General features: G+C 60.2%; 56 protein-coding genes (2 of these 56 running past the window's edge). 19 read left to right on the top strand and 37 right to left on the bottom strand.

Annotated features, from left to right (window positions below):
- On the bottom strand, window positions 1-98 hold the 5' end (the start) of the coding sequence (locus tag BOP96_RS07530) for an Orn/Lys/Arg decarboxylase N-terminal domain-containing protein (RefSeq protein ID WP_073452301.1). The gene continues 2,158 nt to the left of window position 1, outside the view; 98 of the gene's 2,256 nt are visible here — the first part of the coding sequence; the start codon lies at window positions 96-98; its stop codon lies beyond the left edge, outside the window.
- 588 nt (window positions 99-686) lie between these two features.
- The gene (dnaQ, locus tag BOP96_RS07520) at window positions 687-1,427 is read right to left on the bottom strand and encodes a DNA polymerase III subunit epsilon (RefSeq protein WP_164692278.1); all 741 of its coding nucleotides are present in this window, start codon (window positions 1,425-1,427) and stop codon (window positions 687-689) included.
- Between the two features lie 202 nt (window positions 1,428-1,629).
- On the opposite strand from dnaQ, the gene BOP96_RS07515 reads away from it, so the two are divergent.
- Window positions 1,630-1,935, top strand: coding sequence for a DUF2388 domain-containing protein (locus BOP96_RS07515; protein WP_014718258.1), 306 nt, complete (start codon window positions 1,630-1,632; stop codon window positions 1,933-1,935).
- 135 nt (window positions 1,936-2,070) lie between these two features.
- Here the strand turns inward: BOP96_RS07515 and rnhA are convergent, their stop codons facing one another.
- Entirely contained in the window at window positions 2,071-2,523 is a 453-nt protein-coding gene (rnhA, locus tag BOP96_RS07510) for a ribonuclease HI (protein ID WP_003173571.1), read from the bottom strand.
- Window positions 2,524-2,554: 31 nt separating this feature from the next.
- Window positions 2,555-3,313: a class I SAM-dependent methyltransferase gene (locus BOP96_RS07505; RefSeq protein WP_003190694.1), complete on the bottom strand. Its 759-nt coding sequence runs from the start codon at window positions 3,311-3,313 to the stop codon at window positions 2,555-2,557.
- 65 nt (window positions 3,314-3,378) lie between these two features.
- Between BOP96_RS07505 and gloB the strand changes: the two genes are divergently transcribed.
- The 8 genes from gloB to BOP96_RS07465 all read left to right on the top strand — a co-directional run bounded on the left by gloB (window position 3,379) and on the right by BOP96_RS07465 (window position 14,173).
- Window positions 3,379-4,146, top strand: coding sequence for a hydroxyacylglutathione hydrolase (gene gloB, locus BOP96_RS07500; protein WP_073452299.1), 768 nt, complete (start codon window positions 3,379-3,381; stop codon window positions 4,144-4,146).
- A 98-nt stretch (window positions 4,147-4,244) separates the two neighbouring features.
- The gene (locus BOP96_RS07495; RefSeq protein ID WP_073452296.1) at window positions 4,245-5,645 is read left to right on the top strand and encodes a transglycosylase SLT domain-containing protein; all 1,401 of its coding nucleotides are present in this window, start codon (window positions 4,245-4,247) and stop codon (window positions 5,643-5,645) included.
- Window positions 5,646-5,881: 236 nt separating this feature from the next.
- Window positions 5,882-7,711 carry an extracellular solute-binding protein gene (locus BOP96_RS07490; protein ID WP_014718255.1) on the top strand — a complete coding sequence of 610 codons (1,830 nt, stop codon included), beginning with the start codon at window positions 5,882-5,884 and terminating at the stop codon, window positions 7,709-7,711.
- The gene (locus BOP96_RS07485) at window positions 7,708-9,546 is read left to right on the top strand and encodes an extracellular solute-binding protein (RefSeq protein ID WP_014718254.1); all 1,839 of its coding nucleotides are present in this window, start codon (window positions 7,708-7,710) and stop codon (window positions 9,544-9,546) included. Before BOP96_RS07490 ends, BOP96_RS07485 begins: the two co-directional genes overlap by 4 nt.
- Window positions 9,547-10,620, top strand: coding sequence for a microcin C ABC transporter permease YejB (locus BOP96_RS07480; protein WP_014718253.1), 1,074 nt, complete (start codon window positions 9,547-9,549; stop codon window positions 10,618-10,620).
- Window position 10,621: 1 nt separating this feature from the next.
- A complete protein-coding gene (locus tag BOP96_RS07475; protein WP_003190688.1) occupies window positions 10,622-11,641 on the top strand; it encodes an ABC transporter permease in 1,020 nt (339 codons plus the stop codon).
- A gap of 1 nt (window position 11,642) precedes the next feature.
- Window positions 11,643-13,244: an ABC transporter ATP-binding protein gene (locus BOP96_RS07470; RefSeq protein ID WP_020301569.1), complete on the top strand. Its 1,602-nt coding sequence runs from the start codon at window positions 11,643-11,645 to the stop codon at window positions 13,242-13,244.
- Between the two features lie 35 nt (window positions 13,245-13,279).
- Window positions 13,280-14,173 (top strand): AraC family transcriptional regulator, encoded by an 894-nt coding sequence (locus tag BOP96_RS07465; RefSeq protein ID WP_073452294.1) that lies wholly within the window; start codon window positions 13,280-13,282, stop codon window positions 14,171-14,173.
- Here BOP96_RS07465 and BOP96_RS07460 read toward each other — a convergent pair.
- A complete protein-coding gene (locus BOP96_RS07460) occupies window positions 14,115-14,702 on the bottom strand; it encodes a LysE family translocator (RefSeq protein WP_019820289.1) in 588 nt (195 codons plus the stop codon). The two genes, BOP96_RS07465 and BOP96_RS07460, sit on opposite strands and share 59 nt — an antisense overlap.
- 409 nt (window positions 14,703-15,111) lie before the next feature.
- Between BOP96_RS07460 and BOP96_RS07455 the strand changes: the two genes are divergently transcribed.
- Complete coding sequence (locus BOP96_RS07455; RefSeq protein ID WP_058410579.1) at window positions 15,112-15,600, top strand: hypothetical protein; 489 nt, start codon at window positions 15,112-15,114, stop codon at window positions 15,598-15,600.
- Here the strand turns inward: BOP96_RS07455 and BOP96_RS07450 are convergent.
- Window positions 15,584-16,066 (bottom strand): GNAT family N-acetyltransferase, encoded by a 483-nt coding sequence (locus BOP96_RS07450; RefSeq protein ID WP_014718249.1) that lies wholly within the window; start codon window positions 16,064-16,066, stop codon window positions 15,584-15,586. The two genes, BOP96_RS07455 and BOP96_RS07450, sit on opposite strands and share 17 nt — an antisense overlap.
- Window positions 16,067-16,242: 176 nt before the next feature.
- Between BOP96_RS07450 and BOP96_RS07445 the strand changes: the two genes are divergently transcribed.
- Complete coding sequence (locus BOP96_RS07445; RefSeq protein ID WP_014718248.1) at window positions 16,243-16,578, top strand: hypothetical protein; 336 nt, start codon at window positions 16,243-16,245, stop codon at window positions 16,576-16,578.
- Here BOP96_RS07445 and BOP96_RS07440 read toward each other — a convergent pair.
- The gene (locus BOP96_RS07440; protein WP_032903839.1) at window positions 16,568-18,181 is read right to left on the bottom strand and encodes an ATP-binding response regulator; all 1,614 of its coding nucleotides are present in this window, start codon (window positions 18,179-18,181) and stop codon (window positions 16,568-16,570) included. The two genes, BOP96_RS07445 and BOP96_RS07440, sit on opposite strands and share 11 nt — an antisense overlap.
- A gap of 181 nt (window positions 18,182-18,362) precedes the next feature.
- Here BOP96_RS07440 and BOP96_RS07435 point away from each other — a divergent pair, with 181 nt between their 5' ends.
- Window positions 18,363-18,965: a LuxR C-terminal-related transcriptional regulator gene (locus BOP96_RS07435; RefSeq protein ID WP_073452292.1), complete on the top strand. Its 603-nt coding sequence runs from the start codon at window positions 18,363-18,365 to the stop codon at window positions 18,963-18,965.
- 13 nt (window positions 18,966-18,978) lie between these two features.
- On the opposite strand, the gene BOP96_RS07430 is transcribed toward BOP96_RS07435, so the two are convergent.
- Both BOP96_RS07430 and BOP96_RS07425 read right to left on the bottom strand, forming a co-directional pair.
- Complete coding sequence (locus BOP96_RS07430) at window positions 18,979-19,608, bottom strand: ribonuclease T2 family protein (protein ID WP_019820296.1); 630 nt, start codon at window positions 19,606-19,608, stop codon at window positions 18,979-18,981.
- A 45-nt stretch (window positions 19,609-19,653) separates the two neighbouring features.
- Entirely contained in the window at window positions 19,654-20,631 is a 978-nt protein-coding gene (locus BOP96_RS07425; RefSeq protein WP_014718244.1) for a Gfo/Idh/MocA family protein, read from the bottom strand.
- Between the two features lie 126 nt (window positions 20,632-20,757).
- On the opposite strand from BOP96_RS07425, the gene BOP96_RS07420 reads away from it, so the two are divergent.
- Complete coding sequence (locus tag BOP96_RS07420; RefSeq protein ID WP_014718243.1) at window positions 20,758-21,120, top strand: NUDIX hydrolase; 363 nt, start codon at window positions 20,758-20,760, stop codon at window positions 21,118-21,120.
- A 15-nt stretch (window positions 21,121-21,135) separates the two neighbouring features.
- Here BOP96_RS07420 and BOP96_RS07415 read toward each other — a convergent pair whose 3' ends face one another.
- From BOP96_RS07415 to BOP96_RS07405, 3 genes are all read right to left on the bottom strand, one after another.
- Window positions 21,136-21,384 (bottom strand): DUF1652 domain-containing protein, encoded by a 249-nt coding sequence (locus BOP96_RS07415; protein ID WP_014718242.1) that lies wholly within the window; start codon window positions 21,382-21,384, stop codon window positions 21,136-21,138.
- A 400-nt stretch (window positions 21,385-21,784) separates the two neighbouring features.
- A complete protein-coding gene (locus BOP96_RS07410) occupies window positions 21,785-22,045 on the bottom strand; it encodes a hypothetical protein (protein ID WP_019820299.1) in 261 nt (86 codons plus the stop codon).
- 4 nt (window positions 22,046-22,049) lie between these two features.
- Complete coding sequence (locus tag BOP96_RS07405; protein WP_014718240.1) at window positions 22,050-22,496, bottom strand: GNAT family N-acetyltransferase; 447 nt, start codon at window positions 22,494-22,496, stop codon at window positions 22,050-22,052.
- Window positions 22,497-22,785: 289 nt separating this feature from the next.
- Between BOP96_RS07405 and BOP96_RS07400 the strand changes: the two genes are divergently transcribed.
- Complete coding sequence (locus tag BOP96_RS07400; protein WP_073452290.1) at window positions 22,786-26,529, top strand: hypothetical protein; 3,744 nt, start codon at window positions 22,786-22,788, stop codon at window positions 26,527-26,529.
- Between the two features lie 126 nt (window positions 26,530-26,655).
- Here BOP96_RS07400 and BOP96_RS07395 read toward each other — a convergent pair whose 3' ends face one another.
- Both BOP96_RS07395 and BOP96_RS07390 read right to left on the bottom strand, forming a co-directional pair.
- On the bottom strand, window positions 26,656-27,717 hold the full coding sequence (locus tag BOP96_RS07395; RefSeq protein ID WP_038450532.1) for an FUSC family protein: 1,062 nt from the start codon (window positions 27,715-27,717) through the stop codon (window positions 26,656-26,658).
- Window positions 27,718-27,880: 163 nt separating this feature from the next.
- Window positions 27,881-29,497 carry an NADP-dependent glyceraldehyde-3-phosphate dehydrogenase gene (locus tag BOP96_RS07390; protein ID WP_032902833.1) on the bottom strand — a complete coding sequence of 539 codons (1,617 nt, stop codon included), beginning with the start codon at window positions 29,495-29,497 and terminating at the stop codon, window positions 27,881-27,883.
- A 138-nt stretch (window positions 29,498-29,635) separates the two neighbouring features.
- On the opposite strand from BOP96_RS07390, the gene BOP96_RS07385 reads away from it, so the two are divergent.
- A complete protein-coding gene (locus tag BOP96_RS07385; RefSeq protein WP_073452288.1) occupies window positions 29,636-30,496 on the top strand; it encodes a Dyp-type peroxidase in 861 nt (286 codons plus the stop codon).
- A gap of 30 nt (window positions 30,497-30,526) precedes the next feature.
- Here the strand turns inward: BOP96_RS07385 and BOP96_RS07380 are convergent, their stop codons facing one another.
- A complete protein-coding gene (locus tag BOP96_RS07380; RefSeq protein ID WP_073452286.1) occupies window positions 30,527-31,048 on the bottom strand; it encodes a DUF3087 family protein in 522 nt (173 codons plus the stop codon).
- A gap of 114 nt (window positions 31,049-31,162) precedes the next feature.
- Here BOP96_RS07380 and BOP96_RS07375 point away from each other — a divergent pair, with 114 nt between their 5' ends.
- Together BOP96_RS07375 and BOP96_RS07370 are read left to right on the top strand one after the other, a co-directional pair.
- Window positions 31,163-31,342, top strand: coding sequence for a hypothetical protein (locus BOP96_RS07375; protein ID WP_032902836.1), 180 nt, complete (start codon window positions 31,163-31,165; stop codon window positions 31,340-31,342).
- Between the two features lie 12 nt (window positions 31,343-31,354).
- Window positions 31,355-31,555 (top strand): DUF6021 family protein, encoded by a 201-nt coding sequence (locus tag BOP96_RS07370; RefSeq protein ID WP_032902837.1) that lies wholly within the window; start codon window positions 31,355-31,357, stop codon window positions 31,553-31,555.
- Between the two features lie 30 nt (window positions 31,556-31,585).
- On the opposite strand, the gene BOP96_RS07365 is transcribed toward BOP96_RS07370, so the two are convergent.
- Entirely contained in the window at window positions 31,586-31,822 is a 237-nt protein-coding gene (locus BOP96_RS07365; protein WP_003192128.1) for a DUF6555 family protein, read from the bottom strand.
- A 120-nt stretch (window positions 31,823-31,942) separates the two neighbouring features.
- Here BOP96_RS07365 and BOP96_RS07360 point away from each other — a divergent pair, with 120 nt between their 5' ends.
- Together BOP96_RS07360 and BOP96_RS07355 are read left to right on the top strand one after the other, a co-directional pair.
- Window positions 31,943-32,776, top strand: coding sequence for an arylamine N-acetyltransferase family protein (locus BOP96_RS07360; protein ID WP_072446046.1), 834 nt, complete (start codon window positions 31,943-31,945; stop codon window positions 32,774-32,776).
- A 125-nt stretch (window positions 32,777-32,901) separates the two neighbouring features.
- Complete coding sequence (locus BOP96_RS07355) at window positions 32,902-33,654, top strand: outer membrane beta-barrel protein (RefSeq protein ID WP_073452284.1); 753 nt, start codon at window positions 32,902-32,904, stop codon at window positions 33,652-33,654.
- A gap of 58 nt (window positions 33,655-33,712) precedes the next feature.
- On the opposite strand, the gene BOP96_RS07350 is transcribed toward BOP96_RS07355, so the two are convergent.
- The 21 genes from BOP96_RS07350 to hflD form a co-directional block, all read right to left on the bottom strand.
- Window positions 33,713-34,027 carry a helix-turn-helix domain-containing protein gene (locus BOP96_RS07350; RefSeq protein ID WP_014718915.1) on the bottom strand — a complete coding sequence of 105 codons (315 nt, stop codon included), beginning with the start codon at window positions 34,025-34,027 and terminating at the stop codon, window positions 33,713-33,715.
- Window positions 34,017-34,367: a toxin gene (locus BOP96_RS07345; protein WP_073452282.1), complete on the bottom strand. Its 351-nt coding sequence runs from the start codon at window positions 34,365-34,367 to the stop codon at window positions 34,017-34,019. The genes BOP96_RS07350 and BOP96_RS07345 overlap by 11 nt, the downstream gene beginning before the upstream one ends.
- Before the next feature lie 238 nt (window positions 34,368-34,605).
- Window positions 34,606-36,069 carry an NADH-quinone oxidoreductase subunit NuoN gene (gene nuoN / locus BOP96_RS07340; protein WP_003174731.1) on the bottom strand — a complete coding sequence of 488 codons (1,464 nt, stop codon included), beginning with the start codon at window positions 36,067-36,069 and terminating at the stop codon, window positions 34,606-34,608.
- Between the two features lie 7 nt (window positions 36,070-36,076).
- On the bottom strand, window positions 36,077-37,609 hold the full coding sequence (gene nuoM, locus BOP96_RS07335) for an NADH-quinone oxidoreductase subunit M (protein WP_014718913.1): 1,533 nt from the start codon (window positions 37,607-37,609) through the stop codon (window positions 36,077-36,079).
- Window positions 37,610-37,664: 55 nt separating this feature from the next.
- Window positions 37,665-39,518, bottom strand: coding sequence for an NADH-quinone oxidoreductase subunit L (gene nuoL / locus BOP96_RS07330; RefSeq protein WP_014718912.1), 1,854 nt, complete (start codon window positions 39,516-39,518; stop codon window positions 37,665-37,667).
- Window positions 39,515-39,823: an NADH-quinone oxidoreductase subunit NuoK gene (gene nuoK / locus BOP96_RS07325; RefSeq protein WP_003174727.1), complete on the bottom strand. Its 309-nt coding sequence runs from the start codon at window positions 39,821-39,823 to the stop codon at window positions 39,515-39,517. The genes nuoL and nuoK overlap by 4 nt, the downstream gene beginning before the upstream one ends.
- A gap of 2 nt (window positions 39,824-39,825) precedes the next feature.
- Window positions 39,826-40,329, bottom strand: a complete 504-nt coding sequence (gene nuoJ, locus BOP96_RS07320) for an NADH-quinone oxidoreductase subunit J (RefSeq protein ID WP_003174726.1) — start codon at window positions 40,327-40,329, stop codon at window positions 39,826-39,828.
- Between the two features lie 9 nt (window positions 40,330-40,338).
- Window positions 40,339-40,887, bottom strand: a complete 549-nt coding sequence (gene nuoI, locus BOP96_RS07315) for an NADH-quinone oxidoreductase subunit NuoI (protein ID WP_014718911.1) — start codon at window positions 40,885-40,887, stop codon at window positions 40,339-40,341.
- 11 nt (window positions 40,888-40,898) lie between these two features.
- Entirely contained in the window at window positions 40,899-41,906 is a 1,008-nt protein-coding gene (nuoH, locus tag BOP96_RS07310; protein ID WP_003174724.1) for an NADH-quinone oxidoreductase subunit NuoH, read from the bottom strand.
- Complete coding sequence (gene nuoG, locus BOP96_RS07305; protein ID WP_073452280.1) at window positions 41,903-44,617, bottom strand: NADH-quinone oxidoreductase subunit NuoG; 2,715 nt, start codon at window positions 44,615-44,617, stop codon at window positions 41,903-41,905. The genes nuoH and nuoG overlap by 4 nt, the downstream gene beginning before the upstream one ends.
- Window positions 44,618-44,752: 135 nt before the next feature.
- On the bottom strand, window positions 44,753-46,108 hold the full coding sequence (gene nuoF / locus BOP96_RS07300; protein ID WP_005789119.1) for an NADH-quinone oxidoreductase subunit NuoF: 1,356 nt from the start codon (window positions 46,106-46,108) through the stop codon (window positions 44,753-44,755).
- Window positions 46,105-46,602, bottom strand: a complete 498-nt coding sequence (gene nuoE / locus BOP96_RS07295) for an NADH-quinone oxidoreductase subunit NuoE (RefSeq protein ID WP_003232080.1) — start codon at window positions 46,600-46,602, stop codon at window positions 46,105-46,107. Before nuoE ends, nuoF begins: the two co-directional genes overlap by 4 nt.
- Before the next feature lie 2 nt (window positions 46,603-46,604).
- Window positions 46,605-48,389, bottom strand: coding sequence for an NADH-quinone oxidoreductase subunit C/D (nuoC, locus tag BOP96_RS07290; protein WP_005789116.1), 1,785 nt, complete (start codon window positions 48,387-48,389; stop codon window positions 46,605-46,607).
- Between the two features lie 71 nt (window positions 48,390-48,460).
- Window positions 48,461-49,135, bottom strand: a complete 675-nt coding sequence (locus BOP96_RS07285) for a NuoB/complex I 20 kDa subunit family protein (protein WP_003174719.1) — start codon at window positions 49,133-49,135, stop codon at window positions 48,461-48,463.
- A 10-nt stretch (window positions 49,136-49,145) separates the two neighbouring features.
- A complete protein-coding gene (locus BOP96_RS07280; RefSeq protein ID WP_003192109.1) occupies window positions 49,146-49,559 on the bottom strand; it encodes an NADH-quinone oxidoreductase subunit A in 414 nt (137 codons plus the stop codon).
- A gap of 643 nt (window positions 49,560-50,202) precedes the next feature.
- The gene (aceA, locus tag BOP96_RS07275) at window positions 50,203-51,528 is read right to left on the bottom strand and encodes an isocitrate lyase (protein ID WP_003174717.1); all 1,326 of its coding nucleotides are present in this window, start codon (window positions 51,526-51,528) and stop codon (window positions 50,203-50,205) included.
- A gap of 493 nt (window positions 51,529-52,021) precedes the next feature.
- On the bottom strand, window positions 52,022-52,759 hold the full coding sequence (locus BOP96_RS07270; RefSeq protein WP_014718909.1) for a secretin N-terminal domain-containing protein: 738 nt from the start codon (window positions 52,757-52,759) through the stop codon (window positions 52,022-52,024).
- A 226-nt stretch (window positions 52,760-52,985) separates the two neighbouring features.
- Window positions 52,986-53,408 carry a GNAT family N-acetyltransferase gene (locus BOP96_RS07265; protein ID WP_014718908.1) on the bottom strand — a complete coding sequence of 141 codons (423 nt, stop codon included), beginning with the start codon at window positions 53,406-53,408 and terminating at the stop codon, window positions 52,986-52,988.
- On the bottom strand, window positions 53,401-54,567 hold the full coding sequence (locus BOP96_RS07260; RefSeq protein WP_014718907.1) for a ribosomal protein uL16 3-hydroxylase: 1,167 nt from the start codon (window positions 54,565-54,567) through the stop codon (window positions 53,401-53,403). The genes BOP96_RS07265 and BOP96_RS07260 overlap by 8 nt, the downstream gene beginning before the upstream one ends.
- Window positions 54,568-54,651: 84 nt before the next feature.
- Window positions 54,652-56,022, bottom strand: coding sequence for an adenylosuccinate lyase (gene purB, locus BOP96_RS07255; protein ID WP_073452277.1), 1,371 nt, complete (start codon window positions 56,020-56,022; stop codon window positions 54,652-54,654).
- Between the two features lie 125 nt (window positions 56,023-56,147).
- On the bottom strand, window positions 56,148-56,400 hold the final stretch of the coding sequence (hflD, locus tag BOP96_RS07250; RefSeq protein WP_003192101.1) for a high frequency lysogenization protein HflD. The gene runs 371 nt beyond the window's last position; 253 of the gene's 624 nt are visible here — the last part of the coding sequence; its start codon lies off the right edge, out of view — the gene reads right to left on this strand; it ends in the stop codon at window positions 56,148-56,150.

The raw sequence follows: 56,400 nt of genomic DNA, 5'->3' as shown, positions 1-56,400 counted from the left end.
AACTCCCTGGCGATGCCTCGAACCCGGTCACCGGCAACGGTGTCGGCCTTGATGTCACGGTGCACGATCAGAACGGGGAACTTCAGGTCTTTGTACATGAGCACTCTTACTCCGGAGGCTTTGCACAAAGGGTAGAAGCTGGAAGCAGATGTGGCGAATGAAGATTTCACAGGTGGTCGAGAGGTATCTACATAAGTCGCGAGGGAGCTTGCTCCCGTGACGGCCCGCCTGCCGGGCCATACCTGCCTCACACCCCGCGATCAAACTGTGGGAGCTGGCTTGCCTGCGAATGCGGCCTGCCAGCCGACACTTATCTACCTGAGGCTCCGCAATCCAAATGTGGGTGGGCTGGGCCGGCATTCCGGCTTTTCCAAAGTGACCCGCTGTCAGAGCGCAACGCTAAGTGGCCGTTACCGCAGGAATGGAGATGTACCCAATCCAACCGTGTTGACTGTCAGGCCGCATTCGCGAGCAAGCCCGCTCCCACAATTTGATCGCGGGGCGTCAGGTCGATAGGCGTTGGCTGGCAGGCCGCTATCGCAGGCAAGCCAGCTCCCACAGTTTGATCGCGCAGCGTCAGGTAGATAGGTATTGGCTGGCAGGCCGCCACGGGAGCAAGCTCCCTCGCCACAGATGCAACTGTGTAAGTACCCATGACTGCAAGCCTGCTCCTCCTACATGAGCGGTTATTGCTGAGTGAGTTGAGTCCACAACGCCGGCGCACCGGCTGCCTTGGCGATCGCCTCCAAGCGTGCCGCATGCTCGGCCAGGTCCTGCTCGCTGGCACGGATGATCGGCGTCGGTTTGCGATCAGCTGGCAAGCGGCGGATTTCCGAAGGGCGGTTGCCCGAGCCTTCCGCCGAACCGCTGCCATCGGACGCATTACCGGCCAGGGACAGGCTGGTCTGCCCGCCGGTCATGGTCAGGTAAACGTCGGCCAGGATCTCGGAGTCGAGCAAGGCGCCGTGGAGTTCACGGCCGGAGTTGTCGACGCCATAGCGCTTGCACAAGGCATCGAGGCTGTTGCGTTGGCCCGGGTGGCGCTCGCGGGCCATCATCAAGGTATCGAGGATCGTGCAGTGTTGGGAGATGTCCGCACGGTCGGTCTGCCCCATCAGGGCAAATTCGTTATTGATGAAGCCGATGTCGAACGCCGCGTTATGGATGATCAACTGGGCGCCATTGATGAATTCGAAGAACTCATCGGCCACTTCGGCGAAGCGCGGCTTGCCCTTGAGGAATTCGTCGGTGATGCCGTGGACGCCAATCGCGCCCTCATCACTGTCGCGGTCCGGTTGCAGGTAGACGTGGAAGTGGCGGCCGGTCAGGCGGCGCCCCATCAGTTCGACACAGCCGATTTCGATGATCCGGTGACCATCGGTCACCGGCATGCCGGTGGTTTCGGTATCGAGTACAACAGATCGGATGGCCATCAGGGTTCAGCTCTCAACGGTTCGGTACAGTTCAAGGGGCGGGATATTAGCACGCTCTGTAAACGAAGCGCCCATGGCACCCAACCACCGGTGGACACCCAACAGTTATTTACAAGATTTCGCAAACTTGCTGCGGATTGCTACGCCCCTCATCGCTAACCTGCGCGCCTCCTCCAGATACTGAATTCCCTGACTCATGTTCAACCTGAAATGGCTGTTCATCCCCTGCCTGTTCAGCGCTGCCGGTGCGCAAGCCACCAGTTTCGTGATGACCACTGACGCCTTGGTGAGCCTGTCGATGAGTGCCACGGGCGGCACCAGCAGCAGCTTCAAGGACGACAAGATTGTGCTGGCAGCCAAGGCCGATGCCGCCTCGTTTGTCGCAAGCGAAGGTGCAATACGCGGTGCTCAACTAGAGTCAGCCTTGCGGCATATTCGCCAGACGAGAGTGGATCTGCGATACACGGACGAACAACTCGCCCGTGCGATCCTGGCTCTGTAAGCGACAACAATCACGGGATGTTTGTGATCAGGCCAACGTCTGCCTGCCTGAAGCTCAATGCCGTGCTGGTAGATTCGCCACACGCGATGGCGGCGGTGAAGCAGCGGCTCGAGCGGCCGCTGCGGTGTCGCTGACTCAGCTCTGCTTGTAGCCGCGCACTTCATCCACGCCACGGTTGGCCAACTGGTCGGCGCGCTCGTTGCCAGGGTGCCCAATGTGCCCGCGTACCCATTTCCAGGTGATGTCGTGACGGTTGCACTGTTCATCGAGCAATTGCCACAGGTCGGCGTTCTTGACCGGCTCCTTGGCCGCTGTCTTCCAGCCACGTTTTTTCCAGTTGACCATCCACTCGTTGATGCCCTTCATCACGTACTGCGAGTCGGTCACCAGGAGTACGTTGCAGCGCCGCTTGAGTTCTTCGAGGCCGCGAATCGCGCCCATCAGTTCCATGCGGTTATTGGTGGTATTGGCTTCGCCGCCCCACAATTCCTTCTCCACGCCCTTGCACACCAGCAAGGCGCCCCAGCCGCCCGGGCCGGGGTTGCCCTTGCAGGCGCCATCGGTGAAGAGTTCTACGCTATCGGTCATCGGTTATTCGGCCTGAAATCAAAAAGAGGTTTTACGGTTCGCGTTGTTCGCGGTTGACCTTGGCCAACGGCATTGGCACGAGCTTGCCGATCGGCTCGCGGCGCACTTGTTGCACCGGTCGCAGCCCGACCACGATCTTGCGTGCAACCAGCAAATAAAAGCCGCCACCCGACAGCTGCCAGGCCCCTGCGCGGCGTTCCCAACCGGCCAGGCGGCCCTGCCACTTGGCCGTCGCAAGCGGCGGACGATAGCACCCGAAGCGGCGTTTCTCCAGCGCGAAGCCCAGCAGGTTGAGCCAGTCGCCCACCCGTGATGGCGCGATGCAACGCGCCTGACGCAGTCCGTCATGGGCGAACACACGGCGCAGGCCCCAACTGCTCCAGGGGTTGATGCCGACAATCAGTAAATGGCCACCAGGGCGCACGCTGCTCGCCGCTTCGCGCAACAAACCGTGGGGCGACAGGCAGAAATCCAGGCCATGCTGCAACACCACCACATCGGCGGCGTGTTCGCTCAACGGCCAGGCCTGTTCCTCGCAGACGATTTCCACACCTGGCAATGGCGCGCCCAGGCGTACATTGCGTTGCACCTGCGGTGCCGAGGGCGGCGTGTCGGCCGACGGCCCGTAATGCACCAGGTAGCCACCAAAGAACCGGCCCAGCTCGTCTTCGAGCATGCGCCGCTCTTCTTCCAGCAAAAACTGCCCAATCGGCCCGGACAACCATTCGCGGGCGGCGCTGATCAGGGCCAGCCACTCAGGATCGGCCTGGGCGAACGCTTTATCAGTCATTGCATTCTCCAACTCGCCTAGACGTTCTAAGATGCACCAATGTGTTCAGCTTGGCGAATCGAAGAATGATACAGATCAGTGCCCTACCCGCCTTCACCGACAACTACATCTGGTTGTTACAAGACCCCACGACCCGGCGCTGCGCCGTGGTCGACCCCGGCGATGCCGCGCCAGTACTGGCCTGGCTCAAGCAGAATGCCGAGTGGCGCCTCAGCGACATTCTGGTCACCCATCATCACCATGATCATGTGGGCGGTGTGGAGCAACTGAAAACTGTCACCGGCGCCACGGTCTACGGCCCGGCCAACGAAAAGATCCCGGCGCGGGATGTCGCCTTGCAGGATAACGACCGTATCAGCGTGCTGGGCTGGGACTTCGACGTGTACGCCGTGCCTGGCCACACCCTCGGCCACATCGCCTTTTACCACCAGGGCGTATTGCTGTGTGGCGATACCTTGTTCGCCGCGGGTTGCGGTCGCCTCTTCGAAGGCACGCCGGAACAGATGTACAGTTCCCTGGAACGCCTGGCCGCCCTGCCCGCCGATACGCAGGTGTACTGCACTCACGAATACACGCAAAGTAACTTGAAATTTGCCCAAGCCGTGGAACCGCACAACGCCGACATCGCCGAACGGGTGGAAAATGTCGCCCAACTTCGCGCCCGTGGCCAGATGACGCTGCCCTCCAACCTGGCCCTGGAAAAACGTACTAACCCTTTTCTGCGCACCGCTGAAACATCCGTTAAACAAAAAGCGGACGAACGGAACGGCCGCGACAACCGCTCTGGGGCCGAGGTGTTTGCTAGCTTGAGGGCTTGGAAAGATAAGTTCTAACCAGATGCAATCTGATACGTAATTTCTGAATGGTTGACCGGAACCAAAGCGCTTTCTAGAATCGCCCGACATTTTTGCCCGGAACTTACTTCCAGCCAATGTCGTCATCTATTCGTAAATCCATTTCTTCAGACGCATTGACCCGCCTGGCTCAAGCCGTGGCGGTGGCCGTTTCCGCGACTCTGGCGGGCTGCCAATCGACCAATTACGCTGCACAATCCACCGTGCAACCCAAACCGAATCTTGCTGCCAAGATCAAGCAAAAACCTATTTGGCTATCAGAGAAGCCCAGCCCCGAAGTACCCCAGGACGTCTGGGAACGCATGCGTCGGGGCTTTCAATTGCAGGACGGTGTCGGCGTCAACCCGCGCATCGAGCAACAGCGCCTGTGGTTCGCCAGTAACCCCTCCTTTCTGGAGAATGCCGGCGAACGCGGCAGCCTCTACATTCATTACATCGTCGAACGCCTTGAAGAACGCAACATGCCCCTGGAACTGGCGCTGCTGCCAGTGATTGAAAGTGCCTACAACCCAATGGCCTATTCGCGCAGCGATGCGGTGGGCTTGTGGCAATTCATTCCCTCCACCGGGCGCTACTTCAACCTGCGCCAGACCCGCGCCTACGATGGCCGCCGCGACATCACGGCCTCCACCACCGCCGCCCTGGACTATCTGACGCGTCTGCATGACATGTTCAACGGCGACTGGCTGCTGGCCCTGGCGGCCTATAACGCCGGCGAAGGCACGGTCAGCCGGGCAATCGAGCGCAACGAAAAGCTCGGCCTGCCCACTGACTACTGGAACCTGCCCCTGCCTCAGGAAACCAAGGACTATGTGCCCAAATTCCTGGCCTTGTCCCAGGTGGTACTGGCGCCCGAGGCCTATGGCGTCAACCTGAACCCGATTGCCAACACACCGTACTTCGAAGTAGTTGAAGTCAAGCAAAGCATGGACCTGTCACGGGTTGCCGCGCTGGCCGAGATCGACGAAGACGAACTGTTCCAGCTCAACCCGGCCTTGAAACAACGCACCACTCTGGATGGCCCCCAGCATCTGCTGGTACCAACCTCCAAGGCCCAACTGCTGACCAGCACCCTTTCGACGATGAAGCCGGAAGAATTGCTGAGCATGCGCCCCAAGAAGCCGGTGTTCGACGAAGTCGAGACCAAGGCGGTTGCCGGGCGTACCCGCAGCTACAAGGTACGCAGTGGCGATAACCTCACGCTGATCGCCAAGGCCAACAAGGTTGACGTGCATGACCTGCAGCGCTGGAACAAGCTCAACGGCCAGGCGCTCAAGGTCGGCCAGACCCTGGTGATGCAGGACACGCGTAAAGTCGCGGAGAAAAAACCGGTGCAGTACAAGGTCAAGAAAGGTGACTCGCTGTACATGGTGGCCAAGCGCTTCAACGTTGAGATGCAACACCTCAAGCGTTGGAACCCGCGCACCGGCCAGGCATTGAAGCCAGGGCAGATGCTGGTGGTTTCCGGGCCGCGCTAATACCTCGGGGAGAGCTGGCTTGTGTGGGAGCTGGCTTGCCTGCGATGCAGGCACCTCGGTCTATCAGTCAGACCGCAGTGATGCTATCGCAGGCAAGCCAGCTCCCACATTTGACCTTCACACCGTCCAATAGCTCGCAGTGCGCAACATGGCCTTCCCGACAGCCTTTTTCCAACCGGAACAAGCTGTTACTGTACCGATCATAAAGCCCAAGCCGCCTGGATCGGATCTCTGACTTGAAGCGTCCCCTCCTTCTACTAATAAGCCTGGCCTTGAGCTTTGCGGCGAACGCGACGATCACCGAGAGCCACGGTTATGCGCAGTTCGGCACACTCAAGTACCCGGCCAAATTCACCCATTACGATTGGGTAAACCCTGCAGCGCCCAAAGGCGGGACGCTGCGGGTGATGGCATTTGGCACCTTCGATACGCTCAACCCCTACACCTTCAAGGGTTCAAGCCCGGTTTCCACCGCCAACTTCCTGCAGTACGGCGTCAACGAGCTCAATGAACCCTTGATGGTGGGCACCGGGCAATACGCGCCGTCGGGCGATGAACCCACCTCCAGTTATGGCCTGATTGCCCAGTCGGTGGAATACAGCGAGGACCGCAGTTGGGTGGTGTTCAACCTGCGCCCCGAAGCACGCTTTCACGACGGCAAGCCGATCACAGCCGATGACGTGGCGTTCTCCTATCGCACCCTACTGACCGAAGGCCACCCGCAGTACCGCACCAATCTGCAAGAAGTGGCACGGGTCGATATCCTCAACCCTCACCGTATCCGCTTTGTGTTCAAGCGCGCCGGCAACCCCTTGCTGATCCTGCGCCTGGGCGAGTTGCCGGTGCTGCCCCAGCACTATTGGAAAAACCGTGATTTCAAGGCCACCACCTTCGAGCCGCCCCTGGGCAGTGGGCCTTATCGCATCACCAAGGTTGCGCCTGGGCGGCAACTGGTGTTTGAACGGGTCAAGGATTACTGGGGCAAAGACCTGCCGGTCAACCAGGGTTTCTATAACTACGACAAGGTTGAAGTGGAATTCTATCGCGACAGCGACGTGGCCTTTGAAGCCTTCAAGGCCGGTGAATTCGATATTTATATCGAGCATCAGGCCAAGAACTGGGCCACCGGTTACAACTTCCCGGCGGTCAACCGCGGCGATGTGATCAAGGCGCAGATCGCCCATCAGATCCCCACCCAGAGCCAGGGCCTGTTCATGAATACCCGGCGACCGGCGTTCAGCCAGGCCAAGGTGCGTGAAGCCCTGGGGTTGATGTTCGATTTTGAATGGACCAACCGCACGCTGTTCAGCAGCGCCTACAAGCGTTCGGTGAGCTATTACCCCAACAGTGAATTCTCGGCCACCGGTCTGCCCGTGGGCCATGAGTGGTTGATGCTCTCGCCCTACCGCGACCAACTGCCGGCCGCGCTGTTTACCCAACCGTTCAGCCTGCCGCACACCGATGGCCGTGGCATTCCCCGCGAAACCCTGCGCCAGGCCCTGGCCCTGCTCAGCGAGGCCGGCTGGAAACTGTCGGGGCAGCGCCTGCTGGACAAGGGCGGGCAACCGCTGCGCCTGGAAATCCTGTTGGTCAACCCGAACCTTGAGCGCATCCTGCAACCTTATGTCGAAAATCTGACCCGCATCGGCATCGACGCCCGCTTGCGCACCGTTGACCGCGCACAGTACAAACAGCGCCTCGATCAATTCGATTTCGACATGATTCTGATGACTCTCAACCAGACCTTGAGCCCCGGTCTTGAGCAGTGGCAGTACTTCCACTCCAGCCAGGCCGCAATCAAGGGCAGCAAGAATTACGCCGGTATCGCCAACCCGGTGGTCGACCACCTGCTGGACCAACTGCTGGCGGCGCAGACCCGCGACGAACAACTGGCTGCCGGCCGCGCCCTGGACCGGGTGCTGCTGTGGCAGCACTACAGCATTCCCAACTGGTACCTCAACTATCATCGCCTGGCGTACCGCAACCGGTTCGCCTTCGTCACCACGCCGCCCTACAGCCTGGGCCTGAGCGCGTGGTGGCTGAAAGCTTCGGAGAAAGCCCAATGATGTCCTTGCGTACTACCCTGCTCGCCAGCCTGTTGCTGTGCACCGCGGCGCACGCCGCGCCGCAACATGCGCTGACCCTCTACAACGAGCCCCCCAAGTACCCCGCCGACTTCAAGCATTTTGACTACGTAAACCCCGACGCCCCCAAGGGCGGGACCTTCCGCGAATCGGCCATGGGCGGCTTCGACAGCCTCAACCCCTATATCAGCAAGGGCGTGCCGGCAGACAACCTGCCGCTGATCTACGACACCTTGGCCATGCAAAGCCTGGACGAACCCATCACCGAATACGGCCTGGTGGCTGGCAAAATCGAAAAAGCCCCGGACAACAGCTGGGTGCGCTTCTACCTGCGCCCCGAAGCGCGCTTCCATGATGGCCACCCGATCCGCGCTGAAGACGTGGTGTTCACCTTCCAGACCCTGATCAAGGAAGGCAACCCGCTGTACCGCAACTACTACGCCGACGTCGATGAAGTCGTGGCTGAAGACCCGTTGCGCGTGCTGTTCAAGTTCAAGCGCACCAACAACCGCGAATTGCCGCTGATCCTGGGGCAGTTGCCAGTGCTGCCTAAACACTGGTGGGCGACCCGGGATTTTTCCAAGGGCAATCTGGAAGTCCCCTTGGGCAGCGGGCCTTACCAAGTGGCGGAGGTCAAGCCAGGCCGTATGATTCGCTACGAGCGGGTCAAGGATTATTGGGCCAAGGACCTGCCGGTCAATAAGGGCTTCTACAACTTCGATACCCGCATCACCGATTACTACCGCGACAGCACCGTCTCCCTGGAAGCCTTGAAGGCCGGGCAGTTCGACTACTGGTTGGAGTTCAGCGCCAAGAACTGGGCCAATGCCTACAATATTCCAGCGGTGAAAGAAGGCCGTTTGATCAAGGAAGAAATCCCCAACGGCAACCCCACCGGCATGCAGGGCTTCGTGTTCAACATGCGCAAGCCGATGTTCCAGGACGTGCGGGTGCGCAAGGCCATCAGCCTGTTGCTGGATTTCGAATGGAGCAACAAACAGCTGTTCAACGGTGCCTACACCCGTACCCGCAGCTATTTCGAAAACTCGGAAATGGCCGCCACCGGCCTACCCGGTCCGGACGAGCTGGCGATTCTCGAGCCGCTGCGCGACAAGATCCCTGGCGAAGTCTTCACCCAGGCATTCGAACCGTCCCACACCGACGGCAGTGGCATGATTCGCACCCAACAGCGCGAGGCCTACCAACTGCTGCAAGAAGCGGGCTGGAAGATCGTTGACGACAAAATGGTCGACAATACCGGCAAACCGGTGACCATCGAGTTCCTGCTGGCCCAGACCGAGTTCGAGCGCATCCTGCTGCCGTTCAAGCGCAACCTGGCGGACCTGGGCATCGACCTGGTGATTCGTCGGGTGGACGTCTCGCAGTTCGTCAACCGCCTGCGCTCGCGCGACTTCGACATGCTGGTGGGCAGCTTCCCGCAATCCACCTCGCCGGGTAACGAGCAGCGCGAGTTCTGGAAATCCTCCAGCGCCGACAAGCCCGGCAGCCGCAACTACATGGGCCTCAAGGACCCCGCCGTCGACCAGTTGGTGGAAGAGTTGATCGACGCCGGTTCGCGGCAAAGCCTGATCGCCCACGCCAGGGCGCTGGATCGCGTGCTGCAGTTCGGCTACTACGTGATTCCCAACTGGCACATCAAGACCTTCCGCGTGGCGTACTGGGACCACCTGGGCCACCCCAAGGTCTCGCCACGCTACGACGTCGGCACCGCCACGTGGTGGGCTAAACCCGACGTCAAACCGGCGGTATCCCTCGACACCACGCAGAACGCCGATGCGGCGAGCGGAGGCGATTGAATGCTGGCCTATATTGTTCGCCGCCTGTTGCTGATCATCCCCACGCTGTTCGGGATCTTGCTGATCAACTTTGTCATCATCCAGGCCGCTCCCGGCGGCCCGGTGGAGCAAATGATCGCCAAACTCGAAGGCTTCGACGGCGCCACCAGCCGCATTGCTGGCGGCGGGGCCGAAGTTGCGGTGGCCGGTTCCAGCTACCGTGGCGCCCAGGGCCTGGACCCGGCGCTGATCAAGGAAATCGAAAAGATGTACGGCTTCGACAAATCGGCGCCGGAACGCTTGTGGATCATGGTCAAGAACTACGCCCAGCTGGACTTCGGTGACAGCTTTTTCCGGGACGCCAAGGTCATCGACCTGATCAAGGAGAAGATGCCGGTGTCCATTTCCCTCGGGTTGTGGAGCACCCTGATCATGTACCTGGTGTCCATCCCCCTGGGGATCGCCAAGGCCACGCGCCACGGCAGCCATTTCGATGTGTGGACCAGCTCGGCGATCATCGTCGGCTACGCGATACCGGCATTCCTGTTTGCGATTCTGCTGATCGTGGTGTTTGCCGGTGGTAGTTATTTCGACTGGTTCCCCTTGCGCGGGCTCACCTCCAACAACTTCGAGGAGTTGAGCTGGGGCGCCAAGATCCTCGATTACTTCTGGCACCTGGCGCTGCCCGTCACTGCCCTGGTGATCGGCAACTTCGCGACCATGACCCTGCTGACCAAGAACAGCTTTCTCGACGAGATCAACAAGCAGTACGTGGTCACCGCCAAGGCCAAGGGCCTGACCAACCGCCGCGTGCTGTATGGCCACGTGTTCCGCAACGCCATGCTGCTGGTGATCGCCGGTTTCCCTTCGGCCTTCATTGGCATCTTCTTTACCGGCTCGTTGTTGGTGGAGGTGATCTTCTCCCTCGACGGCCTGGGCCTGATGAGCTTTGAAGCGGCGATCAACCGTGACTACCCAGTGGTGTTCGGCACGCTGTTTATCTTCACCCTGCTGGGGCTGATCGTGAAACTGATCGGCGACCTCACCTACACCCTGGTCGATCCGCGAATCGACTTTGCCAGCCGGGAGCATTGAGATGAACCTGTCCCCCCTCAATCGCCGCCGGTTCGAGCGGTTCAAGGCCAACAAGCGTGGCTGGTGGTCGCTGTGGCTGTTTCTGGTGCTGTTCGTGCTGAGCCTGGGCGCCGAGTTGATCGCCAACGACAAGCCCCTGGCGGTGCACTTCGACGGCGGCTGGTACTTCCCGGCGCTCAAGCGCTACCCGGAGACTACCTTCGGCGGTGAATTCCCGCTGGAAGCCAACTACAAGAGCCCGTATATCCAGGAACTGCTCAAGGCCAAGGACGCCTGGACTTTGTGGGCGCCGATTCCGTTCAGCTACCAGAGCATCAATTACGACCTGAAAGTCCCGGCCCCGGCGCCGCCGTCCTCGGTCAACCTGCTGGGCACCGATGACCAGGGGCGCGATGTGCTCGCGCGGGTGATCTACGGCTTTCGTGTATCGGTGCTCTTCGCCCTGACCCTGACCATACTCAGCTCGATCATCGGCGTGATTGCCGGCGCCTTGCAGGGCTTTTATGGCGGCTGGGTCGACCTGGCCGGGCAACGTTTCCTGGAGATCTGGTCCGGCTTGCCGGTGCTCTACCTGCTGATCATCCTGGCCAGCTTCGTGCAACCCAACTTCTGGTGGCTGCTGGGGATCATGCTGCTGTTTTCCTGGATGAGCCTGGTGGATGTGGTGCGCGCCGAGTTCCTGCGCGGGCGCAACCTGGAGTACGTGCGCGCGGCGCGGGCGCTGGGCATGCAGAACGGCGCGATCATGTTTCGTCACATCCTGCCCAATGCGATGGTCTCGACCATGACCTTCCTGCCCTTCATCCTCACCGGCGCCATTGGCACCCTCACCGCCCTGGACTTTCTCGGCTTCGGGCTGCCGGCAGGTTCGCCGTCGCTGGGTGAGCTGGTGGCCCAGGGCAAGTCCAACCTGCAAGCGCCGTGGCTGGGCATGAGTGCCTTTGCGGTGCTGGCGATCATGTTGAGCCTGCTGGTGTTTATCGGCGAGTCCGCTCGCGATGCGTTCGACCCGAGGAAATGAGATGAATCCGGACAATCTGATCGAAATCCGCGACCTCAGTGTCGAATTCGTCACCGGCGAGCACCACCACCGGGTGGTCAACCACGTCAGCTTCGACATTAAGCGCGGCGAAACCCTGGCGCTGGTGGGTGAAAGCGGTTCGGGCAAATCGGTCACCGCCCATTCGATCCTGCGCCTGCTGCCCTACCCGTTGGCCAGGCATCCGTCGGGCACTATCGAGTATTCAGGGCAAGACCTGCTGACGCTTAAAGAGAAGACCCTGCGGCATATACGCGGCAATCGGATTGCGATGATCTTCCAGGAGCCGATGACCTCGTTGAACCCGCTGCACTCCATCGAAAAACAGATCAACGAGGTGCTCGGCCTGCACAAGGGCCTGACCGGCACGGTCGCCACCCAGCGCACGTTGGAATTGCTGGAGCTGGTGGGTATCCCCGAACCGCACAAACGCCTCAAGGCCCTGCCCCATGAGCTGTCCGGCGGCCAGCGCCAGCGGGTGATGATCGCCATGGCCCTGGCCAACGAGCCGGAGTTGTTGATTGCCGACGAGCCGACCACGGCGCTGGATGTCACCGTGCAGTTGAAGATCCTGGAATTGCTCAAGGAGCTGCAGGCGCGGCTGGGCATGGCGCTGCTGCTGATCAGCCACGACCTCAACCTGGTACGGCGCATCGCCCATCGTGTGTGTGTGATGCAGCAAGGTTGCATCGTTGAACAGGCCGATTGCGAGACACTGTTCCAGTCGCCCCAGCATCCCTACACCCAGGAATTGCTCGCGGCGGAGCCCAGTGGTGGGCCAGCCAACAATGATGTCGGCCCTCCGCTGCTGGAAGTGGACGACCTGAAAGTCTGGTTTCCGATCAAGAAAGGCTTTTTGCGCAATACCGTCGATTACGTCAAGGCTGTGGACGGCATCAACTTCAGCCTGCCCCAGGGCCAAACCCTGGGCATCGTTGGCGAAAGTGGCTCGGGCAAGTCCACCTTGGGCCTGGCAATTTTGCGCCTGATCGGCAGCCAGGGCGGGATTCGCTTCGAAGGCCAGCAACTGGACCGCCTCAGCCAACAGCAGGTGCGCCCGTTGCGCCGGGAAATGCAGGTGGTGTTCCAGGACCCGTTCGGCAGCCTGAGCCCGCGCATGTGCGTCAGCGAGATCGTTGGCGAAGGCCTGCGTATCCACAAGATGGGCACGCCCGCCGAACAGGAAGCGGCGATTATCGCGGCGCTCAAGGAAGTGGGCCTGGACCCCGAATCCCGGCATCGCTACCCCCATGAATTTTCCGGCGGCCAGCGCCAACGCATCGCTATCGCCCGAGCGCTGGTGCTCAAGCCGCGCCTGATCCTGCTGGACGAACCCACCTCGGCCCTGGACCGCACGGTACAGCGCCAGGTGGTAGAGTTGCTGCGTGGTTTGCAGGCCAAGTACAACCTGACCTACCTGTTTATCAGCCATGACCTGGCAGTGGTGAAGGCGCTGAGTCACCAGTTGATGGTGGTCAAGCAAGGCCAGGTGGTGGAGCAAGGCGATGCCCAGGCTATTTTTGCTGACCCGCAACATGCCTATACCCGGCAGTTGCTCAAGGCGGCTTTTTTGGTGCCGGCCTGACGGCACGCGGGTGCAAATGCAGGAGAAATAACGCCATGTCGCTCAGCCCAATCGCCCGTCCCGCAGACACGCCGCGCTTCTGGCGCGACGAACGCCTGCCGTTCATCGAAGCGCGCACCATCGCCGACGGGCGCAAGGTCACTTACACCCGGCACGCCCATGAGCATTTTTCCATCGGTGCGATCACCACCGGCTGCAGCTATTACCACTACGGCGCGCGCACCTTCGAAATCAGCGCCGGCACCGTGGTGCTGATGAACCCAGGCGATGTGCATGCGTGCAACCCCATCCATGACCAGCCCTGGTCCTACCACATGCTGTACCTGGACACGCCCTGGCTGACCGACCTGCAATACCAGCTGGGATTCAGTACCGACCAGGGCTACCGGCCATTCGACACGCCCCATACCCGCGACACCACGCTGTACCACGGCTTGCTCGACCTGTACCGCACGCTAGTGGATGAACAGGCCGAACTGCTGCAAAAACAGAGCACGCTGGTGAGTTACTTCACCGAGGTGCAACAGCGTCTGAACCCTTCGTTGGCACCGGTACGCGAGGTCAACCACAAACTCGAACGCGCCGCCGACTACATCCGCGCTTACTGCACTCAGGCCTTGAAACTCGAAGACGTCTGCCAGGCGGCCGATCTGTCGCCGTCTTACCTGATCCGCGCGTTCAAGCAGTATTACGGCTTGACGCCCCACGCCTTCATGGTCAACCGACGCATCCAGTTTGCCCGCAGCCAACTGCGCAATGGCGCACTGATTGCCGACGTCGCCCTGGCCGCGGGCTTTGCCGACCAGGCGCACTTCCAGCGCACCTTCAAACAACACCTCGCGGCCACGCCGGGGCAATACCGCGAGAACCTCAAGCCATCAGCAAATAACCCACACTGGCCACCAGCAACGCGGCCATTGAGCGGTTGAACAGCCGTACACCTTTGGGGTTGTTCAAGTAGCGGCGTAAAAACGTCCCCGCATACACCCAGCACGCCACCGACAGGTAGCAGATCACCAGGTAAAGCGCGGCAAACAACCACACCTGCGCCGCATCGCCATCAGCCACAAACAACCCCATGCCTGCCACACACGCCAGCCAGGCTTTCGGGTTGAGCCACTGCATGATCGCGCCATACAGCATCGACGGCGCGGTGTCGGTACCGTCAGCGTCCAGCCGACCATCGTCCACGGCGAGTTTCCACGCCATGTACAACAGGAACGCGACTCCGCCCCAGCGGATCAATTGGATCAGTATCGGCCAGCGCACCAGCACTTCATGCAGCCCCAGGCCGATCAGTATCAACAACAAGGTGAAACCTACGGCGGCGCCCAACACATGTTTCTGGCTGGCGACAAAACCGAAACGCGCGCCGGCACTTAAAGCAACCACATTGACGGGGCCGGGCGTGATGGACGTGGCCAGGGCAAAAGCGGCCATGGAGAGGATCAAGCTCATTACAGTTCCTTGTGTGATGCCAACGATGTTGAGATCACGGTAACGCGCCGGGCGATGAGCGTATTGAACAAAATGCCCCTGGGCGCTTCAGAAACTAACGCTGATCTGATGGATGCCCCCACGATCAAACTATGGGAGCTGGCTTCCACATTGGTCATGCATCGCCCAAAGGATCTACGCCTGGCACCGGTCCCCAGTGGGAGCGGGCTTGCCCGCGAAGGCGGCGTGTCAGCCACTGCATCTTTAACTGAACCACCGCTATCGCAGGCAAGCCAGCTCCCACATTTGGACCGTGGGGCGTCGCGGGAGCAAGCGCCCTCGCCACAGGTACAGCGCGTGGCCACTTGGAGGGGATGACACCGCCTCACCCTTGGTATCCTGCCACTCCAACCCACAGGGACCCGTGCGCATGCAAATCAACCCAGCCTTTATCCTTCACCAGACCGAGCACTGGCAGCTCAACCACCACCTGACCTCGAAGCTGCCCGGTTACTTGATGCTGGGCGCCAGGGCGCCGATTGACGCCCTCCCCGACATGCCTGAAGCCGCACTGGCCGAACTGGGCGGCCTGCTCGCCAATATCCAGCGGGTGATGCAAACCCAGCTCCAGCCAAAATGGCTGTATATCAGCCGTTACGGCCATATGCCGGGCTTACCGCTGCATTTTCATTGCATCCCCGTCTATGACTGGGTAGAGCAAGCGTTCTGGCGGGACGAACGCTATCGCTCGCTGAACGCTTTCGGGACGCCCCCCCTCGAACCCATGACCGATGGCGCTGAACTGACCCTGTTCGTATGGCGCGAGTTTGGCGAGAGCCTCACCCCGCCGCCGATTCAAGGGCCAGGGATAGAGCCTGTGATCGAGCAATTGCGCGCTGCATTCAAACGGGACTCATAACCCGCAACCGCTTCACCATCGGTACACACGCCAGCACCAACCCGGACGGCGAGCGGTACACCGCCTGCTCATCGCCCACATACCCGCACGCTCTATAAAAACTCACCGCGTTCAGTGTCGCATCCAGCACAACCTGTTCAATCGCCCGCTGCTGCGCCATACGCTCCAAGTGAGCAAGCATCACTTTGCCAAACCCTCGCCCGCTGAATAGGGGCAATACAAACAAGGCTCCGATTTCATGGCTGGCAAGATCCAGCATGCCAGTGACGACTGGTTTGCCATTGAACCATCCCATGTAGAACTGTTTTTCCATCAGCGCGCCGTAGCCATCACTGGCGCGACCTCGGGTCCAGAGCGCCATTTGTTCAGCGCTATAGGCGCCAATGCATTGGCCGCGAATGGCCTCGCGACGAATCTCAAACGCACGCTCGGCGTCGTCCGGCGTGGCACGTTTTATCTCCAGCATCGCAAGCTCCTTCCGTGACCTCAAACTGCCATTAGCCCATTTGTGCTAATCGACCCTACCTCACGGCAGCGCTATATTCCGCGGCACTTCCAACGTTCTCACCCACACCGCGCATTCCGTGCGCGCGGGTTCGTTGCGCGTTGGAAAAACCAAAACAACCCCAAGGAAGAAGCACCATGAAACTCTACTCCCCTGTCACTCGCTTTGCCCTGCTGGGCGCCTTGATCATCGGCGTCGCCGGTTGCAGCAATATCAAGCCCACCGAAGATCATCTCAAGAAGCTGTCGGAAACCAATCTGGGCGAGCCGGTAAAACGTATCTCCAATGTGCGCAGCGACTCCATGACCACCTACTACGTCGCTAACACAGCCTCCGGCGAGTACAACTGCTCCGTACCCAGTGGTGCCAGCGGCGGCGCGTTCGCGATTGCCAGCTTCGGCCTGATGAAGCCCGCGGCCTACTGCATGCCCAAGGGCGCCAAAGGCAATGGGTTGACGCCGTTCATGCAGTAATATTTTCCTGGCTGAGCGCTCGCAGAGTGCCGCGCAGTTCCGCAGGGCGTACCGGTTTGGACAAAATAGCGATCTGACGATCGTGCAACGCGGCCTGGATTTTCTCCACGTCGTGCCCGGTAAGGATCAGCGCTGGCACCGCCCAGCCGCGTTGCTGGCGTAACTGGTCGATGCATTCGATGCCGGTGGCGTGGTTGCCCAGGTCATAGTCGGCAACGATGATGTCGCAGTCACTGACCAAACCCTGCCCCGTGGACTCGGCCTGCACTTGGCACCCCCAGCGCTCCAGCAGGGCCTGGGTGGCGAGCAGCACGTTGTAGTCATCTTCCACCAGGCACACCTTAAGGCCGGTGAGCAGCCCGGCTTGGCGTGCATCGTCGCGCAAGGCCGGTTGACGCGGCGCGGTGGCCAAGGCTAGGCCATGCAGGCTTACTGAGGTGCCATGGCCGACCCGCGAACGCAGGCTCACCTGCAACCCCATCAATTGCCCCAGGCGCTTGACGATGGACAGCCCAAGGCCCACACCTTCGACGTCCTTGTCACGCAGTTGGCGCACGCGATAAAACTCTTCGAAGACCTTTGACAGATGCTCCTTGGCAATCCCCCGCCCCTGGTCGTGCACCTGCACCACCACGCCGTCATCACGCATGCGCACGCCAATCAGCACCGGTCGTTGCGCCCCGTACTTGAAGCAATTGGAGAGCAGGTTCTGCACCATGGTCGCCAGCATGGCCGGATCAACCAGCACCCAGTGGGCACAGGGGCGCAGGCGCAGCTCCACGCCCGCCCAGCGAGCAGCCTCGGCGTTCTGGCGCACGAGGTCGGCAAGGAAGTCGCCCAGGTGGATCACTTGGTATTTGGGCAACAGGCGCCCGTTGTCGAGGGTGTAGAGGTCGAGAATCGAGCGGAACAATTGCGAGACGTTAAGCAGCGAGCGGTCGATATTGTCCACCAAGCGCTGTTCGTCCTCGCCCAAACGGGCTTCGCGCAGGCAGGCGGTAAACAGGCCAATGGAGTGGATCGGCTGGCGCAGGTCATGGCTGGCCTGGGCGAGAAAACGGGATTTTTCCAGGTTGGCGGCGATCGCCTGCTCGGAGGCCTTGCGCGTGCGCTCCAACAGGATATGGGCATACACCGGGATCACCGTGCTGGTGATCATCAGCATCAGCACCATGAATGGTTGTGCCTGCCACAGCGGCGTGAGTTGGTACACGATCAACAGCGCCAGCAACGCCAGCCCCGTCGCAATTGCCAGGTAGCGCGAACCGTAGCGCATGCCGTTGCCCAGGTTCACCCAGACCATCACCGCATACAGCGGCAATGCCGCCTCACCGCCTACCACCAGGCCGAACGAAGTGCCCGTGTAGTCGTGGATCATGCCAAAGATCCGCCGCGCCGGATAATGCCCGGGCCAGCGTGCGATCACTTGGCGAAGCACGATGGACGCCAGCAGGAACAGCAAGATATACAGGATCACCGGCAGATAGGTGTCCAGCGACTGCCCAGGCAAAAAGCCCAGCACGCCGATGTAAACGATAGCGATGCTGGCCACCACGATGCGCAGGTTAGCCTGATCGAGTTCGGAGTTAGTCTCGGGGCTCATCGTCATATCCTTGACCTATCATCTGAAGGAGCGAGCTTGCTCGCGAAAAACGTCAACGATAACGCGTTTGACCTGGGAGTACGCGGTGCCTGTGCGTGCTTCACGAGCAAGCTCGCTCCTACATCGGCGGTAAATAAATTAGCATGCCTCGACACAACCTTGCCCCAGGAAGGAGCTCGCCATGACCGGCCGAATCATCATCGCCGACGACCACCCCATGTTTCGCGAAGGCATGACGCGCACCGTGCAGCGCCTGCTGCCGGGCGCGGTGGTGCAGGAGGCCGGCGACCTGGCCACGGTGAATGCGTTGCTGTGCGAAGCGGGCGAGGTCGATACCTTGATCCTCGATTTGCGCTTTCCCGGCCTGACCTGCATCAGCCAACTGGCCGAACTGCGCCAGCAACTGAAACGCACCACCTTGGTCCTGGTGTCGATGGTCGATGACCCCGCGCTGATCGAACAGGTCATGGCCTTGGGCGCCGACGGTTTTATCGGCAAGAACATCGCCCCGGACGAGATCGGCCAGGCGCTGCTGGCGATCCGCGAAGGCGAAGTGCTGGTCAAATTCGCCCCTTCAGGCCTGCTGCCCCTCGACACCCACACCCTCACCACCCGCCAGCAGGAAGTGCTGCGCCTGATTGCCCAGGGCAAGACCAACAAGGAAATTGCCAAGGCCCTGAATATCTCGCCGTTTACCGTACGTATCCATGTGTCGTCATTGTTGCGCAGCCTGAATGTCCCCTCGCGCGCTGCAGCTGCGGTGAAGTATTCCGGCGAGCTCTAGGCGATTGCACGGCTCAACGCTGCGCGGGAATACGAATACCGCCCCCACGGCATTGGCTTTTCACACTGCGCGGGCAACCGGCAAAGGCCAGGTCCTTGGTCAGGCACACCCGTACCTCCGACAACACCTTTCCCTTGCAGATCACCGCCATCCCGTGGTTACCCATACGCGGGTTGCTCGCGCGAAACAGCGCCTCGATCTCACTGGCCGGCAATGAAGGCGGCGTATTGAACGGCTGCAGTTGCTGCGGAATGGCAACCGCACCGAGCGCCACATCGGTCTTCTCCAGATATTCCAACGGCTCCAGCCCACTGCAGGTGCCATGCTTGGCCCACTCATGCTTGAGCAGCGCGCGGGTAGGAAACAGCGCCGCGCCCTTGTCCATTTCTGCCTCGCTCAAGCGCACCTGCGGTGTACAGGACGCCGGCCACCCTCCCCGCGCGTATTGCGGCCACAAGCCATGCAGCACAAAGCCGTAGCCTTTACCTGAGCATTGCTCGTTGCCTGGGTGCGTGAGGCAAAACGTGGGTGACCACGAGAGCGATAGCACATAGAAATCAAACTCACCCGCCTGCCCTTGGCTGCGTGGCGCCGCCGTTGTCGCGGTGGCGATCAGCAGCCACACCACCATCCAGTATTTCATCCCGGTATTCCTTTAAAAGAGTGAAGCCTTACGCTATTGCCACGACTAGGGATGCTGGGAATAACGGTGTAACACCTTGTCCAGGATGATATCGGTCTTCAGCGCTTCGATGGCCAGCGACGGATGCTCGGCCTCGCCACGAATATGCGCGTTCATGTTCAGGACATGGTGCCATTGAATATGGGTGTGACACGGCACCTCTAACACCTCGGTGGTCTCGCCTTCAAGACGCAGCGGCTGGTCGTCGAACACCGAAAATTGAATACGGCCGCGACTGCCGATCAGTTCGACCCGGTCTTCGCGGCGGTCCGCCACAAAATTCCAGCAGCCCATGCCCAATGCACCGCTGGCAAATGTCCAGCAGGCCGTCACTGCGTCTTCTGCCGCGTAGCGTCCTGCCTGTCGTGCGGAAAAGCCTGAGACCTCGACGATGTCCCCGGCCAGGTACTGGAACAGGTCGAACCCATGGCTGGCCAGGTCGGCAAAGTAGCCGCCACCGGCAATGGCCGGGTCGGTGCGCCAATTGCTGGCGTCGGTGTCTGTAACGGCAGCGGGTTTGCACAAGGTCCAGGTCAGGTGACGCAACTCACCGATACGGCCTTCCTGCAGCCAGGTGCGCACTTGCTGAAAGCGTGGCAATGAACGCCGGTAGTAGGAGACAAACAGATGCAGCCCGGCGCGCTCGAATGTGCGCTGCATCAACGCGCTCTGTTCAGCATTCAGCGACATCGGCTTTTCGACGCAGCAATGCTTGCCCGCCGCCGCCACCCTCAAGGCGTATTCAAGATGGCTGTCGGGTGGCGTGGCGATGTAGACCGCATCCACCTCGGGGTCGTCGATCAAGGCCTGGGCATCGGTATAACAACGGGCAATACCATGGCGCGCCGCGTAATCGCGCACCGCCTCGGCACGCCGCCCCATCACGGCGACCAAGGCCGAACCTGGCGCTTTATAGAAAGCCGGTCCACTCTTCAATTCAGTGACACTGCCACAGCCGATCATGCCCCAGCGTATGGTCTTCATCTAATGTCCTCGGTCGTATTCGTCAATCGGGCAGTATCCACATACCGGCCCTGGCGCGCCATAACCACTTAGCATGACAATTGCATTACACTTTTATGACACTCATTCGGCGCGGGGGCACATTCGATGAAAATTAGGGCAACCGTCATTTGCGAACATGAGGGGCATATCCTCTTCGTGCGCAAGGCCAGATCAAAATGGGCATTGCCCGGCGGGAAAGTCGAAGCGCACGAGCGCCCTGTCGGCGCGGCGGAACGCGAACTGGAAGAAGAAACCGGGTTAAACGTGGACGGCTTGCTGTACCTGCAAGAGCTCAAGGCCCGCGACACCGTCCACCATGTGTTTGAGGCCTCGGTGGTCAATATCGACGAGGCACGGCCGTGCAATGAGATTGTCGATTGCCAGTGGTATGCCTACAGCGCCTTGGACGAGCTGGACACCACAGACGCCACCCGCCACATCGTCAAATCCTTCCTGCGGCGCCTCTGACGCCCTGGACAGCCGCTAACCCACCGCCGCGAACCCGCGGCGCCCGGCCTTTATCTCGGCACGCAACTCACCAATCAGGTTGGCGATGGCACGGATGCTGTCCAGGCCCTCGGGCGATACGCGGGTCAGCAGCAAGTCGACACGACCGGACGCAGGCTCGAACACGCTGATGCGCAGTGAGCCGTCGCTGTTAAGGCAGCACTCACACGCAAGCGGCAGGAAGCCTGAAGCCATAATGCGGTTGAATTCGGTGATGGAAATCATGATCAGCCCCCCGTCCCTGGGTTCTACCCGATTGAGGCGATGCAAGCAGCATAGATAAGGTTTTGCCGGCCACCGGACATTTAATGCAACAGTGTTAACCAGCCCTCACTTTGTCGGGCGTAACCGGCCATGAACGACAGGCCGAGATTAAATCGCGGGCAAAAAAAATCCCAAGTAGCTGATGGAAACTTGGGATTTAAAAATGCATAAACCGTGGGAGGTGAACGCCCGGCTATAGTAGCGATTGTAAAAACATGTAACAAGATTATTTTAATCCTTTCGTCGGATTGAAAGCGTCGTAAGTCATTCAATAACCACATGTTTTTTAAGGTGGAAGGCGGCAGTCATGCTACTTTTTGGTGCAAGTAACGGTTATAAACCCACGTATAAAAAAGGGTTATTAATCCGGTGCCGTACTTTTAAGTAATTGTTCACTTAATTGCTTGCACGTTTCTTGAAGGGCCTCACGACTCGAAGCGGTGGCGCCCACCACAGCCTCCAGGTGACGACACAGCGCCAAACGTTCAGCGGCTTCTTCACGTTGGCGGTCGACCTTGGCGTTGAGCTGAACAAAATAGAACCCCAGTAACACGGCGACAACCAGCACGCCCGCCGCGAAGTAGCGCAAGCTGTTGGACGATGAAGGCGCTGGGGCATTCATGGCCTTATGGCGCCCTGCTCTTTTCATAACGCACATCATCTCCATCGACCGGGCCCACGACAGACCAGCCCAGGCGCTGATAGAACCCATTGGCCCGGATCTCATCACGCCCATCAGTCACCAGGTACGCCGTGTCGTGGCGCTCAAACAGGGCCGCCTCGGCCACCGCCATCAGTTGACGGCCCAGGCCAAGCTTCTCGTGGGATGGCAGCACGAACATCGCGAACACTTCACCTTCATCCAGGTCGACCATGGAAAACCCCGCCGCCTGGCCGTCCACTTCCGCGATCCAGCCACAAGGTGCTGCGCGCAACGTGTCGCTCAATACCTGCGGGGTAATCCCCAGGCCAGCCATCTGTTCAAGGCTCAGGTGGTTTTGCACCACCGAGGTGCGAATCGCGCACAGCGTGTCGACGTCATCAGGTGTTGCCGTTCGAATCAGTACTTGCATACCGGCCTCCATGAAGAAGTGCGCAATTGTATGCAAATACTCACACGGGGTTTGTCGTGGTTTTGTAAACAGCTCTTTGAAGAGCTGCGATTGACACTACCCTCACCACCTCCATATCTTTTTTAACGGGATTCACCATGCCCCCTGTTCGTGGCATGGACGACCTTCAAACTATCAGTGCGTTACCGTTTGTCGCCACTGTCAATTCTGACAGCTAGACGCCCATCCCCTTCAAGCGTCTGATTTCCTTGTTCCATAGCCGTCCAGGCCCCAGCCAAGGAGTTCAGCCATGTCCAAATTACATGCCCCCGAGGAGCGCTTTCCGGTAGCGCGAAGCTCATCCACTCCCCGCAATGATCTCGACCCGCCGGCCTACTCGAACCCGGTGCTCAACGTGGTTGGGGCTGACAGGGGCCTAGGCGTGCGGCATCTCGATACTTATCTATATGTAACCATTTTGCGCTGGATTAATTTGCAAGCGGGTGATACCTGCGAGTACTTCCACGGCAGCCGTACGTTGCGCCTGGGCTTTCACACCGTCAAACCAGAGGAAACAGGCAAAAACTTTTTTCAACTGGCCATCAACGAGGAAAGTATACCGCGGGGGCTATCCTTTCCTGTGTTTGTACGCGTTGTCCGTAATGGCCCTGGCACGCCAAGTACATCAGATGAGCTGACTGTCTTCGTCAAGGACACGCGACCTGGCCTGGATGAACAGCCCGGGCTGAGGTACCACGACAAATTGCTGCTCAGCTTGCCGGACGACCTCGCAGCGCCCGGCGCAGTCTTGACTCCGGAGCGCGCCGCCCAAGGCGTAGTGTTCACGCTCGATTACCCCGGTAAACGTGTGCGAGACAAGATTCTTTTGTATTGGGACACGATCGCGCAGGTGGTGGTTTTCCAACTCGATGACGACCACGCCAGCGGGGCAAAGCCGATTGAAGTGGAAGTTCCGGCAAGCGTCATCGGCACCGGCAGCGGCCTCCTACCGATACGTTATCAGGTGCTCGATGAAGTGGAAAACCGCTCCGGGCATGTCGAGCACTTTTCTCAGGCCGTGCATGTACAGGCCGAGCTTGACCCCAGCCTGCTCAGGCCGGCGCGCTTCCTCGTCGGCTCCACCTCGGTCACCTCGGTCAATTATGATCAGGATGCAGGGAAATTCTTTGCTGTTCAGGTAGTCACGCCTTTTCAGCTTCCGGATGGCCGTTTTGTCCCGGCGAATACTCGCGTCATTGCAACCTTGAGTGGTACTCACGCCGATGAGTCAACGTTTGAACTCGATCTGACCGATCAGCGCGCGGACCCGGGTTGGCCGACTTCGTTTCCTGTCGATGACGACACCATCAAACAATTGATCCAAGGCTCGATGAAGATCACCTGGCGGCTTGAGTTCCCGCTGGGCACCTTACTGGCCAAGTCCCAATCCCTGACGATCCTGATCTCTGGCACGATTGCGGACATGCCGGCAGTCACGGTGGTGCAGGCCGATGCCGGCTTGATTGACCCCGAAGAGCCTTACATCACCATTAATTATCCGAACCCGGCCTATACGCCCTACGATCCGGATAATCTGGTCAGGCTGCGGCTGGAGGCTGTTCTACCGGGTGGCGGGCTCGTTGAATACGAACAACGCCATAACGCAGGCGCTCCACCACCGCCCACCCGTTTTCGTACCGTAACCCAAGCCAACTTCGCTCGATTTATCGGGCTGGGCGATGTGCGGGTTTTCTACACGGTAGACGACGGCCTCATGCGGGCATTGGGTACAGGGACGCAGGCCATCCGCGAGTCGGAGTCGACGTATGTGCGGTTCGGCGAGCGTATTGCCGAAATGCCAAGGCCGGAAATCGACCGGGTCGATGAGGACGACAACCTAGACCCAGATGACTTGTTTGGCCAGCTCGACATCACGCTGCCCTACGCTGAAACTTACGATGGCGATGTCTTTACATGGCGCCTGACAGGGACGGCTGTGGACGGCAGCACCCAGGGTGACATCCGCCTGAATCGCGCCACCGCGGGAGCCCCCGTCTCCTTTTCGCTGGATCGGCACTACGCCGACACCAACCTGGGCGGCGTGATTCGCTTGAGCTATTCAATGATCCCCGCGAATGGTGGGCGCACCCTGCGCTCTGAAATACTCGAAGTGACTGTCGGTAAGGCGCTGGGTGACCTGCCTTGCCCGGAAGTCCTCGAAGCATCCAAAGCCCCCGACCAATTGGCACCGGAAGCGGTTACCGCCGGTGCGACCATTCGGGTCACCTTCGCGCAGATGCTACCGACCGACCGTATCCGAGCGTGCTGGACCGGCATTCCCGACATCGGCAGCCACTGTGAAACCCAAGACGGCAACCCCCGTAAAACCGTGGACTTCACCGTCCCGCCTGAAGTCGTGGGCGCCAATATTGCGCCATTTGGCCAACGGATCAACGTGCAATACTTCCTCATACGTAACGGACGAGAAACACCTTCTCCAATCCTCGACCTGCTGCTGCTCAACCTGACCACCTTGCCGATCCCGACCATCGAAGGGATTGGAGACGCCCCGGTGCTCGAGACCTCCAAGTTGAATGGAACCGAGCGCACGATGATCAATATCTGGCACTTCATTCATCGGGCTCAGCGCATCTGGATGGAGTACAGCGGCACCTATGATACCGTTCCAGAGACGCCATACTTCGAGGCCACCTACACCAACAACCTCGTGACCGAAGAAGGCGAACGCACTGGGATCCTGCCACCGACCCCCGTGGACGAACTGCGCAAGCTCAAGGATGGAACGCTATTAACCGTCCGTTTCTGGGTCTGCTTTGACCGCAGTTTCAACAAGGCCAATGCGGTGTTGTTCCGCGAGCGCCACTACACCATCCAGTCCCTGCCGGGCGTGTTGCCCCACCCGTTTATCAATGGCACCACCGACACCGGGCCGAACGTGACGGTGGACCCGCTGCCGATTGAGCACAATACGACGGTCACTGTTCGCTACACCGGTATGAGCAATCGGGATCGCATAACGTTTGAATGGATTTTTGCCGATGGTACCCACCATACGGCGGTCGAGAATGGGTTGGATGGGGGCACGGTGGTGTTCAACCTGACCTCGGTCAAGGTCTTGCACCGCAGTGTGAACAGTACCGTGTGCTTGAAGTATTCGGTAGAACGGCCGGGTGTGACGGACCCGATTCCGTCACAGGTGCAGACGGTGATGGTCAATGCCATTCCTGCTGCCAGTTTGCCGCAGCCACGGATCAACAACATTGCTTCTGGCGGTACGCTGGATGTCAACAATTTCGCGGGTAGCGCCACGGCTGCAGTGCCCAAATGGTCGTTGAGTCACCCAGGGCAACGGGTCTGGTTGATTTGCAGCGCTGCAGGCGTAACCCCGCTAACTGTTCTCAATGGTGTGGCAATCACCGCAACAGAGGCTGTTAATGGACTTGCAAACAAGGCAGTACTGCGTAGTTGGCTGAAGCGCATAACTAATGGCACACAAATAACGATAACCTGTGAGGTAACGTTTGACGGCAGTAATGATAAGTCAAAAGCCGTTATTTTTAAAAGCGCTCAATATATCAAGGCAGACCCTTGGACAGATGTCGGCCATTACTTTAACACTGGAAATTTAGGCGGATGGACTTTAGGAAGAGGCGGTCTGGGCGCTACGTTTGGTAGACTTGGTTTGTTTGTGGATACGCCCAATCCCTCTAATGCTGGCGCAGTGATCTCAAGAACCTTTAACTTTAATAGAGTGCATCGCTATAGCATCAGTTATTCCATCGCGAACGTCAGTCCGCCCGGTGGCGTCCCGCCCATCACGGCTGTTCTCGTGGGCTCGCAGGTTGCTATACCGAAATTTACAGTTCCAAATTCCGGCTCTCTTGAAGGCCAACAAAATTTGTCCTTCATACCGGCGGCTAACGGGCCAGCTTCGGTTGTGCTTCATAACTATCAAGATATAGGGGGCGGTTCAGGCTCTCAAGGGGGCAATGATTTTCACGTCTACTACATAGGCGTATATCGCCTCGATTAAATGAAAAATGAGAATAAGAGGTAACGCGCAATGAAAAGGGGGGGATCTATTTTATTTATGGGTCAGTCCTAATTAAAAACGGAACAGATCTATTCAAGATGGATCTGTTCCGTTTTTGCTGTGATATCAGATCTTCCAGCGCGCCGAACTTTTGAAGAGCCGCTCACGCATCCTGTCGACATTCGCGGTCAGTTGCAGCGTCAACAGCCGGTAGGCGTCCAGCCCGTTGTGTACCGGGACCTCCAGCAGCGTGACGTTCGACGTGACACTGCCCGATTGCTCCAACCGCTCCGTCACCCCCGACTTCAATGCCCGCGCCATCCCCACCAACTGCACCCGAATCTGCCGATGCTCGGCCTTCAGCATCACCCGCATCCGAGCCGTGGCCTGCTCGTCGCGCGGGTCTGGCCGGGTATTGCCCAGAATCTCCAGGGTGCTGATGCACAGGCGCAGGTGCCGCTGGATCGCATCCAGTTCAGTCATGGAAATCCGCACTTCCTTGGACACCGACGGCATCAACGAGCGCAGTTGCACCATCGCCCCGTTCAAGCGGTTGAGCAGCTTGAGGTGTTCATCGTCAGTTACCGATTGGCCATTGATGATCCGGCTATAAATCTGCGCGCAGTCACGCAGGGCGCTGGCCAGGTTGTAGCGCCACGAATACACGGCGTACAACGGCAAGGCAAAGGAAAACGCCAGGGCCAGCACAATGCCGATCAGGATATCGACGGTGCGCCACAATCCATCGGAGATAGGGTTATCGCCGTGGCCGGCGACGATAAACACCGTGATCGCCGACAGCAGTGCGATATAGCCGCCTTTGCCGATGGCGTGATAGGAAAAGAACCCGCACACCACCGACATCAACAGGTAGGTGAGCAACGGCAGGCCGAAGTAAGCCTGCTGCACCACCAGCAGCAAGCCGACGCTGGCGCCGATCAAGGTGCCGTAGGCGCGCTCGACGGCTTTCTTGCCGATATTGCCGTGGTGCTGCAACCCGCCGATCACGATCAGCATGGTCACCGACGCCCATTCCCCGTGAGGCAGGTTGAGGCCGGTGGTCAGCAGGATGGTTGCCAGCAAACCCACCGATACGCGCGCGGCGTGGATCAGCTTGGCATGGCGAAAGCGGCGGTAGGGGTCGAGCAAGGGGCGCAGCAGGCGCCGGGCAAAGAAGGGCAGGTTCATCAGCAGTAAAGTGGCCTCGATTATCTGAGTGCGCGCGATCAAATGTGGGAGCTGGCTTGCCTGCGATAGCATCACCGCGACCTGACTGAAAGACCGAGGTGCCGGCATCGCAGGCAAGCCAGCTCCCACACTGACCTGTCTGCACATTGGAACGGGGTTGATTTTAGAAGATGTAATCGGTAGTCAGGAAACTCGAATCGCGGTTGCGCAAAATATCGCTGACCAACGCCTTGTTACTTTCCTGAAACTTGGTCGCCACCAAAGTTCGGATCGAGAACACGCGCAAGGCGTCATGCACCGACAACGTGCCCTCGGCCGAGTTCTTGCGCCCGTTGAAGGGGAAGGTGTCCGGCCCGCGCTGGCATTGGGCATTGATATTGATACGGCCCACCTGGTTGGCGAAGGTGTCCACCAGGCGTCCGACTGCCACGGGGTCGGTGCCGAAGAGGCTCAACTGCTGGCCGAAATCCGAGTCCAGCACGTAGTCGATCACGGTCTCCAGGTCACGATAGGGCACGATCGGCACCACCGGGCCAAATTGCTCTTCGTGGTAGACGCGCATCTGCGGGTTTACCGGGTACAGCACCGCCGGGTAGAAGAACGAACCACGGCTGCTGCCGCCCTCGGGGTTCATGACCTTGGCGCCATGGCGCGCCGCATCGGCCACCAGTTCGCTGAGATAGTCGACCTTGCCCACTTCCGGCAGTGGCGTCAGCGCCACGCCATCCTCCCACGGCATGCCGGGCTTGAGCGTCGCCAGCTTGGCGTTGAATTTCTCGATAAAGCGCTCGACCACGTCTTCATGCACGAACAGGATCTTCAACGCGGTGCAACGCTGGCCGTTGAACGACAGCGAGCCGGTGACGGCTTCGTTCACCGCGTTGTCCAAGTCCACTTCGGGCAGCACGATCCCCGGGTTTTTGGCATCCAGGCCCAGCGCAGCACGCAAACGGTGTGGCTTGGGGTGCAGTTTTTTCAAATCACTGGCGGCCTTGTTGGTGCCGATAAATGCAAAGATATCGATCTTGCCGCTGGCCATCAGCGCGCTCACGGTCTCGCGGCCGCTGCCGTAGATCACGTTGATCACCCCGGCCGGGAAGCTGTCGCGGAACGCCTCCAGCAACGGGCGGATCAACAGCACACCGAGCTTGGCCGGCTTGAACACCACGGTATTGCCCATGATCAAGGCTGGGATCAGCGTGGTGAAGGTCTCGTTCAAGGGGTAGTTGTAAGGCCCCATGCACAGCGCCACGCCCAGGGGCACGCGACGGATTTGCCCGAGGGTGTCCTGCTCCAGTTCGAAGCGGCTACTGCGGCGGTCAAGCTCCTTGAGGGCATTGATGGTGTCGGTGATGTAGTCGCAGGTGCGGTCGAATTCTTTCTGCGAGTCTTTGAGGTTCTTGCCGATCTCCCACATCAGCAGTTTGACCACCGCATCGCGCTGTTCGCGCATGCGCCGCAAAAACGCTTCGACGTGCTGGATGCGCTCAACAACGCGCATCGTCGGCCACTCACCCTGGCCACGGTCATAAGCACGCACCGCCGCATCCAGCGCGGTTAGGGCGGTCTCGGCGTCCAGCAGCGGCGTGCTGCCGATATGCACGCGTTCATCGCCCAACTGCACCGGGCTTTGCACGCGCGCAAGCGGGCCGTTCCACACCCGCAGCTGGCCATCGACCAGGTAGTCGCGCTGTTCAATGGGCGCCGCCAGGCGAAATTGCTCGGGAATCTGGGAGCCGGAAGTGGGAAACAGCTGGGCGAGCAGGTTGCTGGTGGTCATGTCGCTACCCCTGGAATAGTTGCAAAACATGACTAGAGAGTCACCCAACTGACGGCTCTAAGGCAAGGCTTACGCGCATTGTTGTTCGCAGCGCGGTGCTCGCCGGGTAAACTGCGCGGCTTTTCAGAAGGAGTTCACATGAGTCAGTACCAGCCGGGCATTCTTGCCGCACCGGTGCCTTTGCAGGCCCGCCATCTGTTTTTCGCCCTCGATTCCCTGCAAGCCGTGCCCGCAGCATTGGACGCGCTGGTGCAACTGACGGATGCGCAGGCGGTGGTCGGTTTCGGTGAGCCGCTGGTAAAGGCACTGGGCTCCGAGATTGAAGGGCTGCGCGCATTTCCCTCAGTAAGCGCCCCTGGCGCGCACAACCCGTCCACCCAGCAGGCGTTGTGGGTATGGCTGCATGGGGTGGATCGCGGTGAGTTGCTGCTGCGCAGCCGGGCCGTCGAAAAAGCCCTGGCCCCGGCGTTTGCCCTGGTGCAATCGATTGAAGGCTTCCGCTACAAGACCGGTTTTGACCTGACCGACTACGAAGACGGCACAGAGAACCCTCACGACGATGCCGCCGTGGAAGCGGCGTTGACCGACAGCGGCGCCAGCTTTGCCGCGATCCAGCAATGGCAGCACGATCTCGACGGTTTCGCCGCATTGCCTGCCCAGGAGCGTGATCACATTATCGGCCGTCGCCATGGCGACAACGAAGAACTCGACGACGCCCCGGAATCGGCCCATACCAAACGCACGGCCCAGGAGAGCTTTACCCCGGAAGCCTTCGTGGTACGTCGTTCGATGCCCTGGGCCGAGAATGGCCAAGCGGGGTTGATGTTTCTCGCCTTCGGGCATTCCTTCGATGCGTTTGAGGCCCAGCTTCGGCGTATGAGCGGGTTGGAGGACGGGATCGTCGATGGCCTGTATCGCATCAGCAAGCCGCTGACCGGTGGCTATTACTGGTGCCCGCCGGTGAGGGAAGGGCGCCTGGACCTGAATCTGGTTTTTTAACTGCTTTTTGCCTGCGTCCTGAGGTACGCCTCAAGCGCTTTTGAGCGTTTCCAGCCACGCGGGATCGAGCCGGGTTTGTTCGGTGTCGATCCCCAGCGCGTGCATCCTCGCCTTGTGTGCTTCGATTTCGCCGACCAGTTGCGCCTGGGCGCTGGAGTTGGCGTCCAGCTCGTGCATCTGCGTCAGCCCCAAGTGATAGAAGCGCAACAGTTTGATGGCTGCCGGGTCGTTGGCTTGCACCCGCTCGGTGACCTTGTGCATCACGTTGGTCACGCTCATCAGGCTGCGCTTGAGCTGCCAGCCATACACCGCTGGCGCCAACCAGGCCTGGCTCCAGAACGGGCCACGCACCAGCGCGACCGTGATCAACACGCCGGCGAAGACGCCGCCGACATTGAAGCGAAAATTGTCACCGCCAGGCTCACCGAACAGCATCACCGCCAGGCTCGACAGCAGCATGGCCAAGGCCAGGAACAGCACCGCGACGATCAACGTGCTACGGCGGGTCTGTTGGCGATAGGCAGTGGGGTCGCAGGGTTTGAGTTCGAACATCCGGGGCAGTTCTCCAAAAAGGGCGGTCATCTTCTCACGCCTGGCGCAATGAAGTTGAACGATGGCGCGGGGCGGTTTCTCTAAAATGATGAACCCCTCATGAGGTCAGTCATCATGTCTGAACACAAGCAGCCACCGCCAGGTACACCGGATCCGAACCGTACGCCGGGCGAGGAGGAGCGTGATAACGATGCGTTGCGCCCCAACGATCCCAAAGAGCGCGGTCCGGACAACGATGTCGAGCGCGTAGAAGAAGACCTGGAAAACCTCCACGACAGAGCCCGCCCGCTTTAGCAGGAGAATATGATGAACAAACCTACCGATGGTCCCTCTTCCAACGAACACGCCAGTGGCAAGGATGAACTGGGCTTCGACCCGGACTCGCCGGATGTAGCCGACCCACAGGTCGATCCCATCGGCCCGGCTATTGCGCCGTTGGACAAAAAGGACGACGAGACAGCGAAAAAAAAGCCGCCCTACGATCCGTTGGGCGACTTGAAGCAATGAACCGAGCCCCGCCGTTGTGCGGGGCTTTGTTTACCTGGGCGGCGACCAGCTGACGTCGCTGATACCGTATTTTTCCGCCCAGGGCCGGGTGGTCTTTTTCACCTGTTCGTGACCTACGCGGCCGATGCGGCTGACATGGGCAATGTCGGCATCGACGGCCGCCCAATGCCAGGCCTCGGCGTTGTTCATCACTTCGGCGCGCACCACGAAAGACTTGGGTTTACCGTGTAGCTGATAGTGGACGGTGTAGATTTTTGCGGTACTCATGCTGCCTCCCAATCTTGTTATAGATGGATAGGCCGGCGCTCCAAAAGGTTCATTCAAAATGACAACGCAGGCAGAGGCGCGGCATAGTGACGCTCTTGCCCTGCGCCCAAGGATCGCGCCATGCACACACTCACCGATAGCCGCCTGTACCTGCAACGCCTGGGCTATGCATCGCCACCGCCGCCCACCCTGCAAACCCTGCGAGACTTGCAACTGCGCCATGTGTGCAGCTTTGCCTTTGAAAGCCTGTCGACCTTGATGCATGCACCGGTACCCATCGACCTGCCCAGCGTTGAGCGCAAGGTGCTGCACGAGGGGCGCGGCGGCTATTGCTACGAGTTGAACCAGCTGTTCCTGGCACTCTTGCAGGAACTGGGCTTCGAGGCCCGTGGCATCACCGGGCGTGTGGTGATCGGCGGCCCACCAGACGCCCACACTGGGCGAACCCATCGCTTGAGCCTGGTGACCCTCGACGGCGTGCGCTATATCACCGATGTCGGTTTTGGCGGCATGGTGCCCAGCAGCCCGTTGCAACTGGACAACGACGCACCCCAGGCCACCGCTCATGAGCCTTATCGCCTGACGCTCAAACACGGCAGCTACACGCTGTGGGCGCAGGTGGGCGAGGAGTGGCGTGGCCTGTACGTGTTCGATCTGCAAACCCAGGCCGACATCGACTATGAAATCGGCAACTGGTATGTCTCCACGCACCCAGGCTCCCCGTTTGTAGGGCAGTTGAAAGCCGCGTTGCTTGCGCCTGGCAGGCGCCATACGTTGGCCAACGCCCGCTATGCGGTTCATTACCTGGATCGGCCCAGCGAGAAGCGCAAGCTGGAGAGTGCTGATGAGTTGCTGACGTTATTGCGCGACACCTTCGGCATTTGTTTGCCGGCTCAGCCGCAACTTCGCGAAGCGGTTGAGCACCTGATCAGGGCCGATCTCGAAGAGTATTGAGATAGAGCCTTCGCTGAACCGTTTTTTCTCCATTTTGGTGCAAATCAGTTCGAACTTTTTGCAAACGCCAAGGTTCGAACCGATTCCTGAATACTTTGCCCACCTTAAAATGGAGATGTAAAACGATGTCCAAACTATTCGGAAAATTCCTCAAGAACACCTCGTTGCTGGCCCTGGTGGCTGCGCCTGGCGTGGTGTTCGCAGCACCTTCCACCGACCCGATTTCCACGTTCGGGATCATGGGCAGCTACAACGACTTCAAACTTGAAGGCGGTAGCGAAAGCGACAAGGACCACATGCCCGAAGCCGGCCTGTTCTACAACTTCGGCAACAAGCTCACCGCCGAATCCGGCTTCATTTACCAGGCCGGTATCGAAGCCAAGTACGGCGAGAAGAGCGATAACAAGCTCAAGGAAGGCCAGGCCGACCTCGACCTCGGCTGGCGTGCCGCGCTGGATGCGCGCAACTTCGTCGATGTGATCGTGGGCGGTGGCTACACCTGGACTCGCTACGAGCCGGACACCAATGGCTACGACATGAAGCTCACCAATAAGTCGCCGTTTGCCAAGGCAGCCCTGGGCTACAACCACCAGTTCGATGACATGACCCTGCGCGTTGAAGCCGGCGCCCGTCGCACCATCGACGGGCGCGCCAAGCTCAAGGTGGACGGCGTTGGCAGCGACAGCGTGGACCTCAAGGACCGCACCAACCCATACGCCGAAGTCAGCCTGCTGATGAACCAGAAGGGCGACCTGCCAGTGATGGCGGGCCTGTATTACACCCGCACCGAGTACAAGCTCGATAACGATTCCTATGTGGCCGACAACACCAAGCTCAAGCGTGATGAGTACGGTTTCAAGGTGGGTATCGCGTTCTGACGCTGTTGCACTGAAAAAACGCCCCGAACTGCCGGGGCGTTTTTTTTCGGCTTGCAGGTCAGCCCAGTGCGGCCAGTTGCGCCACGGTTTCCGGAAAGCGCGCCACCAGGCGGATCAGGGTGACGGCCTGGGCGTTGGGTTTGGCCCGGCCTTGTTCCCAGTTCTCCAGGGTGCGGGTGTTGGTACGCAGATACATGGCGAATACCGACCGGGAGAGGTTGAGTTGCTGGCGCACAGCGATCACCTCGTCTGCGGTAAGCGGCGCCAGCTTGTTGAGGTGCACTTTGTGGTTGCGCAGGGTGATTTTACCCTGGCGTTCATCGGCCAAAGCGTCGAAGCCTTCGACCAGTTCGGAAAAGATGTCACGTTTCATTGTGCATTCTCGCTTTGATTTCCCTGACCAGCATGTGTTTAAGGGCTTTCTTGTGTTGCGGTGCCAGGTCGTTTTGTTCGTGTTTGCCGTACAAGGTGAATAACCAGAATTGCGTACCGCCTGACCACCAGTAGTAAATGACCCGCAGGCCACCGCGCTTGCCTTTGTTTCGTCGCTCATCGACGAAGCGAACCTTTCTCAACCCGCCCGTTCCCTCGATCACGTCTCCCGCTTCTGGGTTTTTCATCAACTCCTGCTGAAAACCGTGAAAAAGCTCATCGCTCAGATAGTCCCTGCGATGCCGTTCGAATGCCGGCAGTTCGATAAATAGAGCATCCATGTTCTGTACGTAGCCTGCGTATAGTTTGGTAGCCCACTCGCTATGGGTCAAGCGCCCAAGCTGTGGGAACTTTCTTAAAACGCAAACACCTTAAGGCCGCATCCAGCGGGGTAGATGCCGGATGAGGAGGCAGATTGAAGAGGAAATTTCAGCGAGTAGGGAAGGGAAAAAGCCAAGCTACAGAAACGCAAAACGGCGCCCAAAGGCGCCGTTCTGTTTACTGCATCAACCTAAGCGATCAAACGCCCAGCACCGCGTGCTGCACCAGGGTGAGCAACGGTTGTGGGTACACGCCCAGGAAGAACGCGAGCAGGGCGATAGCCAGCAGCATGACGCCGCCTGCCTTCTGTTCCCAATGCAGCTCGGCATCTACACGGCGCAGGTTTGGCTCGATCAGGTACAGGGTGACCATCACGCGCAGGTAGTAGAACACGCCGATGGCGCTGCCCAGTACCAACGAGGCAACCAGCCACCATTCGTGGGCTTCGACACCGGTCGCGACGATGTAGAACTTGCCGATAAAGCCCGCCGTCAGCGGAATGCCGGCCAGGGACAGCATCATCACGGTGAGCACGGCGGTCAGGTACGGACGGCGCCAGAACAGGCCGCGGTATTCGTACAGGGCGTCGGCGTCACGGCCTTTGTACGGCGACGACATCAAGGTGATGACGCCGAACGCACCCAGGCTGGTGATCACGTAGGTGACCAGGTACACGCCAATGGCTTCCACGGCCAGGCCTTTGCTCGCCACCAAGGCGATCAGCAGGTAGCCGAAGTGGGCGATGGACGAATAACCCAGCAGACGCTTGAGGTTGTTCTGGGTCAGCGCCAGCAGGTTACCGAACAGGATCGACGCAATGGCGATCACCGTCAGCACGTTGCTCAGCACGCCGGTGTTGGCGGCAGGGGAGATCTGGAACAGACGCACCATCACTGCAAACACGGCCACTTTCGACGCGGTCGCCAGGAACGCGGCCACCGGCGCCGGGGCGCCTTCGTACACGTCTGGGGTCCACAGGTGGAATGGCACCAGCGACAGCTTGAACGCCAGGCCGATCAGCATCATCGCCAGGCCCAACTGGGCAATCGGCGCCGGGCTGTTGGTGGCGGCCAGCGCGTGGCCGATACCGGTGAAGCTCAGGCTGCCGGCTTCGGCGTAGAGCAGGGCCATACCGAACAACAGGAACGCGGAACCGGCTGCCGACAGCACCATGTACTTGATGCCGGCTTCCAGGGAGCGTTTGTTGAAGAAGGCATAGGCCACCAGGCCGTAGGTCGGGATCGACAGCAGTTCCAGGCCGATGAACAAGCCAGCCAGGTGCTGCGCGCTGACCAGCACGATACCGCCGGCCGCAGCCAGCAGGATCAGCAGGTACAGCTCTTCGCGGTTGCCCGGGTAGCCGGTGCCGCCTTCGCCGAGGTAGGCGTGGGCGAGGGTGACGCAGGCCAGGGTCGCCACCAGGATCAGGGCGATGTACAGCAGCGCGAAGTCATCGACCATCATCAATGGCGTGACTGCCAGTGGCGCGACCTTGAGGGCCGGGATGATCGACAGCAGGGCCAGGTTCAACCCGGCGCAGGACAGCAGGAACGTTTGCGAGTGATTGCGGCGCCAGGCGATTGCCAGCATCACCACCACGATGGTGAGGCTGGTAATCAGCAGCGGCGCAAGCGCGATAAAGTGTTGGATCGTGAATTCCATAGCGCTCTTACCGGGCCGAAGCGAGTTGGGAGAAGGCGGTGCCGAACCACTGCTGCACGCCATGCATCGTTGCGGCAGAAGTGTCCAGGAACGGTTGCGGGTACACGCCGATGAAGATCAGCAGTACCGCAAGGCCGAGCACCATGATCAGTTCGCGCGCGTCCATGCCTTGCAGGACGGTGTCGGACTTGGCCGGGCCGAAGTAGGCGCGGTGGATCATGATCAGCGAGTAGACCGAACCGAACACCAGGCCGGAGGTAGCAATGGCACTGATCCACGGCGTCTGCACAAAGGCACCCATCAGGATCAGGAACTCGCCGATGAAGTTACCGGTACCCGGCAAGCCCAGGGATGCGGCGGCGAAGAACAGGCTGATCGCCGGCAGGTATGCGATGCGCGACCACACCCCACCCATCTCACGCATGTCACGGGTGTGCAGGCGTTCGTACAGCTGGCCACTGAGGATAAAGAGGGCAGCGGCCGAAACACCGTGGGCCAACATCTGGATCACTGCGCCTTGCAACGCCAGCTGGCTGCCGGAGTAGATGCCGATCAGTACGAAACCCATGTGGGAAACGGACGAGAAGGCAATCAGACGCTTGATGTCGGTTTGGGCGAAGGCCAGGAACGCACCGTAGAAGATCCCGATCAGACCCAGGGTCATGGCAATCGGCGCGAACTCGGCCGAGGCATTCGGGAACAGCGGCAGGGCGAAACGCAGCAGGCCGTAGGCGGCGGTCTTCAACAGGATACCGGCCAGGTCCACGGAACCGGCAGTCGGCGCCTGGGCGTGGGCGTCAGGCAACCAGGAGTGGAACGGCACCACCGGCAGCTTCACCGCGAAGGCGATGAAGAAGCCCAGCATCAGCACGTACTCGGTGGTCAGCGACATCTTGGTTTTCAACAGGTCGGCGTAGTTGAAGGTAATCACGCCGGTGTTGTTGAAGTTGACCAGGACCAGACCCAGGATCGCCACCAACATGATCAGGCCGGAAGCCTGGGTGAAGATGAAGAACTTGGTCGCTGCGTAGATCCGGGTTTTCTTGCCGTCCGAAGAACTGTGACCCCAGAGCGCGATGAGGAAGTACATCGGCACCAGCATCATTTCCCAGAAGAAGAAGAACATGAACAGGTCGAGGGCGAGGAACACGCCGACAACGCCGCCCAGGATCCACATCAGGTTCAGGTGGAAGAAGCCCACATGACGCTGGATCTCTTTCCAGGAGCAGAGTACCGAGAGGATACCCAGCAGGCCGGTCAGCAGGATCATCAACAGCGACAGGCCGTCGAGGGCCAGGTGCACATTGATGCCGAAGCGCTGGATCCACACGTGCTTGAATTCAAGCGCGAAGGTGGGATCGACACCCGGTGCCGGAGCGAATGAATAGTCACCGTGGGCCCACAGCCAGAGGCCGAGCGCGAGTTCCAGGGACATGGTCAGCAACGCAATCCAGCGGGGGAGGGTGGCGCCGAAGCGTTCACCCATCCAGCAGAGCAGGCCGCCGATAAAGGGGATCAGGATTAGCCAGGGCAGAATCATGACGGGCTCGTTTCCTTTCGCAAGTTTGCAAAGTACGCAGTGCACTTAAACATAGTCAGACCGCTACCACGACGATGGCGCCGATCACCAGCACGGCACCGGCCGCCATGGACGCTGCATACCAACGCAATTGGCCGGTCTCGCTGCGGCTCAGGGCGGTGTGACCGGCCTTAGCGGCACGCGGGATCAAACCGATGGTCTGGTCGAGCGGGTCTTTGCGCAGCACGTGGCTGATCGCAAGGTAAGGTTTGACGAACAGTTTGTCGTAGATCCAGTCGAAGCCCCAGGCGGCGAACCACCAGGCCGACAGGAAGCGACCAATGCCACTGTTGGCCACGGCAGTCACGAAGCGACGCTTGCCGAGGAACAGCAGGGCCGCCAGCAGGATACCGGCGATGGCGATGGCGCCCGAGGCGATTTCCAGGCTGTGCTGGGCTTCGCCGCCGGCATGGCCGACGCTTTGTGGCAATACACCGTGCAGTGGCGGGGTGATCATCGCACCGACGAAGGTCGACAGGATGATCAGCACCGACAGTGGCAACCAGTGGGAGATGCCGTGGCCTGCGTGCGCTTCGGTCTTGGCTTCACCGTGGAAGGTGATGAAGATCAGGCGGAAGGTGTACAGCGAGGTCATGAACGCACCCACCAGGCCTGCGTACAGCAGGTTCTGGTTACCGCTGGCAAAGGCTTCCCAGAGGATCTCGTCCTTGGAGTAGAAACCGGCGGTCACCAACGGCAGGGCGGCCAGGGCGGCACCACCGACGATGAAGCTGGCGTAGGCCAGTGGCAGTTTCTTCCACAGGCCGCCCATCTTGAAGATGTTCTGCTCGTGGTGGCAGGCGACGATCACCGCACCGGAGGCGAGGAACAGCAACGCCTTGAAGAACGCGTGGGTCATCAGGTGGAAGATCGCCGCGTCCCAGGCGCCAACGCCCAGGGCCAGGAACATGTAGCCGATCTGGCTCATGGTCGAGTAGGCGAGGATACGTTTGATGTCGGTCTGCACCAGCGCGGCGAAGCCGGCCAGTACCAGGGTCACGCCGCCCACGATGCCTACAAGGTGCAGGATGTCCGGCGCCAGGGTGAACAGGCCGTGGGTACGGGCGATCAGGTAGACACCGGCGGTCACCATGGTGGCGGCGTGGATCAGTGCCGACACCGGGGTAGGGCCGGCCATCGCATCCGCCAGCCAGGTTTGCAGTGGCAGTTGCGCAGATTTACCCACGGCGCCGCCCAGCAGCATCAGGGTGGCCAGGGTGATCCAGAAGTCGCCGACCTGGAATTTCTGCGGTGCCAGCACCAGCAGTTCCTGGATGTTCAGCGTGCCCACCTGTTGGAACAGGATGAACAGGCCTATGGCCATGAACACGTCGCCGATGCGGGTGACGATAAATGCCTTGAGTGCCGCGTTACCGTTGTTGCGGTTGCTGTAGTAGAAACCGATCAACAGGTACGAGCACAGGCCCACGCCTTCCCAGCCGAAATACAGGAACAACAGGTTATCGCCCAGCACCAGGAACAGCATGCTGGCGATAAACAGGTTGGTGTACGAGAAGAAGCGCGAGTAACCCGCTTCACCGCGCATGTACCAGGATGCGAACAGGTGGATCAGGAAGCCCACACCCACCACCACGCCGAGCATGGTGATCGACAGGCCGTCGATGTAGAGGGCGAAGTTGGGCTTGAAGCCCTCGACCGCCATCCACTGCCACAGCACCAGGGTGTAGTGACCGCCTTCAGGCGGTGCCACGTTGAATTGCCAGATGACGTAGGCGGCCACGATGGCCGACAGGCCGATGGAGCCCACGCCGATCAGGGCCGAGAGGTTTTCCGACCAGCGCCCGCGAGAGAACGACAGCAGCAGGAAACCGATCAGGGGGAATACGAAAGTCAGAAAGATCATGTTCATCCGCGCATCTCACTGGCAGCGTCGATATCAAGCGTGTGGAAGCGACGATACAGCTGCAGCAGGATCGCCAGGCCAATACTGGCTTCGGCGGCTGCCAGGCTGATCACCAGGATGAACATCACTTGCCCATCCGGCTGGCCCCAACGTGCGCCTGCCACAATGAACGCCAGTGCCGCGGCGTTCATCATGATTTCCAGGCTCATCAACACGAACAGAATGTTACGGCGAACCATCAGGCCGACCAGGCCAAGGCAGAACAGGATGCCGGCGACCGCCAGACCATGCTCCAAAGGGATAGCAGGCATCGTCATTGCTCCTTGGCTTCGTTGCGGCCCAAGTGGAAGGCAGTGATGGCTGCGGCGAGCAGCAGCATCGAAGCCAGTTCGACCACCAGCAGGTACGGGCCGAACAGGCTGATGCCCACGGCTTTCGCGTCTACGGTGGTGTGGCCGATGGCCTGGCCGCTCTGGTGAGCGAACAGCACATACAGCAGTTCACCCAGCAGCAGCGCTGCGAGGACAACCGGGCCGAGCCAGATGCCGGGCTTGAGCCAGACGCGCTCCTGGGCGACCGAAGCCGGCCCCAGGTTGAGCATCATCACCACAAACACGAACAGCACCATGATGGCGCCGGCGTAGGCGATCACTTCCAGCACACCGGCGAACGGTGCGCCGAGGCTGAAGAAGGTCATGGCCACGGCGATCAGCGAAATGATCAGGTAGAGCAGGGCGTGCACGGGGTTAGTGTTGGTGATCACGCGAAGCGTGGACACCACTGCAATACCCGATGCGAAATAGAAAGCGAATTCCATCTTTCTTCCTTAAGGCAGCAAGCTCTTCACGTTGATCGGCTCGGCTTCGTTTTGTGCGGCGCCTTTTGGCTTACCGGCAACGGCCATACCTGCAACACGATAGAAGTTGTAATCAGGGTTTTTACCGGTACCTGCGATCAAAAGATCTTCTTTCTCGTACACCAGGTCCTGACGTTTGAACTCGGCCATCTCGAAATCCGGTGTGAGCTGGATCGCGGTGGTCGGGCAAGCTTCCTCGCAGAGGCCGCAGAAAATGCAGCGCGAGAAGTTGATGCGGAAGAAGTCCGGGTACCAGCGACCGTCTTCGGTTTCAGCTTTCTGCAGGGAGATGCAACCCACCGGGCACGCCACGGCGCACAGGTTGCAGGCTACGCAACGCTCTTCGCCGTCGGGGTCGCGGGTCAGTACGATGCGGCCGCGATAGCGCGGCGGCAGGTACACCGCTTCTTCGGGGTATTGCAGGGTGTCGCGTTTGCGAAAGCCGTGACCGAACACCATCACCAGGCTTCGCAACTGGGTACCGGTACCCTTAACGATGTCGCCAATATATTTGAACATGGGTCAAATCCTCACTGAACCGCGGCAGCGGGCGTGTTCAACAACACGACGGCAGCCGTCACCAGCAAATTGATCAGGGTCAGCGGCAGGCAGAATCTCCAGCTGAAATCCATCACCTGGTCATAACGCGGGCGCGGAATCGAGGCGCGCAGCAGGATGAACAGCATGATGAAGAACGCGGTCTTCAGGAAGAACCAGAAGAAGGCCAACTGCGGCAGGATGCCAAACGGACCGTGCCAGCCGCCGAAGAACAGCGTGACCAGCAGGGCCGAGATCAAGATGATGCCGATGTACTCACCGACGAAGAACATGCCCCACTTCATGCCGGCATATTCAATGTGGTAACCGTCGGCCAGTTCCTGTTCCGCTTCCGGCTGGTCGAACGGGTGACGGTGAGTCACGGCCACGCCAGCGATGAAGAAGGTGCAGAAGCCGAAGAACTGCGGAATGATGAACCACAGGTTCTGTGCCTGGTACTCGACGATGTCGCGCATGTTGAACGAGCCAACCTGCACCACGATGCCCATCAGTGCCAACCCCATGAACACTTCATAGGATACGGTTTGCGCCGAGGCACGCAAGCTGCCCAGCAGGGCGAACTTGTTGTTGCTCGACCAACCGGCGAACAGCACCGCGTATACCGACAAACCGGCCATGGCGAAGAAGAACAGCAAGCCGATGTTCAGGTCCGCCACGCCCCAGGTCGGGGTGATCGGGATGATCGCAAACGCAATCAGCAAGGCGCTCATGGCGACCACCGGTGCCAGGGTGAAGATCACCTTGTCGGCAAACGGCGGGGTCCAGTCTTCCTTGAAGAACATTTTCAGCATGTCGGCAGCGATCTGGAACATGCCGAACGGGCCAACGCGGTTCGGACCGTAACGGTCCTGCCACCAGCCCAGCAGGCGACGTTCGACGAAGCTGAGCAGGGCGCCCGCGACGACCACGGCCAACAGGATCACGATGGCCTTGACCACCGAGATGATCACGTCAATTACTTCCGGCGTGAACCAAGTCATTGCGCTGCCTCCTGCAGACCGTCAACGGTTTTGCCGAAAATGGCAGGCGGAATACCGGCGATGCCTTTAGGCAGTGCAACCAGGCCGGCACCCAGCTCGTCATTGATACGCAGCGGCAGACGCAGGGTCTGGCCGGCCACGTTGAGGCTGAGCAGGGCACCGTCGTTGACGCCCAGGCGGTCGGCTTCGGACTTGGCCACGGACACATAGGCGGCAGGAATGCGCTCTTGAACCGGCGCGGCCTTGGAAGAGGTCTCTTCGCTGCCGAACAGGTGGAAGAACGGCACGACCTGCCAGGTGCCCGGCGCCGGGTTGAACGGACGCGGTACCGCAGCGAACCAGTTCAGCGAGTCACCGCTGCTTTCGATCAGGCGAGTGCCTGGGTCGCCAGCGCGGATATGACCACCGACTTCGTCCTGGAACTTGTTCCAGGCCTGCGGCGAGTTCCAGCCCGGCGACCAGGCAAATGGCACCTGCTGACGCGGTTCGGCCGAACCCGAGTAACCTTCCATGGAGAAGGCAAACGCGGTGTCGTTGTCTTGCGGGGTACGCGGCTCGTGCACGCTGATGTCAGCACGCATGGCGGTGCGGCCGGAGTAGCGCAGCGGCTCACGTGCCAGTTTCAGGCCCTTGATGCGGAACGCGGCGGACGGCGCGGCATCGACGATACGAGCAAGCTGCGGCGCGCTGGCGGCGGTGGCAGCGGTCACGTGGTCGAGCTGAGTCCAGTCGATCGGCTGGTTCAGCAGGGTGGCGCGCAGGGCATGCAGCCAGCGCCAGCCTTCGTGCACCAGGATGCTGGCGTCCATGTACTTCGGATCGAACACCTGGAAGAAGCGCTGGGCGCGGCCTTCCTGGCTGACCAGGGTACCGTCGCCTTCGGCGAAGGTGGCGGCTGGCAGCACCAGATCGGCGCGGTCGCTGGTGGCGGTCTTCTGGTGGTCGGCGACGATCAGCACCTTGGCCGCATCCAGTGCCGCGTCAACCTTGGCCGCAGCGGTGCGGGTGTACAGGTCGTTTTCCAGTACCACGATGGCATCGGCGTTGCCGTCGATCACGGCTTGCAGCGCAGCGTCCACGGACTCGCCACCGAGCATGGCCAGGCCCAGGCTGTTGGCTTCCGGCACTACCAGGCTGATGGAGCCGTTCTTGTCGCGCAGCTTCAGGGCCTTGGCGATGTTGGCAGCGGCTTCGATCAGCGCCTTGGAACCCAACGAGGTGCCTGCGATGATCAATGGGCGCTTGGCCGCTAGCAAGGCGTCGGCAATGCGCTGGGCCAGTTCAACGGCTTCAGCGTCGAGGCCTTCAACGGCAGGCGCGCTGGCGTCGAGTGCGTGGGCCACGGCGAAACCGAGGCGGGCCAGATCGTCCGGCGCAGCGTGCACGCATTCTTCGGCGATGTCGTCGAGCTTGGTTTCAGCCAGGGAGGCGATAAACAGCGGGTTCAGCGCGTGCTGGCCGATGTTTTTCACCGCGGCGTCGAGCCACGGCTGTACGCGCATGGCGTCGGCCATTTCTTCGGCCTTGCCTTTGACCGATTGACGCAGCGACAGCGCGATACGCGCGGCGGTCTGGGTCAGGTCTTCACCGAGCACGAAGATCGCATCGTGGTCTTCGATGTCGCGCATGTTCGGCACGGGCAGCGGGCTGTCGTTCAGCACTTGCAGGACCAGGCGGATGCGCTCCAGCTCGCTGGCTTCGATACCGCAGTAGAAGTGCTCGGCACCTACCAGCTCGCGCAACGCGAAGTTGCTTTCGAGGCTGGCGCGTGGCGAACCGATACCCACGATATTGCGCCCGCGCAACAGGTCGGCAGCCTTATCCAGCGCTGCGTCCAGGCTCAGCTTGGCGCCATCGGCCAGCAGGGGCTGGCGTGGGCGGTCTTCGCGGTTGACGTAGCCATAGCCGAAACGGCCACGGTCGCACAGGAAGTACTGGTTGACCGAACCGTTGAAGCGGTTTTCGATACGACGCAGTTCACCGTAGCGCTCGCCCGGGGAGATGTTGCAACCGCTGGAGCAGCCATGGCAGATGCTCGGCGCAAATTGCATGTCCCACTTACGGTTGTAGCGCTCGGAGTGGGTCTTGTCGGTGAACACACCGGTCGGGCAGACCTCGGTGAGGTTGCCGGAGAACTCGCTCTCCAGCACGCCGTCTTCAACGCGACCGAAGTACACGTTGTCGTGGGCGCCGAACACGCCGAGGTCGGTGCCGCCGGCGTAGTCTTTATAGAAGCGCACGCAGCGGTAGCAGGCGATGCATCGGTTCATTTCGTGGGAAATGAACGGGCCGAGGTCCTGGTTCTGGTGGGTACGCTTGGTGAAGCGATAACGGCGCTCGTTGTGGCCTGTCATCACCGTCATGTCTTGCAGGTGGCAGTGACCGCCTTCCTCACAGACCGGGCAGTCGTGGGGGTGGTTGGTCATCAGCCATTCGACAACGCTGGCGCGGAACGCCTTGGATTCTTCATCGTCGATGGAGATCCAGGTGTTGTCGGTGGCTGGGGTCATGCAGGACATGACGATACGACCACGGGTGTCGTTCTCGTCGGTGTATTGCTTGACCGCACACTGGCGACAGGCACCGACGCTACCAAGCGCGGGGTGCCAGCAGAAATACGGGATGTCGAGGCCGAGTGACAGACACGCCTGTAACAGGTTGTCCGCCCCATCGACTTCGAGCGCTTTGCCGTCTACGTGGATAGTGGCCATGGTTCAAAGTTCTTCGTTGGCCCGTTGTCAGCGGGCGTGGCTAATGGAATCTTGTTATTCATGTGCATCTACACAGCCCTTACGGCGTCAGCACATGAGCAGGCGAAGGGCACGGACCCTTCGCCTGTTTAAGCGTTACGCGCCGACTACGATCGGCTTCGCCAGAGGCGGGACGGCGGCGCTGGTGGGCGCGATGCCGGCTTCGAACTCCGAGCGGAAGTATTTGATTGCGCTGCCCAATGGCTCCACGGCGCCCGGTGCGTGAGCACAGAAAGTCTTGCCTGGGCCGAGGAAACCGACCAGACCCAGCAGGGTTTCGATGTCGCCCTCGCGGCCTTCGCCATTTTCCAGGGCCATCAGCAGCTTGACGCTCCAAGGCAGGCCGTCGCGGCATGGGGTGCAGAAGCCGCAGGATTCGCGGGCAAAAAACTGCTCCATGTTGCGCAGCAACGAGACCATGTTCACGGTGTTGTCGACCGCCATCGCCAGGCCGGTACCCATCCGGGTGCCCACCTTGCCGATACCGCCGGCATACATCTGTGCATCGAGGTGCTCGGGCAGCAGGAAACCGGTGCCGGCGCCGCCTGGCTGCCAGGCTTTCAAGGTGTAGCCGTCGCGCATACCGCCGGCGTAGTCCTCGAACAGCTCGCGTGCGGTCACGCCGAATGGCAGTTCCCACAGGCCAGGGTTCTTGACCTTGCCGGAGAAGCCCATGAGCTTGGTGCCCATGTCTTCGCTGCCTTCGCGGGCCAGGGATTTGTACCAGTCCACGCCGTCGGCGATGATCGCCGGCACGTTGCACAGGGTCTCGACGTTGTTCACACACGTCGGCTTGCCCCACACGCCCACGGCGGCGGGGAAGGGCGGCTTGGAACGCGGGTTGGCGCGGCGGCCTTCGAGGGAGTTGATCAGTGCGGTCTCTTCACCGCAGATATAACGCCCGGCGCCGGTGTGCACGAACAGTTCGAAGTCAAAACCGGAACCGAGGATATTCTTGCCCAACAGGCCAGCGGCCTTGGCTTCTGCCACTGCACGGTTGAGGTGCTTGGCGGCGGTGGTGTACTCGCCACGCAGGAAGATATAGCCACGGTAGGTCTTGAGCGCACGGGCACTGATCAACATGCCTTCGATCAGCAGATGGGGCAGTTGCTCCATCAGCATGCGGTCTTTCCAGGTGTTGGGCTCCATTTCATCCGCGTTGCACAGCAGGTAGCGGATGTTGATGGATTCGTCCTTGGGCATCAGGCCCCACTTCACGCCAGTGGGGAAGCCTGCGCCGCCGCGGCCCTTGAGACCGGCGTCTTTCACGGTCTGGACGATATCGTCCTGGGCCATGTCGGCGAAAGCTTTGCGCGCAGCGGCGTAGCCGTTCTTGGCCTGGTATTCGTCGAGCCATACCGGCTCGCCGTCGTCACGCAAGCGCCAGGTCAGCGGGTGGGTCTCGGCCGAACGCTTGATCAGGTTGGCCGGGCCGAAAGAGGTCAGGGTCATGGGTAGCCCTCGAGCAATTGGGTCACGCCAGCAGGCTGTACGTCACCGAATGTGTCGTCGTCGATCATCAACGCCGGCGCCTTGTCGCAGTTGCCCAGGCAGCACACCGGCAGCAGCGTGAAGCGGCCGTCGGCGGTGGTCTGGCCGAGGCCGATGCCCAGCTTGGCCTGGATTTCGCTGACCACGGACTCATGGCCACCGATGTAGCAGACCATGCTGTCGCACACACGAATGATGTGGCGGCCCACCGGTTGGCGGAAGATCTGGCTGTAGAACGTCGCCACGCCTTCAACGTCGCTGGCGGGGATGCCGAGGATCTCGCCGATGGCGTAGAGGGCGCCGTCGGGCACCCAGCCACGTTCCTTCTGGACGATCTTCAGGGCTTCGATCGACGCCGCGCGCGGGTCTTCGTAGTGATGCAGCTCGTGCTCGATGGCCGAGCGCTCGGTTTCACTCAAGGTGAAACGGTCTGTCTGGATAAGCGTGCTGTTCATGCTTAGCGGTCCACGTCGGCCATAACGAAATCGATACTACCCAGGTACGCAATCAAGTCCGCGACCATCTCGCCTTTGATCACCGAAGGGATCTGCTGCAAGTGGGCAAAACTTGGGGTACGAATCCGGGTGCGGTAGCTCATGGTGCCGCCATCGCTCGTCAGGTAATAACTGTTGATACCCTTGGTCGCTTCGATCATCTGGAAGGATTCGTTGGCCGGCATGACCGGGCCCCACGAAACCTGCAGGAAGTGCGTGATCAGGGTTTCGATGTGCTGCAGCGTGCGCTCTTTGGGCGGCGGCGTGGTCAGCGGGTGATCCGCCTTGTACGGGCCGGCCGGCATGTTGCGCATGCACTGCTCGATGATCTTCAGGCTCTGGCGCATTTCTTCGACGCGCACGATGCAACGGTCGTAGGCATCGCCATTGGCCGCCAGCGGTACTTCGAACTCGAAGTTCTCGTAGCCGGAGTACGGGCGTGCTTTACGCAGGTCGAAGTCGCAACCGGTGGAACGCAGGCCGGCACCGGTGACGCCCCATTCCAGGGCCTCTTTGGTGTTGTACTGCGCGACGCCGATGGTGCGGCCCTTGAGGATGCTGTTGTCCAGCGCGGCTTTCTGGTACTCGTCCAGGCGCTTGGGCATCCAGTCGATGAATTCCTTGACCAGGCGTTCCCAGCCGTTCGGCAGGTCGTGGGCCACGCCGCCGATGCGGTACCAGGCCGGGTGCAGACGGAAACCGGTGATGGCTTCGATGACCTTGTAGGCACGCTGACGGTCGGTGAAGGTGAAGAACACCGGCGTCATGGCGCCGACGTCCTGGATATAGGTACCCAGGAACAGCAGGTGGCTGGTGATGCGGAAGAACTCGGCCATCATGATGCGGATGGTGTCGACGCGGTCCGGTACCTTGATACCGGCCAGCTTCTCGACCGAGAGCACGTACGGCAGGTTGTTCATCACGCCGCCGAGGTAGTCGATACGGTCGGTGTACGGGATGAAGCTGTGCCAGGACTGACGCTCGGCCATCTTCTCGGCGCCACGGTGGTGGTAGCCGATGTCCGGGACGCAGTCGACGATTTCTTCGCCGTCCAGTTGCAGGATGATACGGAAGGCACCGTGGGCCGAAGGGTGGTTCGGGCCCAGGTTGAGGAACATGTAGTCCTCGTTGGTGCCGGAGCGCTTCATACCCCAGTCTTCGGGGCGGAAGCGCGCCGCCTCTTCTTCAAGCTGTTGCTTGGCGAGGTTGAGGCTGTACGGGTCGAATTCGGTGGCGCGGGCAGGGAAGTCCTTGCGCAGCGGGTGACCTTCCCAGGTCGGCGGCATCATGATGCGCGTCAGGTGCGGGTGGCCAGGGAAGTCGATGCCGAACATGTCCCAGACTTCACGCTCGTACCAGCTGGCGTTCGGCCAGATACCGGTCACGGTCGGGATGCTCAGGTCGCTCTCGCTCAGGGCGACCTTGATCATCACGTCGCTGTTACGTTCCAGCGACATCAGGTGGTAGAACACGGTGAAATCGGCGCCGCTCGGCAGGCCCTGGCGCTTGGTGCGCAGACGCTCGTCCACGCCATGCAGGTCATAGAGCATGACGTACGGCTTGGGCAGGTTGCGCAGGAAGGTCAGGACTTCGACGAGCCTGGCACGCGCCACCCACAGCACCGGCATACCGGTGCGTGTGGCCTGGGCGGTGAAGGCGTCAGGGCCGAAACGGTTATTGAGTTCGACAACCACATCCTGGTCGTCTGCCTTATAAGGCGGGATGTACAGAGCACTGCCTGTAGTCATGGTTTTTTATCGCTTTCGGTCAACGTAAAGAATGAAGCCAGGTTTTCGTTCTATAAAAGAAGCGGGCTGGATCAGACTTCGTCGGGGCTGCGCAGGTTGGTGACTGCGATTCGCTGTTCGCGGCGCTGTTCCTTTTGAGACGGCATCTCGGCGCGATAAACGCCTTGATCACCGACCACCCAGGACAGTGGGCGACGCTCCTTGCCAATCGATTCCTGCAACAGCATCAAGCCTTGCAGGAACGCTTCGGGACGGGGCGGGCAGCCAGGCACGTAGACGTCCACGGGCAGGAACTTGTCCACCCCTTGAACGACCGAGTAGATGTCGTACATGCCACCGGAGTTGGCGCACGAACCCATGGAGATAACCCACTTTGGTTCGAGCATTTGCTCATAGAGGCGCTGGATGATCGGCGCCATCTTGATGAAGCAGGTACCGGCGATAACCATGAAATCCGCCTGGCGCGGCGAGGCCCGGATCACTTCGGCGCCAAAGCGCGCGATGTCGTGGGGCGCCGTGAAGGCGGTGGTCATTTCCACGTAGCAGCACGAAAGACCGAAGTTGTACGGCCACAGGGAGTTTTTACGCCCCCAGTTGACTGCGCCACTCAGCACGTCTTCCAGCTTGCCCATGTAGATGTTTTTGTGGACTTGGTCTTCTAACGGGTCGGAGACGGTTTCCCGTTCGCCGATGGGGTACTGCTCGTTAGGAGCATCCGGGTCGATCCTGGTGAGATTGTATTGCATTGCCAAAGCCTCATTGTTTCAGCTTCGCTTGCCGCTTGCGACGAGCTTCCGGAGCCCAGTCAAGGGCGCCCACTCGGAACAGGTAGACAAGACCTGCCAACAGAATTGCTATGAAAACGAGAGCTTCGACGAATCCGGTCCAGCCGCTTTCGCGGACGGACACAGACCATGCAAAGAGAAAGAGGGCTTCGATATCGAAGATCACGAAGAGCATCGCGACCAGATAGAATTTGGCTGAGAGCCGCAAGCGGGCGCCACCTGTAGGTAGCATGCCGGATTCGAACGGTTCGTTTTTGCTGCGGCCCCAGGCTTTTGACCCGAGGAGGCTGGAGACGCCAAGCATGAAGGCGCAGAGGCCTACAACACCGAGAAGGAAAATGGCAAAGCCCCAGTTGTGGGCCATGAGTCCTGTCGCGTCGGTCATGCTGGAAATCCTTAACAGAGAGCAAAGGTCTCTGAGCTCGAAAAAGTAACGATGCAGTGACGATATGTCGCACTGCAATCAATCGCGGTGATTTTATGGCTAAACACCGGGCAAGTAAAATTCCCAGGGCGAAATTATTCGGTGGAATAAGCACATAGTGCACCTTCTTGGGGCTGTAGCCCTTGTGGTGTGGGCATTAGCGGGCTTTTCATCAATTATGTTTTGTTTAAGCGGTAACGAAGTTTTCAGGCGCTAAATGATAATGAATATTGTTTGCGTGGGGGTGTAAGCGAGTGTTTCTCATGTGGCGCGGGAAGTTACCGTTACTTGCTTGAGTGTCGCTTAGTTGTCGCAACGGTTCTTTTAACCGATCGGATGTGCGCGGATACCGCTCTGGATCAATGTTTTTAGCAAAAAACTATGGATAGGGGGCGGTCAATGTAGGAGCTGGCTTGCCTGCGATGGCGGCTGATCAGCTGAAACACCTGCCTCTGACCCACCGCCATCGCAGGCAAGCCAGCTCCCACCCTTGATTTCGGTGATTCCTAGGCAAAAAAAACGCCCCGAACCAGTCGGGGCGTGATTGTTGCGCGGCACTGCGGTTAGGTCTTCCGTGGGGCCGCAGTGGCCGTGTACGCGGTACTTAGTGGAACTGCTCTTCTTCGGTCGAACCGGTCAGCGCGGTCACGGACGAGGTGCCGCCCTGGATCACGGTGGTCATGTCGTCGAAGTAGCCGGTGCCCACTTCCTGCTGGTGCGCCACGAAGGTGTAGCCTTTGGCGGCGTCTGCGAATTCCTGCTCCTGCAGCTTCACGTAGGCGGTCATGTCGTTGCGGGCGTAGTCGTGCGCCAGGTTGAACATGCTGTGCCACATGTTGTGGATACCGGCCAGGGTGATGAACTGGTGCTTGTAGCCCATGGCCGACAGCTCACGCTGGAACTTGGCGATGGTCGCGTCGTCCAGGTTCTTCTTCCAGTTGAAGGAAGGCGAGCAGTTGTAGGACAGCAGTTGGTCCGGGTATTCCTTCTTGATCGCTTCGGCAAAGCGGCGTGCTTCGTCCAGGTCTGGCTTGGCGGTTTCGCACCAGATCAGATCGGCGTACGGCGCGTAGGCCAGGCCACGGGCGATTGCCTGGTCGAGGCCGGCGCGCACTTTATAGAAGCCTTCCTGGGTGCGCTCGCCGGTAACGAATGGTTGGTCGTACGGGTCGCAGTCCGAGGTCAGCAAGTCTGCCGCGTTGGCGTCGGTACGGGCCAGGATGATGGTCGGTGTACCGGCAACGTCAGCGGCCAGGCGAGCGGCGGTCAGCTTCTGTACAGCTTCCTGGGTCGGTACCAGTACCTTGCCACCCATGTGGCCGCATTTTTTCACCGAAGCCAGCTGGTCTTCGAAGTGCACGCCGGCAGCGCCTGCCTCGATCATGCTCTTCATCAGCTCGTAGGCGTTGAGTACGCCACCGAAACCGGCTTCGGCGTCTGCCACGATTGGCGCGAAGTAGTCGATGTAGCCTTCATCGCCTGGGTTCTTGCCGGCTTTCCACTGGATCTGGTCGGCACGACGGAACGAGTTGTTGATGCGCTTGACCACGGTTGGCACCGAGTCCACCGGGTACAGCGATTGGTCGGGGTACATGGATTCAGCGGAGTTGTTGTCCGCTGCCACTTGCCAACCGGACAGGTAGATCGCCTGGATACCGGCTTTTACCTGCTGGACTGCCTGGCCGCCAGTGAGGGCGCCCATGCAGTTGACGAAATCTTTGTCGGGACGGAAAGAAGGCTTGGCACCCTGAGTGACCAGGTTCCACAGCTTCTCGGCGCCGAGTTTTGCAAAGGTGTGCTCAGGTTGGACCGAGCCACGCAGGCGGACGACGTCAGCAGCGGAATAAGCGCGGGTCACGCCTTTCCAGCGTGGGTTTTCAGCCCAGTCTTTTTCAAGGGCTGCAATTTGCTGTTCGCGTGTCAGTGCCATGGGGAAAAACCTCGTCGCGTCTTGTTTGAAGTATCCGTTTGCCAGCCCGGCATTCGTTGCCTGGGTAGGATTGCTCGCTGACCAGAAGCTTTGGTGTTCAAGTCAAATCTGACGGAGGTAGGCGACGGGATGAACGATGGGGCTCAAGGGGGAGTTGAGCAGGTAAGGGCAAACTGCGAACGGTCTTCGGGCGTCGTGGGCCTTTGTACGATCCATCAGTGTGTAGCCGGGTTACCTGGTTAGCTTCCGTCCCTCGGGACAACTTCGTTCCAGTCGCAACCAACGTCAAACACACCTTGTGGGCGGTACAGACACGAATCGGCTCAGGTGGGTAGCTTAGAGCGGCGATCCGAAGGCCCTTGCCAGGGCCCCTGATTAGCGGGAGCGAGGCCATCATGCCCATGCTTTTTTGGCTCGTCAAATGTTTTGTAGTGCTTTTTTTTTGGCACTACATCTTTAGTCTAATGCGACTTGCCAGTCAGTTTTCGGTGCTTCAGTTCAGGGTGTCGACCTTGACCCGTAAAGTCAGGTCATCGCGGCCCTGAGTAGAGTAGCTGCGGGTTGTAGAGGACTTGTCCGCCTGGGTTTCACGATTGATGCCGGCCAGGGGAATCCATTCGCCCAGGCGGCCGCTGACAGTTGTGTCGGTGCTTTGCACGTTCACTACATCGGGACGTTCCTGGCTCATGCGGTCACGGTTGGTACTGATGGCCAGGTGTACGGTCTCGCCGGTGACGCTGGCGGTCACGTAAAAGCCCTGGGTGACGTTGCGATACTGGGTCTGGTTTTGCAGACGGCCGTAGCTGTCCTGTTGCGTGGTGGTCAGCGGTACGCTCTGGCCGACCTGGATCAGCGCAGGCACGCCTTCGCTGGCCTGGATCTGCTGCACGCCACCGTCGCGGCTGGCAGTGCCGTAGCTGATGATGCGGGTCTGGCTGTCACCGCTGTTCTGTTGGTTGTTCTCGTTGGTATCGACGGTGATCAGCAGGCGTTTGGCCGGTGTATCCAATTGGCCGAGCAGTGCGCGCAAGCCCTCGATCCTGGCGGGCTCAGCGTTAACGATAAGCTGGTTGCCGTAGGCGCTGACGGTGCCGTCCTTGCCAATGAAGTTCTGCGCCACGGGCAGCAGGTCGGCGCTGGTGCGGTTGTTCAGGTTGACGACTTCAGTGGCGGCCATGGCGCAAGCGCTGACGGTCATCACGAGGGCGGTGAGCAGGGTGCGTAGGGACATGTCCGTTATCTCTGCGAGTCATTTGCTTGATAGTGCCAGTTTGTCGGCCTGGCAGGGCGCAAGTTGAATCGTAGACGGCAAAATGCCCTGGCAGGCAGGGCATTTGTGGTGTTGCTGAAATCGCTATCGCAGGCAAGCCAGCTCCCACACTTGACCGAGTACAACCTTTGGAATGCGCTCAGTGTGGGAGCTGGCTTGCCTGCGATGCAGGCGACGCGGACTCGGGTCAGTCCCCGCGCACCATATCCACATGCGGAATCCCGACCTCAAGAAACTCATCGCTGACGATCTTGAAGCCCAGCCGCTCATAGAACGGCGCCGCATACACCTGCGCACTCAGGAATTGCCGGGTCTGGCCGCGTTTCACCGCCTCGCCGATCACCGCTTCCATCAGCTTGTCGCCGACTTTCAGCCCACGCCAGTCCTTGAGCACTGATACCCGACCGATCTCGCCGCTGGGCAGCAATCGAGCGGTGCCAATCGGGAAATCACCTTCGTATGCAAGAAAATGCATGGCGCCGGCATCGTCCGCGTCCCACTCCAATTCAGGCGGGACCGATTGTTCAGCGATGAATACCGCTTCACGAATGCGCCGAATCTCGTCGATATCCTTTCGCCAGTCCGCGACACTTACGTGAATTCTATTCATCCGCGAACCCCAGGCTGCCTTGCTTGACCAGTTCGCACAGCAGGTCGCGACCGTCTTCGTCGGCCAGCCACTCGCCCAGGTTTTCGCTGTGCAGTGCATCGGCCGAGCACACCAGCTTCAACAGTTCGCGCAGTTTGCCCGGCAGGTAACGGCTCTGGCCACTGGCAAACAACAGTACATCGTCGTCGACTTCGGACCAGGCCAGGCGTGCGCTCGGGTTGCGTACCAGGATCGCGCCGTCTTGCAGGCTGTTGATGAAGTCTTCTTCGCCCAACTCTTCGCCGGCCACCAGTTCCGGGTAGCGTGGCTCGGTCATGAACTGGCCGAACCAGGTCAGCAGCATGCGCTCATCGCTCATGTGCTCGGCGAGCAAGCCCTTGAGGCGGTCCAGTGCGTCGCCCTGGATCTGGTGCGGGTCGCTGACCGGCTGGGCGTCTGCGTCGGTGTAGCGCTCTTCGTCGGTCAGGTACTGGCTGAGGAAGTCGGTGAAGTGGGTCAGCACTTCAGCGGCGCTCGGTGCACGGAAACCCACGGAGTAGGTCATGCAGTCATCTTCAGCAATACCGAAATGGGCCAGGCGCGGCGGCAGGTAGAGCATGTCGCCCGGTTCCAGCACCCATTCGGCGCTTTCTTCGAATTCGGCGAGGATGCGCAGGTCGGCGTGTTGCAGCAACGGGCTTTCGGAATTGCACATCTGGCCGATCTTCCAGTTGCGCTTGCCCTGGGCTTGCAGCAGGAACACATCGTAGTTATCGAAATGCGGACCGACGCTGCCACCCGGCGCGGCGAAGCTGATCATCACATCATCGATACGCCAGCTCGGCAGGAAGCGGAAGTGCTCCAGCAGCTCAGCCACTTCCGGCACGAACTGGTCGACCGCCTGCACCAGCAGGGTCCACTCGCGCTCGGGCAGGGTGCTGAAAGCGTCTTCGGCGAACGGGCCGCGACGCAGTTCCCACGGGCGCTCGCCGTGTTCGATCACCAGGCGCGACTCGACTTCTTCTTCCAGGGCCAGGCCTGCCAGTTCGTCGGCGTCGATCGGGCTTTCGAAGTCAGGGATGGCCTGGCGGATCAGCAGCGGTTTTTTCTGCCAGTAGTCGCGCAGGAATTCCCGTGCCGTGATGCCGCCCAGAAGTTGAAGAGGGATATCAGGATTCATGTGTAACCTATTGAAAAAAAGCACTTTTAAGACAGGAATAAAAACGCCCGGCGCGGCCGGGCGTCTCAAAGGAGCTTGCTTGGATCAGATGCGCTTGGCTTGCTCTACAGCGTTGCCGATGTAGTTGGCCGGGGTGAGCAGCTTCAGCTCGGCCTTGGCCGCGGCTGGCATGTCCAGGCCGTCGATGAAAGTTTGCAGTGCTTCGGGGCTGATGCCCTTGCCGCGCGTCAATTCTTTCAGCTTCTCGTAGGGGTTTTCGATGTTGTAGCGGCGCATCACGGTCTGGATCGGCTCGGCCAATACTTCCCAGCACGCGTCCAGGTCAGCGGCAATCTTCTGCTCGTTGAGCTCCAGCTTGCTGATGCCTTTGAGGCTGGCTTCGTACGCGATCACGCTGTGGGCAAAGCCGACACCGAGGTTGCGCAATACGGTGGAGTCGGTCAGGTCGCGCTGCCAGCGAGAGATCGGCAACTTGCTGGCCAGGTGCTGGAACAGGGCGTTGGCGATACCCAGGTTGCCTTCGGAGTTTTCGAAGTCGATCGGGTTGACCTTGTGCGGCATGGTCGATGAACCGATTTCGCCTGCAATAGTGCGCTGCTTGAAGTAGCCCAGGGAGATGTAGCCCCAGATATCGCGATCGAAATCGATCAGGATGGTGTTGAAGCGTGCAATCGCGTCGAACAGCTCGGCGATGTAGTCGTGGGGTTCGATCTGCGTGGTGTAGGGGTTGAAGCCCAGGCCCAGCTCGTCTTCGATGAAGGCGCGGGCGTTGGCTTCCCAGTCGATCTCAGGATAGGCCGACAGGTGGGCGTTGTAGTTGCCTACGGCGCCGTTGATCTTGCCCAGCAATGGCACGGCGGCGACTTGGGCGATCTGGCGCTCCAGGCGGTACACCACGTTGGCCAGTTCTTTGCCCAGGGTGGTCGGCGAGGCCGGCTGGCCGTGGGTGCGCGACAGCATCGGCACGGCAGCGAAACGGATCGCCAGCTCGCGGATGGCTTCGGCGGTCTGGCGCATCAGCGGCAGCATCACGTCATCACGGCCTTCGCGCAGCATCAGGGCGTGGGACAGGTTGTTGATGTCCTCGCTGGTGCAGGCAAAGTGGATGAACTCGCTGACCTGGGCCAGTTCCGGCAGTTGGGCCGCTTGCTCTTTGAGCAGGTATTCGATGGCTTTGACGTCGTGGTTGGTGGTGCGCTCGATCTCTTTGACACGCTCGGCGTGCTCCAGGGAGAAGTTTTCCGCCAGGGTGTTCAATACAGCGTTGGCTTCGGGGGAAAACGCCGGCACTTCGCTGATGGCGGGGTGAGCGGCCAGGCGCTGGAGCCAGCGCACTTCAACCAGGACACGGGCACGGATCAGGCCATACTCGCTGAAAATAGGGCGCAGGGCCTGGGTTTTGCCGGCGTAGCGGCCGTCAACAGGGGAAACCGCAGTGAGCGAAGAGAGCTGCATGGGGTGTTCTCGGACAGTCGGGCAACGAAATGGGGCGCGTATCATACATGAAAAAATCCGCCGGTCCGTCGCCAACTGACCGGCGTATTACGCGTAATGGCTTGAAAACAGCCTGCTGGTGCGACTTATTCGTTGCGCATCAACGGGTAAAGCTCTTTGAGCAATTTGCGTCGGCTGATCACCAACTGCCAGCGATGACCGCCCAGTTGGCGCCACAAGCGTGCCGAACGAATACCGGCCAGGAGCAGGGCGCGGATTTTCGACGCGTTGTTGGGTTGCTGCAGGTTGCGCATGTCGCCGTGCACCTGGATGCGCTGGCGCAGGGTGCTCAAGGTGTCCTGGTACAGCGCACCACAGGCTGCGATCACGTTTTCGTGG

The sequence above is a fragment of the Pseudomonas sp. FSL W5-0203 genome (assembly GCF_001896155.1).
GTDB lineage: Bacteria > Pseudomonadota > Gammaproteobacteria > Pseudomonadales > Pseudomonadaceae > Aquipseudomonas > Aquipseudomonas paracarnis.
Note: the sequence above shows the minus strand (reverse complement) of the source record. Positions and strands in the feature narration are given on the sequence as shown.

Coding starts and splice junctions, on each gene's coding strand:
- nuoM (WP_014718913.1), bottom strand. CDS start 37,609: ATGATTCTGCCCTGGCTAATCCTGATCCCCTTTATCGGCGGCCTGCTC.
- BOP96_RS07460 (WP_019820289.1), bottom strand. CDS start 14,702: ATGAGCTTGATCCTCTCCATGGCCGCTTTTGCCCTGGCCACGTCCATC.
- BOP96_RS07285 (WP_003174719.1), bottom strand. CDS start 49,135: ATGCAATACAATCTCACCAGGATCGACCCGGATGCTCCTAACGAGCAG.
- BOP96_RS07435 (WP_073452292.1), top strand. CDS start 18,363: ATGACCGGCCGAATCATCATCGCCGACGACCACCCCATGTTTCGCGAA.
- nuoJ (WP_003174726.1), bottom strand. CDS start 40,329: ATGGAATTCGCTTTCTATTTCGCATCGGGTATTGCAGTGGTGTCCACG.
- BOP96_RS07410 (WP_019820299.1), bottom strand. CDS start 22,045: ATGAATGCCCCAGCGCCTTCATCGTCCAACAGCTTGCGCTACTTCGCG.
- BOP96_RS07400 (WP_073452290.1), top strand. CDS start 22,786: ATGTCCAAATTACATGCCCCCGAGGAGCGCTTTCCGGTAGCGCGAAGC.
- BOP96_RS07445 (WP_014718248.1), top strand. CDS start 16,243: ATGAAACTCTACTCCCCTGTCACTCGCTTTGCCCTGCTGGGCGCCTTG.
- BOP96_RS07475 (WP_003190688.1), top strand. CDS start 10,622: ATGAACCTGTCCCCCCTCAATCGCCGCCGGTTCGAGCGGTTCAAGGCC.
- BOP96_RS07365 (WP_003192128.1), bottom strand. CDS start 31,822: ATGAGTACCGCAAAAATCTACACCGTCCACTATCAGCTACACGGTAAA.
- BOP96_RS07260 (WP_014718907.1), bottom strand. CDS start 54,567: ATGAATCCTGATATCCCTCTTCAACTTCTGGGCGGCATCACGGCACGG.
- BOP96_RS07380 (WP_073452286.1), bottom strand. CDS start 31,048: ATGTTCGAACTCAAACCCTGCGACCCCACTGCCTATCGCCAACAGACC.
- BOP96_RS07495 (WP_073452296.1), top strand. CDS start 4,245: ATGTCGTCATCTATTCGTAAATCCATTTCTTCAGACGCATTGACCCGC.
- BOP96_RS07370 (WP_032902837.1), top strand. CDS start 31,355: ATGAACAAACCTACCGATGGTCCCTCTTCCAACGAACACGCCAGTGGC.
- BOP96_RS07440 (WP_032903839.1), bottom strand. CDS start 18,181: ATGAGCCCCGAGACTAACTCCGAACTCGATCAGGCTAACCTGCGCATC.
- BOP96_RS07470 (WP_020301569.1), top strand. CDS start 11,643: ATGAATCCGGACAATCTGATCGAAATCCGCGACCTCAGTGTCGAATTC.
- BOP96_RS07465 (WP_073452294.1), top strand. CDS start 13,280: ATGTCGCTCAGCCCAATCGCCCGTCCCGCAGACACGCCGCGCTTCTGG.
- BOP96_RS07345 (WP_073452282.1), bottom strand. CDS start 34,367: ATGGATGCTCTATTTATCGAACTGCCGGCATTCGAACGGCATCGCAGG.
- purB (WP_073452277.1), bottom strand. CDS start 56,022: ATGCAGCTCTCTTCGCTCACTGCGGTTTCCCCTGTTGACGGCCGCTAC.
- nuoK (WP_003174727.1), bottom strand. CDS start 39,823: ATGCCTGCTATCCCTTTGGAGCATGGTCTGGCGGTCGCCGGCATCCTG.
- BOP96_RS07280 (WP_003192109.1), bottom strand. CDS start 49,559: ATGACCGACGCGACAGGACTCATGGCCCACAACTGGGGCTTTGCCATT.
- BOP96_RS07395 (WP_038450532.1), bottom strand. CDS start 27,717: ATGAACCTGCCCTTCTTTGCCCGGCGCCTGCTGCGCCCCTTGCTCGAC.
- gloB (WP_073452299.1), top strand. CDS start 3,379: ATGATACAGATCAGTGCCCTACCCGCCTTCACCGACAACTACATCTGG.
- aceA (WP_003174717.1), bottom strand. CDS start 51,528: ATGGCACTGACACGCGAACAGCAAATTGCAGCCCTTGAAAAAGACTGG.
- BOP96_RS07515 (WP_014718258.1), top strand. CDS start 1,630: ATGTTCAACCTGAAATGGCTGTTCATCCCCTGCCTGTTCAGCGCTGCC.
- BOP96_RS07270 (WP_014718909.1), bottom strand. CDS start 52,759: ATGTCCCTACGCACCCTGCTCACCGCCCTCGTGATGACCGTCAGCGCT.
- BOP96_RS07450 (WP_014718249.1), bottom strand. CDS start 16,066: ATGCTGGAGATAAAACGTGCCACGCCGGACGACGCCGAGCGTGCGTTT.
- BOP96_RS07455 (WP_058410579.1), top strand. CDS start 15,112: ATGCAAATCAACCCAGCCTTTATCCTTCACCAGACCGAGCACTGGCAG.
- BOP96_RS07485 (WP_014718254.1), top strand. CDS start 7,708: ATGATGTCCTTGCGTACTACCCTGCTCGCCAGCCTGTTGCTGTGCACC.
- BOP96_RS07385 (WP_073452288.1), top strand. CDS start 29,636: ATGAGTCAGTACCAGCCGGGCATTCTTGCCGCACCGGTGCCTTTGCAG.
- nuoH (WP_003174724.1), bottom strand. CDS start 41,906: ATGACTTGGTTCACGCCGGAAGTAATTGACGTGATCATCTCGGTGGTC.
- BOP96_RS07420 (WP_014718243.1), top strand. CDS start 20,758: ATGAAAATTAGGGCAACCGTCATTTGCGAACATGAGGGGCATATCCTC.
- BOP96_RS07405 (WP_014718240.1), bottom strand. CDS start 22,496: ATGCAAGTACTGATTCGAACGGCAACACCTGATGACGTCGACACGCTG.
- nuoC (WP_005789116.1), bottom strand. CDS start 48,389: ATGACTACAGGCAGTGCTCTGTACATCCCGCCTTATAAGGCAGACGAC.
- BOP96_RS07350 (WP_014718915.1), bottom strand. CDS start 34,027: ATGAAACGTGACATCTTTTCCGAACTGGTCGAAGGCTTCGACGCTTTG.
- BOP96_RS07505 (WP_003190694.1), bottom strand. CDS start 3,313: ATGACTGATAAAGCGTTCGCCCAGGCCGATCCTGAGTGGCTGGCCCTG.
- BOP96_RS07360 (WP_072446046.1), top strand. CDS start 31,943: ATGCACACACTCACCGATAGCCGCCTGTACCTGCAACGCCTGGGCTAT.
- rnhA (WP_003173571.1), bottom strand. CDS start 2,523: ATGACCGATAGCGTAGAACTCTTCACCGATGGCGCCTGCAAGGGCAAC.
- BOP96_RS07355 (WP_073452284.1), top strand. CDS start 32,902: ATGTCCAAACTATTCGGAAAATTCCTCAAGAACACCTCGTTGCTGGCC.
- nuoI (WP_014718911.1), bottom strand. CDS start 40,887: ATGTTCAAATATATTGGCGACATCGTTAAGGGTACCGGTACCCAGTTG.
- BOP96_RS07265 (WP_014718908.1), bottom strand. CDS start 53,408: ATGAATAGAATTCACGTAAGTGTCGCGGACTGGCGAAAGGATATCGAC.
- BOP96_RS07425 (WP_014718244.1), bottom strand. CDS start 20,631: ATGAAGACCATACGCTGGGGCATGATCGGCTGTGGCAGTGTCACTGAA.
- nuoF (WP_005789119.1), bottom strand. CDS start 46,108: ATGACCCTGACCTCTTTCGGCCCGGCCAACCTGATCAAGCGTTCGGCC.
- BOP96_RS07390 (WP_032902833.1), bottom strand. CDS start 29,497: ATGACCACCAGCAACCTGCTCGCCCAGCTGTTTCCCACTTCCGGCTCC.
- BOP96_RS07415 (WP_014718242.1), bottom strand. CDS start 21,384: ATGATTTCCATCACCGAATTCAACCGCATTATGGCTTCAGGCTTCCTG.
- nuoG (WP_073452280.1), bottom strand. CDS start 44,617: ATGGCCACTATCCACGTAGACGGCAAAGCGCTCGAAGTCGATGGGGCG.
- BOP96_RS07480 (WP_014718253.1), top strand. CDS start 9,547: ATGCTGGCCTATATTGTTCGCCGCCTGTTGCTGATCATCCCCACGCTG.
- BOP96_RS07375 (WP_032902836.1), top strand. CDS start 31,163: ATGTCTGAACACAAGCAGCCACCGCCAGGTACACCGGATCCGAACCGT.
- nuoE (WP_003232080.1), bottom strand. CDS start 46,602: ATGAACAGCACGCTTATCCAGACAGACCGTTTCACCTTGAGTGAAACC.
- nuoL (WP_014718912.1), bottom strand. CDS start 39,518: ATGAACATGATCTTTCTGACTTTCGTATTCCCCCTGATCGGTTTCCTG.
- BOP96_RS07430 (WP_019820296.1), bottom strand. CDS start 19,608: ATGAAATACTGGATGGTGGTGTGGCTGCTGATCGCCACCGCGACAACG.
- nuoN (WP_003174731.1), bottom strand. CDS start 36,069: ATGGAATTCACGATCCAACACTTTATCGCGCTTGCGCCGCTGCTGATT.